Origin of the sequence: Robertmurraya dakarensis, from assembly GCF_900156875.1 — a bacterium.
Classification (GTDB): Bacteria; Bacillota; Bacilli; order Bacillales; family Cytobacillaceae; genus Robertmurraya; species Robertmurraya dakarensis.
Window position 1 is genome coordinate 126,265 of the sequence record NZ_LT707409.1, and the last position, 55,435, is coordinate 181,699.

Here is a 55,435-nt window from a genome sequence, read left to right on the forward strand (position 1 = left end):
TATGCTGGCTTCCCTGTTAAGCGCTGCGATTGCGGGAATTTTCTTTTAACAATTAAACCCACACAAATTAGAAAGCCCGAATTAGGGCTTTTTTGTTTATGTGAGATTAGTCACAGAAAAATTAGAAACCTCCTATTATAATTAATTTATTGAAGATTTAAATAATTCAATAAATTAACATGGAGGGATTTAGGTTTGAATGAAATTGAAGAAGTGTTTGGGATAAGTACGGAAGTGATAAAGTTACGGAAGAAGGTACGAACGTTTATTGATGAGAAGGTTATTCCTGTTGAAACAAAGATCGAAGAGTGGGATGATGAAGGAATTCAACTGTTAAAAGATTTACAGCAGCAGGCGAAGGAACAGGGGCTTTGGGCTTTAGGTTTACCAAAGGAAATTGGCGGCGGCGGACTTAAGTTTATGGATTATGTTTATATTAATGAAGTGGTTGGCCGTTCCGAAGCAGCAATGTTTGCTCTCGGCACCCATACTGCTCAAGATGGGACCATGTTCCATTTATTTGGAAGTCAAGGGCAAAAAGATAGATGGTTAATACCGATGGTAAGTGGTGAGATCAATCCTTCTGTCGGGTTAACAGAACCCAATGTTGCCGGTTCCGACCCAACTTTAATACAATCGAGAGCAACCTTAGATGGTGATGAATGGGTCATCAATGCGTATAAATGGTTTACGACAGGTGCCAGCCGAGCAGCTTTTACCACGATGTTTTGTGTAACAGAACCGCAGGAAGAAAGCAGGCATAAGAGAGCATCGATGATTATTGTCCCAACGGACACACCTGGGTATGAAATAGTCAGAACGGTACCAACGATGGGACATGTTTCTGGTGACCATTGTGAAATTCGCTTAACAAATGTGAGAGTTCCAAAAGAAAATTTGCTAGGTGAACGGGGTCAAGGTTTTACTATTGCGCAAAAAAGACTTGGACCAGGAAGAATTTATCATTGTATGAGATGGTTAGGCCAAGCTCAAAGAGCTTTTGATTTAATGTGCCAGTATTCTTTAAATCGTTATGCCCATGGCTCTGTTTTGGCTGATAAGCAGATGATCCAAAAATTCATTGCCGATTCTGCAACAGACATTCAATCAGCAAGGTTAATGACATTTGAGGCAGCAAAGAAAATTGATCGCGGAGAGGATGCGCGTGTGGATATTGCCATGATCAAGGTCTATGGAGCAAAAGTTCTACATAGCGTGATTGACCGTGCCATGCAGGTACATGGAGGTTTAGGGGTTACGTCCGACACACCGCTGGAAAAAATGTATAGAGACGCTAGATATGCTCGAATTTATGATGGTCCAGATGAAGTTCACACAGCTTCAATTGCCCGGCAAATTCTAAAAAAATACCGTAAAAATGAGAGCTGGGATCCGGCGAATTTTTAATGAGTTCTCAGATCAATGCCCGAATTCGCGTGACGAAAGATAAGTTGATTTAGAGGACGATGAGAGCGGTTTTTGACTGGAGCGGGGAAAAATAGTAAGCAGGGCGTGAATTCCGGGATGAATTTACGCCTGTTTTTTTGTTGTTTTAGGGGGATGAAAGACATATTAATAGTAGACTATAGTCGAACTTTCCTAAAACTAAGATAAAACGATAAAGTGACCAGAACTATAAAATAACATTAATAGTACTAGATTATTCCGTGTGCTGTACAGAAACCCTCTATTAACAAGGAGATCTAACCAGTAGACCAGGACTTGTTGTTCTAAAATCGATATACTCTTAATAATATTATTAAAGAGTTTACTGACGACTTTGGGCGGGTCTACTAAAGTTCTTAAGAATTGGGGGGAGATTTTTAATGATTAGGTAAAAGATAGGTCATTAATGGTTTAGCTAGGAAAAGGTAACTGAGTTTGCTGTTTAACAATGGAAACATAATTTTGGAATCGGGAAAATGTTAGCGTTTTCGTACAGTGTAGGTGGGTGCAATTGTGTATTCAGCAATCATAGAACATTTTCGTTATAAAAATTCAGATTATTCTGTAATTAAAAAGGAGTGTAAAAATGAGCAGATTTAAGTCGTTATTTTTTATTAGCTTGAGCTTTGTACTGCTACTGGTTACAGCTGGTTGTGTGGAAAAATCATCACCTTCAACAAGCAATTCTACAACGCCAGCAGATGGGGGTGCTGAAGAGGAAGAAACAATCGTCTTGCGAGCGTCATCTGGCTTGCCAGATCATCAAGTATGGATGAAATCAATTATCTTTCCTTGGATTGAAAGAGTGGAGAAGGAAACTAACGGACGAGTGAAATTTGATGTATTTACTGGTGGAGAGCTTGTAACACTTGGACAAGAATATGATGCATTAAAAGCAGGTACTATTGATGTTGCATTGCCGATTATGCCGCTTTATGATCCTAGTCGATTCCCGTTATCAGAAGTGACTATGCTGCCACTAGTGGAATCAGATCCTAAAGTGATGAACGAGGCATTTTCGAAACTTATTTATGGGGACTATCCAATAAAGGATGGTAAAACATTCAGTGAATTAGAGTATAACTCAAATGGTTTAAAAACATGGGCAATGACTGGTGGTAATGCTTATGTTATTTCGACAACTGAGTTAGACTTTGATAGTGCTGAAGATTTTAAAGGAGCTAGAATTCGAACTGGCGCGAGATTAAGTGAATTGTTTATTAATAATATTGGAGCATCACCGATTAGCATGCCGCAAACCGATGCCTATGATGCTTTGAGCCGAGGTACAATTGATGGAAACCTTTTATCTGTCAGTGATTGGTTAGGCTGGGGTTATACAGATTTATTTAAGTATACTCTAACAGGGGCAAATATTGGACACTTTTCTGCGGTATTTGGAATGTTGGAGGAAAAGTGGAATACCATTCCAGCGGATATACAGGAAATCATGGAAACTGCAGCGAGAGAAATACAAATCTCAGAAGAAGCACGTGCAGTTATGACTGAAGAATACAATAATGTCATGGAAGCAGTAGAGGGTAAAGTTAAATTTGAAACAGTTGATGAGCTAGAGCCTGATGGTAAAGAGCTTGTTGTAGGGGCTATGGAAAAAACATGGTATGACTGGATTGAACTAATGGAAGAAGCGGGACAACCAGGAAAGGAAACAGCTATTTTATGGAGAGATCTTGTTGTAGAGGCTGGCGGAAAGGTACCGGATGCCATAATGGAGCTAGAATAATAACTCAATTATTACAATCCGGAGGTGATCTTTTTTGTCAGAGTCAGTAGCTTTAATCATTATTTTTGCGCTATTCTTTCTCCTGTTAGTACTTGGGCAGCAAATTAGTACCGTCCTCTTTACAACCGGGATAGTCGGGATATTTTTATACGGGGGAAGCGGTGCCCTGACCGGAATTCTGCAGCTGGAACCATACACAAGGGTTGCGAGTTATGCTTTAACCACAATTCCATTGTTTATCCTAATGGCAGAATTTATCATCTATTCAGATATTGTAAAATACCTGTATCATCTGCTTTTCCGGATGTCACGGGGGAAGCCGGGAATTCTTGGGGGATTTACGATCGTGCTGGGGGGATTCCTTGGGGCTGTGTCAGGTTCCTCTTCAGCGATTTCTGCTGCTTTAGGGCAAATTTCAGTTCCTGAACTAACGAAACGGGGCTATCGGGAAGATCTTGCAGGGGCCATTGCGGCCACTGCGGGTTGCTTAGCTACCATTATTCCTCCAACGATAGGATTAATTATCTACGGGGCAATTACCCAAACACCTGTTGGCCAGCTATTTATGGCATCCGTTATTCCAGGGATTATTACGGTAGTTGTGTTAGTGATCACGACATTAATCTTTTTTCGGATGACGAGAGTGAAAGTGAATGGAGAAACAGGCACGGTTCCATCTGAGGTGAAGGAAGACATTCCTGCTTCAAAAATCGTCATATCACTGATTGCGAGCTTTTTCATCATGAGCGTTGTATTCTTCGGAATTTACTCGGGAATATTTACTCCTACTGAAGCAGGAGGAGCAGGCGCATTTATTAGTTTAATAGCTGCAGCGTGTTTAGGGAAAGTGAATTTTTCTTTTATAAAAAAATCACTTGTCAGCACGGTGAAAATCACAACTATGGTTCTAATGGTCATGATCGGGGCGCAGGTGTTTGCCAAATTTATTTCCTTATCAATGCTGCCTAGAAAATTAATTGCCTTATTAGAACCTTTAACAAGTACACCTGTATTAGTGATTGGACTCCTGTTATTGACTTTCTTCATCCTGTTCATGTTCATGGAAGGTGCTGCAGTGCTCTTAATGGCGGTTCCGATTACGTTGCCGATTGCGCAAATGGTGGGAATTGATGCACTTGAGTTTGGGATTTTGATTAGTCTTGTTGGATCAGCTGGACTTCTTACACCACCAGTCGGGATGGCAGTGTATGCTGTTGCCGGTGTGACGAAAATATCAATTGAACGGTTGTTCCGATTTGGAATGATCTATGCGATTGTTATTACTGTCGTAGTAATACCAGTGATTCTTATTTTCCCTGAACTCATTACGTGGCTTCCTGATACAATGAAATGACCATAAAGGATGTGAATTGACATGGAGGGGAATTCAGCAATTTTAACGAAAAGTTTTAACCGTCTTAAAGTAGGCGGTTTGGCGGTCAGCGGTATAGCAGTATTGATTATAATGGGGATTATTGTAGTGGATGTTACACTTAGAAACTTATTCAATTCTTCCATTTCTGGAAATTATGAAATCATTCAGAAGTACTTTATGCCGTTAGCGATTTTTCCTGCCATGGCTTTGACGTATTCGTCGGGGTTGATGCCAAGGCTCGGCATGTTTGTTGAAAAATTGTCTGCTAAATCACAGAACGTGATACATGTGATCTTAACTTTTATTGATTTATTTGTCATGGTTCTCGTAACAATCTACACATGGAATTATGCGATGCAAGCTCTGGCTGAAAAAATCACGTTTCCAGCCGGTGGTGGAATGTATCCGCTGTATCCTATTTTATTTCTCGTTCCGATTGGCTATGCTATGCTTGGGGTAGAAATAATTTACAAAATTATAGAAGCTTTGAAAAAGCATAAATCCATTACTTAATAGGATCTACTTCAATCTTCTAAAATCAGGGCATCTAAAAAGCCGCTCAGAGCTGCAATAAATGAATAAAAATGCCTATTCTTGACCATTCTGATATCTGGAATGGTCTTTTTATGTTTTTTTATTTATGAGGTGGTAGCAGTGGGGAAGCAGTTTGCAGTCTTAGGCTTAGGGCGGTTTGGCGGAACTTTGGTCAAAGAATTTGCAGAAATAGGGATTGAAGTATTAGCCGTAGATACTGATGTGGCAAAAGTCCAACATTACGCAAAGTATGCAACACATGCTGTATTAGCGAATCCAATGGATGAGGGCTCAATGCGGGGATTAGGACTTAGCAATATGGACCATGTCTTTATTTCATTTGGAGACGATATTCAAGCAAGTGTACTGACGGCATTATTATTAAAAGAATTAGGGGTTCCTCAGGTATGGGCAAAAGCCCACGATGATCATCATGCCAAAGTTCTTGAAAAAATTGGTGTCGATCGAGTGATTCATCCTGAGAAGGATATGGCAAAGCGTATTGCTCATCATATCACCTCTAAAAAAATGGTTGATTTCATTGAACTTTCGAAGGAACTTAGTATTGCAGAAGTAGTGGCTTCAGAAAAGATAGCGAATAAAACATTAAAAGAATTAAATACAAGAGGAAGATATGGCTGCATCATTGTAGCAATTCATAGGGGAGAAGAAACTCTTGTAGCTATGCCTGATGATAGAATTTTAGAAGGCGACATCTTGATCCTAATTGGCCGGAATGAAGATATCGATCGGTTCGACAGGAGAGGAGTATGAGACCATACTTTAAAGGCATTTAATAAATGAGTTATTTAAAAAACAGGCTCAAAACCTGTTTTTTTAATGCGATAACTAAAATTTTATAGAATCATAGATTTGTTTTTCTGAGTTTTGATTTATTCTTTCTTTCATTAATTTTCTAAAACAGCAAATAATGAGTACATAGCGTAAATGAAAGAAGGGATATCGGTTGAAAAGGTTATGGTCTTTATTCGTCATAATTTTATTGTTATTATCATTTGCACAAAAGTCGTCTGCGATCATTTTTAGTGATGTGTTTAGCTACAAAGAGGAAATCGATTATCTAACATCAAGGGACATCATCAGAGGTTTTGATAACGGAACATTTGGTCCTCAAAGTCCGATTAAACGAATACAAGCCGTTCAGATGATTCTGCGGGAAAAAGGAATTACGGATTATTCAGCACCAGATCCGGGCTTCATTGATATAAAGCCTGGTGACTATGGATATGATGAAGTGGCTAAAGCCGTCTCAATGGGTTTTATAAGTGGAAAAACCGATGTAAACGGGAATAAATACTTTGACCGGTATGGCACCCTAACTCGTGGACAGATGGCCAAAATTCTTGCGATTGCATACAATTTAAAAGGTGAATACTTTCGCAATTTTTCCGATGTAACGAAAGGCAGCTGGGAATATGAGTTTGTCAGCGCTCTTGCGGCGAACAATATAACAACAGGCTATGAAGATAATAGCTTTAGACCATATGAAAAGTTAAAAAGACAGCATTTCGCGGTATTTATGGCTAGAAATTTGGATGATCGCTTTAAACCGCTTCCTGAACTTCAAGCCCATTTTATAGACGTAGGACAAGGTGATAGCAGCTTAATACTTAGTCCTAATGGAAAAACAATCCTCATTGACGGCGGCAGGCATTCTGCTGGTGAAAAGGTGGTAGCGTACTTGAAGAAGGCTGGGGTAACTTCGATTGATTATCTCGTGGCCACCCATCCAGATGCCGATCATATTGGTGGATTGCTTGATGTTCTGCGGCAAATTCCAGTTAAAATGGTCATTGATAGTGGAAAAGAACACACATCAGAAACTTACATTGATTACTTAAATTTAATTCAACAAAAAAATATTCATTTTCGTATAGCTAAAACAGGAGACATTATTTCGATCGACCCGGCGTTTATCATTCAAGTCTTAAATAGTGGAGATCAAGAGGTAACTGATAATAATGATGCATCCATTGTTTTGAAATTATCTTATAATCAAATTGACTTTATGTTTACAGGGGATGCCGGTGTTGAGGTAGAAGAACGCATGTTGTCACGTTTTAATGTAGGTGCGGATATTTTAAAGGTTTCTCACCATGGTTCAAGCACGGGTTCATCATGGGCGTTCATCAATGCAGTGAAACCAAAGGCGTCCATCCTTTCCTATGGAGACAACTCCTATGGACATCCTACAAGTGAAGTGGTTAGCAGGCTTAAGGCAGCGGGCTCCGCTCTATATTCAACAATGGGGCAAGGAGATATTGTTGTAAGCACGAATGGTCAAAGTTATCGAGTCTCCGCTAAACCTTGGCAAAGTGGAACTTCTCCAGCCCCAAGCCCAGTGGTGAAGTCTGATATTAGAATCATTAGTGTTGATGAGGCGAACGAAAAGGTTACGATTAAAAATGCGGGGTCCTTAAATGTAGATATGTCTGGATGGAAGCTTGTAAGCGTAGAAGGAAATCAAACGTATGATTTTCCAACAGGTTTTATTTTAAAAGCAGGGGCGACAGTGACGATTGCGTCAGGATCAAATGCGGTGAATAAGCCTCCAAATATTTTAAGATGGACAAACGCAAATATTTGGAATAATAGTGGCGACCCTGCACAATTATTTAATGCTGGTGGTGGAAAAGTTAGTGAATACAGGTAAATATACAGTGGATCGATTTGAAGGGGAGCAGGCGGTTCTTCTTTTTCGAGAAGATGAGAGTATTCAAGTCCTAAAAAACAAAACTGAACTTCCTGCAGATGTGTCAGAAGGAGATATTCTCTATTTGCAGTTCAATGAGGATGGGGAACTGGTGTCCTCAAAAGTACTTAAGGAAGAAACAACGAAAGCCCGGGAAGAAGTGAGGGATTTATTGAGTAAGTTAAAGAACAAAGAATGAAAAAGCTGGCCTTAAAGGATCGTAATGGTGCTATAAGGTCAGCTTTTATTATAGTGTTTAGTTTGGTATAAAGCGATATAGGAATCGAGCACCTGACTGAGCCTCAATGTTTTTTCGCTCGTTAGTCCTTCGGAAGCGGCAATTCCCATCATTTTTTTACGTATGGATTCGATTCTATTCTGAAGTTCTCTTTTTTCACAACAAGTCGGCTGCAAAGTCATGTCGTTACTCCTTTTAATAAATTGAAACGTCCCCGTTAACCTGCGATAAAAAATAGGTCCGGCAAAAATGCCGGACATTTGCAATCTATATAAAAAGGGTGGGTATAGTGGAAAAGCATGTTGCTTTCCATATCTCCATATTAACTGTTAATCATGACCAAATTATGAACAAACTATTAATCTTTAGTTAAAATGTTAATTTTAAAATAGTTTATATGTAAAAAATAGATAAAAAAAAGATACGATTAGGACTAGATTCCTAACCGAGATTGGGAACTGATGGGGATATATGACAATCAAGTATTTAATCATAATAATAGTAGACATAAGGATTGGATAGGAGTGGAATGAATGAAATACAAAAGAGAGACCGCATTTCGCTATAGATTTAAAGAGCCCTTGCCAGCTTTTTTCAAGATTGTGATGATCGATAATAAACTATTTGAAACGTCGGAAGGCTATGCAAAAATAATTGATATTAGTCCGCGTGGGCTAAAGTTAAATTCGGAATTGGATATACCAAATACTGAAGAGAGAAGGATCAAATTGTCGATTCGCTTTTCGATAAATGATGAAGATTTTCTGTTTGTTGGAGATATAGTATGGAAAAAACAGGAAGGGAAAATAACCAACTATGGAATTGAGTTACTTGTTGATGATAGTGCAGAAATAGAGATTATAAAACAGTTGAAGATTTACTCTAAAAAGTTTTCTTAAAAAACGATGCCCGACATAAAATGCCGGACATGTAATCTATTCTTTATGAATAAAAGGGGGGTGGAAAATTCCTAACTTTCCATGTCTCTATTCTATCGTCCAATCATGAACAAAGTATGAATAAACTATTAAACATTCATTAAAGTATTAATGCTTTAAAGAGTAATGTTTACTTCTTTAATGCTGTTTCTTACATAACCCGCAGCTACGAGGAGAATAGCCATTACAATTGGTAAAGCGGTAAGATAGAACGGGGTCAAGGTGCTAATATAAGATGCTAAGCCTGAATCTTCGATAATCATTTTACCAGCAGCATAGGACAACAAACCGGCACCAACATAAATAATGATTGGATATTTTTCCATCCATACTAGTAAAAATCGACTTCCTACTATAATAATGGGAATTGAGATTAGAATCCCGAATATGATGGGGGTAATTCCTTTTGCCACACTAGTCAGGGCAATTACATTATCAATTGACATCGCTAAATCCGAGATGGCGATGATTTTTATAGCTCCCCAAACGCGATCGGATGATTTAATATTGGTCTGTTCTTCATTCTTTTGAACAATAAGATGATAGGCAATTCTTAAGAGGATAATTCCGCCTACTGCTTGGACGAATGGATATTCTAAGAATTGGATGATGACGGTAGCTGCTATAATCCGTAGAACAATGGCTCCCAGCATGCCGTAGAAAATGACCTTCCTTTGGAGATGTTTTGGAACATTCCTGGCAGCAAGAGCGATGATAACAGCATTATCTCCAGATAGCAAAATATCAATTCCTACCAAAGATAAAATTTGAAGCAATGTCATTATGTAACCTCCATTTTTTAAAAAATAACAAAGGGTCCTTTTTAATTGTCTTGTACAAACATATACAAGTGAAACTCGAAATAGAATCTTGACTTTATTTCATTTATGAGCTAGTATCCCCACACGTCTTCCGCTTTTCGAGAAAGTCTCCAGAAAAGGTAAATGTTAAGCAATGATAGAAAGAACTCTTATTGTCAACAAAGTTGACGATCTATTGGAATTGTTATAAAATAGATTGTAAACCTGGTTTACAATTGGGAGGTAGGAGCTATTGCGATGTTTAATATCGGAGATGTGATTATTTATTCAGTTCATGGATTAAGTAGAATTGATGATATATGTGAAAAGACCATATCAAATGTGACTAAAACGTACTATGTTCTGCACCCTCTTGAAGAGGCTAATTTAACGATAAGTACCCCCATTGATAATGATAAAGTAGTAATGTTGAAGATGGTGGACCGTGAAGAAGCGGAAAAAATTTTACAATCTTTTAAAGAGCCAGGGGCAGACTGGATAGATGATGTTCGAATCAGGTATCGTGAGTATCAGGAAATAATAAAAACAGGGGATCGCCGGGAAATTGCTAAGATAGCAAGCACACTGATGAGAAAAAGGATAGAATTGAACCATCAAGACAAGAAATTGTATGAGCAGGACCGCAAAATACTAGAACCGATCCAAAACATTTTATATAAAGAACTAGCGATGTCCCTGGACTCTACCTATGAAGAAGTAGCTGAACAAGTGAATAGTTTGATACGAGAGTAATATTTTGGCTTCAGAAAGGCTTTGGATAGTCCAAAAACAGGCGGGTTTCAGACTAGTCAAGTAAGAAAAGTTCAAGACTGTCTGAATACGCACCTTGTATAGCCAAATAGTGAAATTAATCCGCTTTCATTTATGTTTAACAGCTTCAATCCCCCAATCGGATTTCAATAGATTTTTGAGAAAAGCAACTTGTTCTGCGCCGATATGATCGGCGATTTTTTCTTCTAGGGAAGATTTGAGGGCTTCGTTTTTTTCAAAACATTCCTCACCGAAAGATGTTAATTTTAAGCATTTCTCTTTATTGTTATGTTTCACGTTCTTGACTTCAACCAACCCTTTAGACTCAAGCTTTTTAATAAACTTATGAGTAGCCTGCCGGGATATATCTACATTTTTTGAAACTTCTGCAATTGTTGGCTGCTTTTGATAAATTCTCGCCATAATAAACCATTCAGAATTTGAAATATGAATATCGCTGTTATCGTTCCACATTTTTTCCGTTATTCCTCGAAGCAAAAGATGCCGTTCACTTAATAGGTCGAATAAATCTAAGTGTTCTAATTCAGGCTTCAATCCTTTCACCCCCATCAATTTAATCTTAACTACTATACAAAAAACATTTCCCTATGTCAACTAGGTTGACATTTGTTGATTTTTTAACGTAAAATGACTTAGTCAACTAGGTTGATGATAGGGAGTTACACATAAGAACGAAGAAAATATAAGTTAACAGCTTATATAACCGATATCAAAAAATTCGTAAAAAAACACTTGAAAATTTTAAATCCCTATTGATATAGTGAGTAACAGACCGTTGGTTTGTGGGGGTGTCCTACGGAATTGGATACTACTTTTACATGATAGTAACTGGAACTATAAGTTTAGTTTATTACTACGTAGAAGTGTACTTCTGAGAATAGATTATTGCCGCTCTCAGGGGAGCATATTGCTTTTTAAAACAAAAACTAGTGAACCAAAAATTAGTTTAAGTACAAAGGAGATCTATATGGAAACATCACAAATTCAAGTAAAAAGTCCTAAAACAATGGCATTCATCTTAATGTTAGGTGCCTTTTTAGGATTATTCGGTGAAACAGCTTTAAACATGGCTTTATCTAATATTATGGATCAATACTCAATCACGGCTGCAACAGGGCAGTGGCTAACGACAGGATATTTATTGGTACTGGCGATTTTAGTACCGATTTCAGCACTTTTAATAAAATGGTTTAGCACAAGGCAATTAGTTATCGGAGGACTGGTTATTTCGCTGTTAGGTGCTGTGTTAGCGGCGTTTTCTCCAAGTTTTGTCGTGTTACTGCTTGGTCGTTTGGTACAGGCGATTGGAACAGGGATTTTAATTCCGGTGATGACAAATGTTCTATTAATAATTTTCCCTATTAATAAACGTGGAGTAGTCATGGGGATTATGGGTCTGGTTATTACGTTAGGACCAGCTTTAGGACCAACTCTTTCAGGGGTTATCATTAGTTCATTAGGTTGGCCATATATTTTCTGGATCAGCGCGGTTGTTTATGTTGTCTTAACCCTTTTTGCAGCAGCTAAGATTGTCAATGTTTCTCAAATTACTAAGCCTAAAATTGATGTATTATCGATTATTTTATCGACAATCGGATTTGGCGGATTAATTTATGCTCTAGCTACGATGGCTGAAGCACCACTTTCATCTCCTCAAGTATGGGCACCTTTACTTATTGGAATTATCGCCCTTATTTTATTCGGTGTTCGTCAGATGAAAATGGATAAGCCGATGGTTAACTTACGTGTGTTTAAGTATCCGATGTTCACATTAGGAACTTTGATGATGTTCCTAAGTATTTTAGTTATTTTATCAACAGCGATTTTATTGCCTCTGTATTTAAAAGGAGCATTATTATTTAGTGCAGCGGTGGCTGGTTTACTATTGCTGCCTGGTAATGCCGTTAACGTGATTATGTCACCGATTGTTGGAACGCTATTTGATAAATTTGGGCCGCGTGTTTTTGTTATCGCAGGATCAATCATTGTCGTGATTGGAAACATTATGTTTGCGACAGTCATTTCAAGCACAACACCTGCTTGGCAAATTATCACAGCGTTCATGATCTTGTTCTTTGGATTAACAATGATCACGATTCCTTCTCAAACAAATGGACTTAACCAATTGCCGCGTGAGCTGTATGCTGATGGTTCAGCTGCTATGAACACTTTGAATCAAGTAGCAGGGGCTGCTGGTACAGCAATCGCGATTACACTATTCACTAGTGGTCAAACCAGCTTTGCAGCTGATTTCCCTAGTGCTGCCCAACCGGAAATATTAGCGGCCGGAGTGAAATATACTTTCTACTTTGTAGCAGGCATTTCAGTAGTAGCATTCATTTGTTCTTTATTTGTTAAGAGCGCAAGTGATAGTAAAGCTAAAGCGCCTGTTGAAGTAAAGACTGAAGCAGTGCGTGAATCGTAAGAAGAGACCTACTACCAATAGAAGCACACATCGCAAAATGATGTGTGCTTCTTGTTATTTTTTATAAAAGAGTAATAGTACTTGAGAAATGATCGCCAAGATCGGTAACTCTAATAGAGGACCGATCACTAATGTTAAGGCAATTAATGGTTGGTTGGGAAACGCGGTCATAGCAATCGCTATGGCAATGGGTGAATTTCTTGCTAAAGTTGTTAAACTTAAGCTCACTCTATCACGGGTCGGGAAATTCAGGAGTTGCCCAATCTTTTGACCAACGAAAAAATTCACGATGAAAAATAAAAGAACGGGTATGGTGATTTGCCATAATAAATGAAGATTTGCCATTAATAATTGTCCTTGTGAAGCGAACATAGCCACGATGGCAAGGCTTAAGAAAATAATCGGTAAAATACTCAGCGTTGTTACGATACTTTCTTTTAGTTGCTGCTTGTTTCTTAAGAGAATTTTTGTCATAACAGCCAAGAAGAGCGGAATTCCTAGCACAATGACAATGCTTTCAAGTAGAAATCCTAGTTCAGTAACTGCTGTTTCTCCTCCAAAAATCAGCAGATAAACAGGCAGCAAAATGATTTGCAAAAGGAAATTAAGAGGTAAGATAGCCGTTGAAAGTGCTAGATTTCCTTTTGCGATTCCTGTGAAAATCAAATACCAGTCCGTACAGGGAGTGACCATTAACATGATAAAACCAATGGTTAACTCAGGATGACCTCCTAAAAATAATATGGCTAATAGCCACGCTAACAGAGGGGTCCAAACAAAATTAATCAGTACAGACGTTGCGGTGAATTTTATATTTTTGAAAGCCTTCCATAATTCTTCGAGCGGAATTTGTAAGAAAGTGATGTACAGCATGGCTACCAATAAAGGAAGAATAAATTCTTCTGCAGTTGTTTGGATAAGCTGTACTTGTCCTGCACCAAGACCAATCAATACTGATAAAAAAATAATAACAGTATAAAATTTTTCAATTAAATTCATTTGTATCACACCTATATATTCAAGTACCCTGCATCATCATATCATAAGGCATTATAAGGTATCATTTATTAAAAAAGATCTTGTAACCATTCTGTACCATATTCGTCATATGAGATAAGAGTTGCAGGGGGTGGGTGGTTATGAAATGGAGATTATTGTTCCTAATCGCAGGAATTCTATTAGTCTCTGGCTGTGCTCAGGACTTAAAGAAGGAGCATGAAAAGTATTTGTCCCATAAAGGATGGGAACTGAAAGATTTGGTCGAGGTTGAAAGCTACATATTGGATATACCTGCTGAGATGATAAGGAATTATGAAGCTAGCGGGGTTACCTTTTTGAATTCATACACAGGTGAAGTGGTATCAGCTTATACTTATAATCTGCAGGAAAAAGATGATAATGGTGAACGTTTGAAAGCTGTTCTATTTGAAGTGGAAGAAGAAATTATTGGGGGATATGGCATCCTTCCTAGCTGGACACCGGGAATATTCAGTTTGGATGAGAAAGATAGATTAATTGAGGAACAACTGGTTCAGGAGTGAAAAACAGGGAAACTTTAAGGGGTGGTAAGACGCTCCGTTCTCAGCCCATAAAAATGAAATTCCAGTCCGTTCTCTGCACATAGGCATATGATGCTTTTAAAGACCTATGAAGGGAATGATTACCATGTATAATAATCATAATTCATACAATTACCCGTATTACGGCCATGTTCCAAACCCGATGTTTCAGCCGGTATATATGCCTCGAAATCAGCAAAATCAGCCTTTACTTGAGACCGTTCTTTCTGTCATAAAAAGAGAAGCGTCTGCGATTGATCTTTATAGCCGGTTAGCTCAAGCTGCACCAAACGAAAATCATAGAAATGACATTCTACATGCTATAGAAATGAAGAAATTTCACTTGAATGAATTTACGAATCTTTACTTCAACCTTACTGGAAGTCAACCTATGTATGAAACAGATCAAGTTGCTTTTGAAGATTACCGCGATGGATTAGAAAAGGCTCAGCAAGCAGGATTAGAAGGATATGCGGATTATCAAAAAATCAGTTCCATGATTCCATTTCCATTAGCACAAAACGTATTTCTTCATGCTTCTGCCAGCGAAATGGAAAATGCGGCACGATTTGAATCTTTAAATAATCAAACGCTAAAAGATTATGGATCCAACCCATTTGTGATAAACATTGATGAATCAACAACGCAAAACAATACTTACCGCACCGCTTTATGGACTGGAGAGCATTTTCAGGTGACCTTGATGAGCATTGATGTGGGTGATGACATCGGGTTAGAAGTTCATCCGACGACAGATCAATTCCTGCGTATTGAGCAGGGGCAGGGGCTTGTTCAAATGGGGGACAGCCAAAATAACTTAGACTTTGAAGCAGAGGCCTCTGATGATTTTGCCATAATGGTCCCTGCTGGAAAGTGGCATAACTTAACCAATACCGGGGATGTACCATTAAAGGTTTACGCAATTTATGCCCCGCCTGAACACCCATTTGGCACTGTACATGAAACGAAAGCGATTGCTATGGCTTCTGAAGAACACGAATAAGGGAAAGTATGAGGATGGGAACGGATGAATTGACTTAGTTCCATCCTTATTATTTATTTCATTAATTACTAGACCCCCGGTGTTGTAAATTTTTTTATACCGGTTATGAAAAAACCCTTAACAAGTTAGTTAAGGGGCATAGATAACGATTATCCTAAAACTTTAATATTTTCCTCATTGCTTTTACGTAAGTTCTCTAGGAGCTCACCAACTTTTTCGTTTTTCTTTTGAGCTATTGCTTCTTGTTCCATTTGCGGTTTGATGGTTTCAAAGTCATGATCTGGAAGCTCTTGTCCTTGACTTTCGGCTTGTTTTTTATATTGTTCATAAATAGATTTTATCTCTTCCTCAGAAACGGTAATGTCGCCAATAGTATGATCAATATATTTATTGATTAGGAGCTGTTCCTGGGTTTGCTGTTTCAGTGTTTCTTCTGTTAAATTGTTTTCTTTTAGTGCCTCTTGGAATTTCTTGTCATCTTCGAACTGTGATTTGAGTTGATCAATCTCAGTATCGATTTCGCTTGGCTGCACCGCTACGCCCTCGGTTTTAGCAGTCTGAAGAAGTAATTCTTGATTAATTAGTTGATCCAATACAGATTTTTCAAGATTTTCCTTTGTTTTACTGTCTAGCTCATCTACATTGATTCCCTGCTGCGCATATGAATTTTTTGTTGCTTTTAGACGATTGTCATAGTCTTTTTTTAAAATTTCTTCCCCATTAACCGTAGCGACAACTCCACCGGCTTCCTCTGTTTTTTCTGTTTCTGAACCTTCGCTGCTGCAAGCACCTAGTAGGAAAAGTGCTGAGAAAAGCAATATAAACCCTGTAGAAATTCTCTTAAACATCGTTTTCGCCCCTTTCGAATGCATGGTTCGTATTTTAACACAGATAATGGGACGAGAAGATGATGTAAATAAATTGTTATTACATTGTAATGTTAGAATATAGAACTTTACAGGGCTGAAAGCCATTTTCCTAAGATTCTTGCCGGCTTTTGGCTCTCATCAGGGGCATGAAGACCGTATTTATGGGATTCTATCTGTCTAATGGTTTTCATAAGGGGCGTGAAGACCGTATTAATGCGATCCTATTAGTCAAATGGCTTTCATTAGGGGCATGAAGACCGTATTCATGGGATTCTATGAGAACGTATTTAATTTTGTGTAAATGGTTATAACTTCCAATAAGGAGATGATCATTTATGCAAGATTTTAGAGATATGACAATTAGAGAATTAGCTGGTCAGTGTGAAACGGTTGATGATATTCAAGTGATGATTAGGGAGCTTTTTAAAGAGACTCTCCAACAGGTATTTGAAGCTGAAATTGAGGATCATCTCGGTTATTCTAAACATGATGTGGTAGGAAATAACTCCGGAAATAGTCGGAATGGATATAGTAAAAAGACCATTAAATCCAAGTATGGAGAAACTGATTTAAGGATACCAAGAGACCGAAATGGACAGTATGAACCTCAAATCATTAAGAAGTATGAAACATCTATTAATGGGTTAGAAGATCAAATTATTGCGCTTTATTCCAAAGGAATGTCTACTCGTGATATCGAGGATCATATGAAGGATATTTATGGTGTTCATGTTTCACCATCTATGGTAAGTAAAGTGACAGATAAAATATTGCCGTTAGTTTATGAATGGCAATCTCGTCTACTAGATCCTGTTTATCCAATTGTGTTTTTAGATGCTATTCACTTTAAAGTAAAGCATGAGAATAGGATTATTAATAAAGCAGCTTATACCGTTCTAGGTGTTAATACCGATGGTATTAAAGACATTCTGGGCATCTGGATTGGTGAAAATGAGAGTGCTAGTTTTTGGCTCAATGTCTGCCAAGAATTGAAAAGTCGGGGAGTTCAAGACATTCTAATTGCTTGTAAGGACGGGCTTTCTGGGTTCACGGAGGCAATTAATGCCACGTTCCCTCAAACAAATGTTCAATCTTGTATTATTCATCAATTGCGTAATACGCTAAAGTTTGTTCCTAGTAAATTGCGTAAAGAGGTAACCGATGACCTAAAAAAGGTTTATAAAGCTTATACTCTCAAACAAGCTGAAACAGCTTTTGAGGAATTTAAAGATAAATGGGGTCAGAAATACCCTTCTGTTATTAAATCTTGGGAGACAAATTGGCTCGAACTTACGACTTATTTTACTTATCCAGTTGAGATTAGAAAGATAATTTATACAACAAATACGATTGAGGCATTTCATAGACAACTCAGAAAAGTGACTAAAACAAAAACAGCTTATCCAACAGATAATGCGCTTAGAAAGATTATTTACCTAGCTACCATGGGGGCAACAGAAAAATGGACTGTTCCTCTTCCAAGTTGGTTAGAATGTAGACAACAATTTGAAATCATGTTTGAGGGTCGCCTGGAAGGATGATTTACCAATTAGTTAGGTTACGTGTTAGGGCTTTGCCCTAAGGGTTTATCGCATTATGTTCTCCCAAAAGGAAAAAAGAGAGGAATAATCCCCTCTCCTTTTGTACAGAACCCTATTAGGTGCTCAGGTTGCTCCCCAGCATTGCCTTATCCCCCTAATAGGTAATAATATTAGTTAGCATTTACTTATTTAATGTAATAAAACTATTTACACAAAATAATCTACATTCCCGATTCTATCTGTCTAATGGTTTTCATAAGGGGCATGAAGACCGTATTTATGGGATTCCATCTGTCTAATGGTTTTCATAAGGGGCATGAAGACCGTATTCATGGGATTCTATCTGTCTAATGGTTTTCATAAGGGGCGTCAAGACCGTATCCATGGGATTGTATTAGTCAAATGATTTTCATAACGTTTATGAAGACCATATTTACCGGATTCTATTCGCCTTATGGCTTTCATTGATGTTATGAAGACCATATTCATCAGAATCTATCCCCCTTTTGGTTTTCAACACAGTCGTAAAGGCTAAAGCCATAGCTTTCATCACGAAAGTAATAGCTAGAGTTAGAGACTCATAGACTAGAATGAAAAGGTAGGAAGCCTTTAACTTGTTTATTTTAAAAATTCAGAATAAACTAACTATATGAATTAATTTTTAAGGGGGAATTATATTGTCAGGGAGATTTACTGGTAGAGTAGCATTTGTTACGGGTGGAGCAAGAGGAATCGGGAAAGGTGTTGCATTGAGGTTTGCAGAAGAGGGAGCGAAAGTAGCGATCATTGATGTCGATGAGGTGACGCTAAGTGCGACAGTGGAGGATTTCCGAGAAAAAGGTTATTCGGTATATTCACAGGTCGCAGATGTAGCGGAAGCTGATCAAGTACAGGGCGCTGTAGAGCAAACGGTGCAAACATTTGGGTCTATTGATGTTCTTGTTAACAATGCAGGGGTGACGAAGGATAACTTACTATTTAAAATGACGGATGAAGATTGGGAAGATGTCATGGGTGTTCATCTTCGAGGGGCCTTTAATGCTGCCCGTGCGGTACAGAAATACATGGTTGATCAAAAATACGGAAGAATCATCAATATTTCATCGACCTCGGCGCTTGGAAATCGCGGGCAAACGAATTATTCCGCCGCGAAAGCGGGTTTACAAGGATTCACGAAAACATTGGCCATCGAACTTGGGAAATATAACATCACCACAAATTGTATTGCTCCAGGTTTTATCGAGACAGACATGACAAGAGACACAGCCAAGCGGATTGGCATTACTTTTGAGGAGATGGTCCAGGGCAGCATCAAAAATATCCCTGTCGGCAGAATCGGAGCTCCGGCGGACATTGCCAATGCGGCAGCATTTTTTGCAGATGAAAAATCTTCATTTGTTAATGGACAAGTACTTTATGTTGCCGGTGGACCTACAGTTTAATGCATTACAGTGGAGGTAAGCGGCAGGTTGACTATAGAAAATAGTGTGACAATAATATTAAAATTATTAAGAATATTATTAAAATACTAAAAATATCTTGATAAATATTATATAATGAGAGTCAAGAGAGTTTTGATGACTTGCTCCATAGGCAAAACACCAATCACTGCAGCGTTTTGGATAAATAGAGTATACATAAATATTCCTTTGCTTTCACAACTCTGACTCTAATTTTTGTAATATTCTAAAATAAGTAATTGGAGGTTTTATTACGATGATCTTTGAAATGAATGATAGAACGAAAGAGTTGCGAGAAAGACTCATTACTTTCATGGATGAGGTATTTTATCCAAATGAAGCTTTATATCAGCAGCAGCTGAATGAAGGTGGAAATCGTTGGAAGGTTGTACCGATTATGGAAGAAATGAAGGCAAAAGCAAAAGAAGCAGGATTATGGAACTTATTTTTACAGAGCAAGGAACATGGTGCCGGTTTAACAAACTTAGAGTATGCTCCGTTAAAGGAAATTATGGGACGTGCTTTAAATGCGGCAGAAGTGTTCAACTGTTCGGCTCCTGATACAGGAAATATGGAGTTGTTGGAGCAATTTGGTTCCCCTGAGCAGAAAGAGAAGTGGCTGACTCCTTTATTAAATGGTGAGATTCGTTCGGCATTTGTCATGACTGAGCCGGCTGTTGCGTCATCAGATGCAACCAATATTTCGGCTGAAATCAAGAGGGATGGGGATGAGTATGTACTGAATGGCCGAAAATGGTGGATTTCTGGGGTTATGCATCCGAAATGTGAACTTTTAATCTTCATGGGCAAAAGCAACCCGAACGGCGAAAGACATAAACAGCATTCGATGATTATCGTACCGATTAACACACCTGGCATCAAAATTGAAAGATGGCTTCCGTTATACGGGTATGATGATGCGCCACATGGTCACGCGATCGTAGAATTCAAAGATGTCCGCGTTCCTGCCGAGAACATGATTCTTGGAGAAGGCAGAGGATTTGAAATTGCGCAAGGCAGACTCGGACCTGGGCGAATTCATCACTGTATGCGCCTTATTGGTTTAGCAGAACGTTCTTTAGAACTGATGATTAAGCGCGCTCAGGAACGTGTTGCTTTTGGTAAAAAGGTTTCTGACCAAGGAGTGATCCGCAATTGGATCGCAGAGTCCAGAATTGAAATCGATCAAGCGCGGCTTTTAACGCTTAATGCAGCACATATGATGGATACCGTCAGAAACAAAGTTGCCAGAAAAGAAATCGCGATGATTAAAGTTGTTGTTCCAAATATGGCATTAAAAGTGATGGACCGCGCTATTCAGGTTCATGGAGGCGGGGGCGTTAGTGACGTATTCCCGTTAGCGAAGCTTTGGGCTCATTCCCGTCATCTTCGCTTGGCAGATGGACCGGATGAAGTACATGTTGAAACAGTTGCAAAGCTAGAAATTAGACACCAAAACGAAGCGAAATAGGAATGGAATGGTGGATGGCATCGTGATTCGGCCATCCATCTTTGGATGAAGACGGTTTTTTGTGGTCTAGGCTGACTAATGTGGTTTTCATAAGCAGAATGAAGACCGTTATTAGGGGCTTTGTCCTGCGTAATGGTTTTCATAAGCGGAATGAAGACCGTTATTAGGGGCTTTTTCCTGCGTAATGGTTTTCATAAGCGGAATGAAGACCGTTATTAGGGGCTTTGTCCTGCGTAATGGTTTTCATAAGCGGAATGAAGACCGTTATTAGGGGCTTTGTCCTGCGTAATGGTTTTCATAAGCAGAATGAAGACCGTTTCTAGCGGCCCCGACCTGCGTAATGGTTTTCATAAGCTTTTTATTAGAGGAGGTATATGATGAAGTATCCAAATATACATACAGGATTAAAGGTTCATGCGAAAGAGAGAGGCGATGAGACAGCGATTGTCTATGAAGATAAAAGGGTCAGTTATCGCGAATTATATAATAGGGTGAATTCACTTGGGCAGGCGATGATGAAGCAAGGGTTAAAGAAAGGTGATCATGTTCTGATTTACATGCGAAATCGTTTGGAGATGGCGGAAATTTATTATGCGATTTCTTTCATTGGAGCAGTCGCAGTTCCGATTAACTATATGGTTAGGGGTCGCGACCTTGCGGAACTCATCAATACGTCTGATGCCGTCTTTGCCTTTGTGGAGATTCAGAAGCTGGCCGATTTCGAAGAGGCTTTGCCTAATTTGGCGAAAATTACTCCTCGTCACACCGTATTGGTGGGGAATGATGCCGATGGAGAAGCGAAAATGAAGTATATCGACTATTCCACTTTTTTCCTCAATGAAGAAGTTCAGGAAATTGATGTGGAAGTTGGTCCCGAGGATTTATCTGTCTTTATTTATTCTTCCGGTACGACGTCGCTTCCAAAAGGGATCATGCTGACACATGGGGCGATGCTGACTCGAAGTGCTTTATCGCTTGTTGAGTGGGGGATTAACGAGGAGGATACTGTTCTTCTAACCACTCCAATGTATCACAGCATTGGTCATGGGAGCTTGTTATCATTGAGTTCACACGGAACTCGTCTCATCATAACAAGGGAGTTCGACCCTGAGAAAACCCTGCAGTACATGCAAGATGAAAAAGTAACTTATGGGATTTTCGTTCCAACTCAGTACAATATGATGCTGCAAGTACCAAATATTGACCAATATGATTTTTCGTCGGTAAGGCTGCTGATTTCGGGTGGAGCACCGATTCAGGCGGAAACGAAGAGAAAAATTATGGATACGTTTGGCTGTGAGTTTAGTGAGTTTTTTGGAAGCTCAGAGACCGGGGTTATTGTTATCTTGAGATCCAAAGATGTGATTCGAAAAACGAAATCGGTTGGCGTGCAAACGGAAATTGCTGAAGTCCGTCTTGTAGATGACAATGGAAATTTTGTTGGAGTGGGAGAAGAAGGGGAATTCGCTTGCAGATGGGAAGGATTATTCTCAGGCTATTATAATCTCCCTGAAGAAACGCGGAAAGCCTTCATGGAAGACCGCTGGTTTAAGCTAGGCGATATGGGGAAAATGGATGAAGAAGGCTATTTCTACCTTCTTGATCGTAAAAAAGACATGATTATTAGCGGCGGAGTCAATATTTATCCAAAGGATATTGAAGAAGTTCTGACAAGTCATGAGGCAGTATTAGAGGCGGCTGTCATCGGTGCCCCTGATGAAAAATGGGGAGAGAAAGTTAAGGCCTTTGTCGTCTGCAAAGCAGGAAAAACGGTGGAGAAGGAAAAACTAATGGAATACTGCAACAAGCAGCTGGCGAAATTCCAAAGTATTAAAGAAGTTGAATTTATTGATTCTCTTCCGCGTAATCCTTCAGGGAAAATTTTAAAAAGGGAGCTTCGGAATGTAGGCTCTGCGAACATATAGTATTTCAGTTGAAGGACAGGCAGCCTCATTAATTCGGGGCTGCCTGTCAGTCATGCATTTTAGATATAGATATCACCGTGCAATCATAGAATGATAGATAGGGATTATTTTCCAATGGGTATGCAATGATACATTCAATTCAATTTTTCAAAACACTGGAAGGTGAGATGCTATGAAAACTCAAATGTACCCTTATGCCGCCGCATTGCTGAATGCAGCGATTGTCGGTTTGTCATTTTTGTTCACTAAACTTGCTCTACAGGTATCAACGCCGATGGATACACTGGCCTACCGATTTTTGTTTGCGTGGGCAGGGTTAACATGCTTTTTATTTTTTTCTCCCAAATCCTTTGCCATAAAAGTGAAAGGGAAGAGAAACATCCTCTCTCTTTTAGCTATTGCCCTTTTTTACCCAACCTTATTTTTTAGTTTTCAAGCGTTTGGGTTAGATTTGGCCACATCAGCAGAAGGGGGAATTATTTTTGCCTTTGGACCAGCGTTAATTGCCCTGATGGCAGCTTATTTTCTCAAAGAAAAAACGAATAAAAAACAATATGCGTTTATCTTTTTATCTATATTTGGGGTATTGTATATTTTCTTTATGAAGGGGTTTTCTATCAATGTGGATCAACCAGGACATTCTTTAGGCATTCTCTTGTTGCTGCTTTCTTGTCTTTCCATTGCTAGCTATACAATTATGGCGAGATATTTGTCTGTCTCATACAGTCCGATTCAGCTCACCTATATAATGGTTACCTTTGGGTTTATTTTCTTTAATGGATATGCGATCGTCGAGAATATCATAAATGGCCAGCTGCTTGCTTTCTTGGCGCTTTTTCAAAATCATGTCTTTGTGTTATCTGTCGGCTTTTTAGGAATATTAGCCACGATGTGTACATCGTTTTTATCAAACTATTCACTCTCCAAGTTATCAGCCTCGCAAATGGGTATTTTTTCAAATATTGCTACGGTTATTTCCATTGCAGCGGGGGCTGTTATTTTGCATGAACCTATATATTATTATCACATCATCGGTTCGGTGCTGATTATCATCGGGGTACTGGGGACAAATCTATCGAAGGAACGTGGTGTGAAAAGAGATACTAGTATGGTCCACCATTCGCGGACACCGTGATTAGAACGATCGCTGTTAAGACCGTTTTTTATGAAAAATTTTAAAAATGGTCGTTAAGAAACTCTATTAAGACCCATCGTTTAAGATTTTTGATGTATTTGGGAGATAAGAAGTTCCCTTATGAACCGGTACTGACAGTTTTAAGCTATTTTTGGCTATTAGACTGCTATTTTTCGAAAAACAGCCCTGGTCCTCGCCTCTCAAATTTAAGGCAGGGTCAGGGCAGTTTCGTTATTTATTAATTTTTGCTTCTTCTTGTTCTTGAAGTTTCCGCCAGAGGATTTTTCCGCTTCCGGATACAGGAAGCTGATCAAGGAACTGGATAATCCTTGGATATTTATAAGCAGCCATATGCTGTTTCGACCATTCTATAATATCTTCCTCTGTAGTAGTCCCCTTGCTCTTCTCATTAAGAACGATAAATGCTTTAACCGTCTCACCGCGCCGTTCATCAGGTACGCCTATCACACATGCGTTTTCGACTGCAGGGTGTTTATACAGCGTCATCTCCACCTCTGCTGGCCACACCTTGAACCCGGAAGCATTAATCATTCGCTTAACTCGGTCCACCAGGAAGAAATAACCTTCTTCGTCATAACGGGCAATATCCCCGGTTCGGAAGTATTCCTTTCCTTCAAATGTTACGAAGGCACTTCTTGTTTCATCAGGACGATTCCAGTACCCTTTGAACACTTGCGGCCCTCGGACAATTACTTCACCTTGTTCATTTGGTCCGAGTTCTTTTAGCGAAACTGGGTCAATTACTCTTGCGTCCACATCAAACTGCGGAACGCCGAGACATTGCAGCTTTGGTCGATCCAGCGGGTTTTGGTGAGTTTGCGAGATTGTTTCTGTCAAACCATAGCCTTCTACATAACGGACTCCTGTCAGTTCATAAAGTTTTTCACCAACCGCCTCAGGGAGTGGTGCACCACCGCCGCCGATCATGTTGAGAGAATCGATACGATAGTTTTTTAGATTAGGATTCGCCAAGAAATCCACGACCATGGTGGAAATGTTCGTCCATCGTGTACACTGGTATCGTTCAACGAGCTTTAAGGCAACGTCTCGATCCCACCGCGTCATAATTACCATCGTGGATCCTAAGTAAATCGGTGCATTCATATTATGCTGCAGGCCAGTTACATGGTAAAGCGGAAGTGTGGATAATCCAACGTCAGCTGGAGAAGATTGCGACCAGACAACGCCGCTTAAAAGCGTGGCTTGCAGTGTTTTATGTGTATGCATACAGCCTTTTGGTTTCCCTGTTGTTCCAGATGTATATGGCAAACAGCAAAGATCATCTGATTTTGCGCGAGCAGGAAGCGGTTCAATCCCAGCAGCTAAGGCTTGATTCCAGTCGATGATTGCCGGTGATGGGAAAGATTGCTTAGGAGCAGCAACCACTTCAGGGACATTGTAATCCAAATTTTGCTGAGCATATTCTGAGTAAGCGGCAACAACAATCGATTGAAGGGGAGTGGAACTTATGCAAGGTTCAATTTCAGGTACTAACTCTTGACCGGTAATGGCGACCTTTGCATCACAATCTGATAAGTAAAAGGCTACTTCATCTTTTACATTCATTGGATTGATCGGCACGACAACCGCATCACAGCGCAAAATCGCATAAAAGGCAATAATGTACTGTGGTGAATTTTGCATATACAGAACAACTCGATCACCTTTTGCCACACCTAATTCTTTTTGGAGGTAGCCAGCTAGTTGATTTACCTCCTTATAGAGCTGTGAATAGGTCATTTCTGAGCCGTAAAAAACAATTGCTCTTTTATTGGGGTAACGCTTATTAGTCATTTCCAAGTTGTCATAAATCGTTGATTCTGGAATCGGTAAAGATTTCGGTAAACGCTTTGGCCAAAATTCGTAATGTCTAGTAAACATAAAAATGGTCACCACCTGTGAAAGATTTTGCGAACGAAACTGCAATCGCTTACAATAATACATAATCTAAATATAGTTGAATATTCAGAAAAAATAAAATATTTTGCGGTATTTTTTTAAAAAAAATGGACATAGAGACATTGAAACCTTTTCCTTCTAATTTATAAAAAGATCGCGTATAATTTATATAATTCCTATGTGAAAGGTTGGTATTGACGATGGGAACTAAAATCCAGTCTATTCCGAGACCGCTTGTGAGATTAAATCAATGGTTGATTGTCTTAGGTGTATTGTGCACGTGGATACTGCAGAATGAATTATTTTTATTAGTGCCGTTGTTAGCGGGCATTTGCGGTTTGGTGTTTAAGGTTAATCCTATTATTAAAATTGGAAAAGTATTTTTGAGAAAACATCCATCTGAATACATTCCAGAAGACTTTGAACAGCAGCAGTTTAATCAGCTTATTGCAGTTGTCTGTCTATCGATAGCGTTTGTTAGCTATTCGTTGGGCTGGGCTACTGTCGGTATGACTTTTACGATTATGGTCGCATTAGCAGCAATTATTGCAATACTTGGTTTTTGTATCGGCTGTTATATCCGTTTTCAGTGGCAGCAGTATTCTTATAGAAAAAGTTTGAAAAATTAACAGAGCAGCAGAAATAACAGCACTCTAATTGTTTGATCATGTATCTAACAATTGGAGTGCTGTTATTTCTGCTGCCTCTTTTATTTAAAAGTCCAATAATTATTCAGTGTGAAGTTGATCAATGGAATAATTAACGTAGTGACCAACTCCCCAATTGTATAGTGAAGTGATAACACTTTGACAATGATAAACATAATGATAAAGTTTAAAATAAAACCAATAAAAGCAGCAATAAAAAAGCGCATTAATCTACTATGAGAGAAGTCGCTGACAAAGGTATATTTTTTGTTTAGCATAAATGAAATAATCGTCATGATGATAAACGAAATGGCCGATGCGAGTAATGGATCCTCCTCAAAGAATTCGACCATAATAAATACACAAAGAAAGTAAACAACTGTGCTTATACAGCCAACCAAACTATATTTCATAAATTTAATTCTTCGCCGATGGGGTCACCTAATACAACTAATTTATTTGCAAACCGCTTATAGACGAATAACATATTTCGGTCTTTCGTCCAAAAGAGTTCCTTATCTTGAAGGAAAATAAGATGCGAGGCATGATTGCCGCCATTTTCTTTTAAAAAGGAAAGTAATAAATCAAATTCAGATGAAGTTAACGCTTTTTTCACCTTGTGTTTTTTTCTAAAGGAATGAATCATCATACTAAACATGTAGGTTTCCTCCTGATAAAAATCACCTATTAAATAATACCACATAGAAGGTTAATAGAAACTATAAACTTTTTATCAAGAGCAGGTAAGATTTAGAATGTGGAAATTGAGGCAGAGGGAAGCAGATACTAGTGAAATAATTCATATTTAAGGCCAGTCTACCATAGCAGCAGAGACTGGCCAGAGTTTTTATTTTTTCAGCTGTTTGCGCGGAATCCCAATCTTACGGCCAGCATTTTCTGGCCAAGGATCATTCTTCGTTTTGTCATACGCTTCTTTAAGAGCATTTTGAATTTTCTCCGGAAAGCGACCGGCTTTTCTCGTTATCTGGCTGACAGCAAGGAACATGCTTTCACAAGTTGCCAGCAAATCTCCGTCGGCATTTCGCATTTCTTCATAAAAATGAATTCTTTTTTCGTCATATTGCAATATTCTTCCGAATATTTTGAAATCTTTCCCTTCAGTAATCTCTTTAAAGTATGAGATATGTGTTTCTAAAGTGAAAATGGTCAATTGATTTTCTTCTCGACCAGCATCATCAAATCCAATTGAACCGGTAAACTTGCCTGATGCCTTATTAAAGACCAAATAGTAGGCTGTAACGTTCATATGCTGGTTGTGATCTAAGTACTTTTCTTTTACATAATCCTCGTATAATAGTTCCATGACTTTACCTCCTGTATCGATATTTATATTATTCTACATGTTTCGTTGATTTCCTGTTAAAGTTGGCGAATTTCAGATCCTGAATAAAATTTCCATCCTAACAAATAATTTAATTGAACTCTGAAAAAAGAATGGGAGGCCGAAAGAAATGGATAAGAATAAGTACCCATTTGCCAACTTGAACGATCAAGATCTTCAGCAGGTAAATCAACTTGAAAAAAAGCTAAGTGAAGAAAAAGGCGAAGAAGTCATTCTCATTGCGTATGAAGATGATAATAATCAATAAAAATTTAAAGTGACCATCTTACTCGTAAACGGGCTCTCTTTAAAGGGGCAAAACAGTAGATCGCAATGCAATTAGGGTGCGAAATCGTCGTGATTTCTCACCCTTTTGTTATGGCTATATTGAGGGTTTTGGGTGAATTTCATAAGTTATTTAACCAGTTACATCTTTTGCACATCAAAAGAGAACCCGTTACTCACTCGTGAGGTGGTTATTCTATTCTTTTGAAACCCTTGAAGTAGACATGACTGCCAATCTTAGGGATAATTTTCTTGTGCTTAACTTTAATTGAGTTGATTTTGAGTAATCTATCGAGAGAAGGGTCAAAAATGAAGGTCATTGGAATTGATTTGTCCGGTCCCAGCAATCATAGGGACACGTTTCTGGCTGTTTTTGAAAAAAAGGAAAATGAACTAAGCTTTGTTAAATGTGACGGAAACTTGAGTGATGAAGACATACTAAATGAGATTGCTGCACTGGCGCAGGTCGATGAAGTTGTGATTGGAATTGATGCCCCTTTATCTTATCAAGATGGAGGAGGAGACAGAAAATCTGATAGGGAATTGCGAAAGTTTATCGTGAAGCTGGGGATGAGGTCTGGTTCGATCATGCCGCCAACATTAACGAAGATGGTTTATTTGACACTTAGAGGGATTAGGTTAAGCAGAGAAATTTCAGGAATCGTCACAGCCCATCCCATTTCGATCGTGGAAGTGCACCCAGGGGCTGTCATGGGTTCAAGAGTTCATCCGAAAGAACTGTCATTTGTCTTAACCTATAAGCAGGAAATAGAATCGCGAAATTTCTTATTAAAATGGCTTACACATCAAGGTTTGAAGGGAATCCCAAGCTTAGTCGCCGATGAAACTCATTCACTAGATGCATGCGCGGCGGCTTTGGGTGCTTGGCATTGGAAAGATTCCGCATATTCCCCGAAATGGTTATTTCCTGCCGATCCACCTCTTCACCCTTTTGTATATTGTTGTTGAAATTTCGCAAATGATGAAAGAAAAACAAGTGGCTGATTACGACTGTGATCGATTTGCTGCGTTTTGTATTAGATTGTGCAGATTTATGTCATATTCTGCGCTTTCCTAGGAAATGTTTCTAATTTTGGAAGTTCGCTTAGAAATTTAGTATAGTAATGAATGCAAAAGATATTTTTTTCAAAGGAGATTTGGTGAAATGAAATTTGTTACATTAAACAATGGTGTTAAAATGCCGCAACTTGGATTTGGAGTTTGGCAAGTTGAAAACGACGAAGCAACAACGGCAGTAGCGAAAGCTCTTGAAGTGGGCTATACGTCCATTGACACTGCGATGATTTATCAAAATGAAGAGGGTGTTGGAAAAGCGCTTAAGGAATCTTCTGTCCCTCGTGAGGAATTATTTATTACTACAAAAGTATGGAATAGTGATCATGGATATGAAAACACTCTGCGTGCCTTTGATGAAAGCTTAGAAAGATTAGGACTTGAATATGTTGATCTCTATTTGATTCATTGGCCTGCACCTCAATACGATGAGTATGTTGATACATATAAAGCATTAGAAAAGCTGTACCATGATGGGAAAGTGAAGGCTATTGGCGTTTGTAACTTTGAAATTCCACATTTGGAACGACTTTTAAAAGAATGTGAAGTTGTACCTGTACTAAATCAAGTCGAATGTCACCCGTATCTATCACAAAATGAATTAAAAGAGTTTTGTGCTAAACATGATATTTATGTTGAGGCATGGAGTCCGCTTGAGCAAGGGGGAGAAGTGCTGCAAGACGAAGCGGTGATGAAAATTGCTAAAAATCATGGAAAAACACCTGCTCAAGTCGTGCTGCGCTGGCATCTGCAAAATAATACGATCGTGATCCCAAAATCCGTTACTCCATCAAGGATAGAAGAAAACTTCCAAGTTTTTGACTTTGAACTTACTTCCGAGGAAATGAATGAAATCCATAAATTAAATAAGGATAGACGCAGAGGACCGCATCCGAATGATATGAATGTTCGATAGGGGATACTGCAACAGATGGGGCCAGAGAAGTTCTCTGGTCTTTTTGTGTTTGTGAACAATTCCGTCAGAAAATCCACTTTCACTCTACTTTTCATGCAATGATTGTAAAAAAATGTAATCTTCATTAAGAGAAAACAAAGCACTTTCTCTCTCTAACTTAATAATTACATAAAATTACCAAATCGTACATAATAGATATTTTTATCCTAAAAGGATACTTTAACTACTGTATGCATTTTAGATGCGATGCTTTGTCGATTAGCAATTAAGGTTAAGGAGATTGATACGATGAAAAGTAGATTTATGGGAAAATTGAGTATTTTTACTGTTCTTTTTGTACTTTTTCTCGCATTTATACCTACTAAAGGTTTTGCTAATGAGTCTATGCTGCCTGAGGCGCCTGTTTTTTTTGATGGGAAGCCGTATGATACCAAGTATGCAATGAGGAATGGCCATTTCCTTGTGCCCGCGATTTTCCTCAAGCATGCCGGTGTTTTGGTAGATTGGGATCCGAAATGGCGTTCAGTTGTGTTCCAGGCGAAAGGAAATAAGTTTGCTGTACATACAGGAAAGAAGTTTACTGATGATTATGACGGTGCAACACGGACATGGAAAAGAGGTGTACTGTCAACAGAGCCATTTGAGTTTGAGGGCGAAGTATTTGTTCCACTAATCGATGTTGCAAAAAAACTGGATATGGATGTACGGTTTGATTCCAAAATCAATCGAACATTTATTACAACAAAGATTCCAGAGCAGTCTAATCTTGTTCGTTCTGTAAATAGTCCCAAGAAGCTTGTCGCCCTTACTTTTGATGATGGGCCAGAAGATTATTACACTCCTATGATTTTAGATATTTTGAAAGAAAAAGGCGTACCCGCAACATTCTTTGTTATGGGTCAGAAAGTCAATCAGTTTCCAGAAATGATGAGGCGTATTGTGAATGAAGGTCATTCGTTTGGCAATCATACATTGTCCCATCCTGACTTAAGAAAAGGGTGGTCATCAGATGTTAGAGAGGAAATCCAGTCGACACAGCAAGTATTGGGAAAAGTTATAGGGAAAAAATCAGATATATTTCGTCCTCCATATGGTGCGATCACAAAAGCCGACCAAATTGTACTAAGTCAGATAGGTTTGAGAGGGATTGGATGGTCTGTTGATACACTGGATTGGAGTGGAATGTCCGCAGAAGGAATCTTAGAAATTGTACAAAGACAAATCACACCAGGAGGAGTTGTGCTGCAACATAATTTCCAAGATGGACGATTGCTTGATGGTACTGTTAAAGCACTTCCGCAAATAATAGAAGAGTTGCAAGCCCAAGGATACACATTCGTAACAATCCAAACGCTGCTGGATATAGGAGAGGCGGTCTATTAATTCAAAGCTTTCAGGAATCAGCAATGGTAGCTGGTTCCTTTTTTGCATGTTCATACGAGTACTCTAAGATAATTGTACACTTGGACCCGCCGTATGTAACGGGGTATTGGGTGAATACAATGGTTTTAATAGGTTTGCATGAATATGTATTTTTGTATTTAAAAATGCTTTGTAGATGGGCGCACTGTTGAAAACGTTTACAAGATTAAGAGCATAAATATTCAACAAATAGTGACAAAGTGGTTGTCAAATTTAATAGATTTCTCTATAATTTAATTATTATAAAAACATGTAACGAAATATAACTTGGGGATGAGAGGTAATATAACGTGACTAATGCTATAGCATTAACTTCAACTTTAGAACAAATAAAAGAAACGATACATAATAAAAGTGTTGAACTGCTGCACTTGCAATTTGTTGATATTGAGGGGATTTTAAAGCAGGTAACAGTAACCGCTGAACAATTAGATGATGTGGCAGATGGAAAACAGATGTTTGATGGCTCATCTATTAAAGGATTTTCTCCGATTAATAAATCAGATCTTTATTTACAGCCGGATCTTTCTACTTTTGCTGTTCTTCCTTGGACAGAAGAAGAAGGGTATGCAGAAGCCCGATTTCTATGTTCCGTTGTCAATCCGGACGGCACTCTTTTTGAAGGGGACACAAGAAATGTTTTAAGAAAGACAGTTGAGCGTGCGGCGGACCAAGGCTATACGATTTCCGTAGGTCCTGAACTAGAGTTTTTCCTTTTTAAAAATGATGAAGATGGATATGCGACTCGAGTATTAGGTGATCGTTCAGGTTACTTTGAACCATCACCGCATGACCTTGGAGAACGTGTTCGTCTTGAAATCTATCGCGCTTTAAAAAAGATGGGCTTTACCATTGAAGCTTCTCACACTGAGGTAGCAGAAGGGCAGCACGAAATTAACTTTAAATACGCTGACGTGCTCACTGCAGCAGACCTGGCCACTACCTACAAATGGGTCGTGAAGACAGTAGCACAGAAATTTGGAATGCATGCGACGTTTATGCCAAAGCCAGTGTTTGGAATAGCTGGTTCTGGGATGCACGTGAATATGTCCTTCTTTAAAGGAAGTGAAAATGCATTTTATGATCCTTCAGATGAGCTGCAGTTATCAAAGGAAGCTTATCACTTTATTGCAGGTGTATTAGAAAATGTTAGCAGCTTTGCGGCGGTAACGAATCCGCTGGTTAACTCTTACAAGCGTTTGGTTCCTGGTTATGAAGCACCTTGTTATTTGGCTTGGTCTGCCTCTAACCGTTCAGCCCTTATCCGTATTCCAGCAAAAAAAGGGATTGCGACACGTGTAGAATTACGCTGTCCAGATCCAGCTGCTAATCCTTATTTAACCTTTGCTGTGATTGCATCGGCAGGTTTGGACGGAATTGAAAAAGGATTAGAAGCTCCTGCTCCTGTAAACGAAGATATTTTCCATATGAGTGAAGAGCAGCGGGCATTTAATGGGATTGACAGCCTGCCAGAAAGCTTAAGAGATGCAATTGATGCATTAGAATCTGGAGATATTGCTTATAAAACACTTGGCGAACATGTGTTTAGAGAATATGTTTCATTGAAAAAAGCAGAATGGAATAGCTATCGTACGGCTGTTCATGCTTGGGAAATGGAGAATTATCAAACGAAATTTTAATATACAAAGAAAGAAGGCGAATTCCTGGGAGTATTCGCCTTCTTTCTTATTGATTAGATTGATTTGCAAGCCTGAGGTATCAAAAAAACTAAAAAATCATATGTGCAGCAAGGGCAACGATTGGCAAGGAAATCAGTGTTCGCTGCAGGAAGATGATGATTAATTCCCAAAAGGAAACGGGAATCTTTGAACCAAGCAGCAATCCGCCTACTTCTGACATGTAGATGAGCTGGGTTACAGAAACGCTGGCAACAATGAATCTTGTCATTTCACTCTCAATTCCGGCTCCAATGACAGACGGCAGGAACATATCAGCGAATCCGACAACCAATGTTTCTGAAGCGGCTTTCGCTTCAGGTACTTGCAATAACTCTAACAGCGGGATAAACGGGATCCCTAGGTACTGGAAAATGGGAGTGTATTCAGCCAGGATTAAGGCTAATGTTCCAAGCGCCATAACAATTGGTGCAACGCCCATCCACATATCAAGGATGTTTTTTGTGCCAGAAAGAAAGAAATCACGTAATCCTCTTGCTTTCCCGGCTTTCGCGAGCGCTTGTGAAAATCCCCATGTTAGAGGTGTGTATCCTTTCGGAATTTGATCTTCTATATACTCTTCTGATTTCGCGGTAAAATACGTATCAGGTTTTCTTGATAACGGCGGGATTCTTGGTGCGATAAAAGCAGTAATCAATCCTGCAGCCGTAATCGTGATGTAAAAAGGGACAAACAGATGACCAAGTCCAACTTGGGAAATGACAACCAAGCAAAAGGTAATGGAGACAACGGAAAAGGAAGTCCCGATGATGGCGGCCTCTCTTTTTGTATAAAAGCCCTCTTCATACTGTTTGCTCGTTAGTAGTACACCAATTGTTCCATCGCCCAGCCATGAAGCAATGCAATCGATGGAAGACCTGCCAGGCAGTTTGAAAAGCGGCCGCATGATTTTAGTTAATAAAGTCCCGATAAATTCAAGTAACCCAAAATTCAAAAGCAGCGGCAGGAATAATCCAGCGAATAAAAATACGGAAAAAAGGACTGGTAATAAGTCGTATAGAAGCAATCCGCCTGTATTTTCAGACCAAATCATTTCCGGGCCTAATTGAAATAAGACGGAAACCGCAAAGATTGCGCCCAGTATTCGGGTGACAAACCAAATTGGCGGGACATCTAATAAGGTTTTTAAAAACGGATTACGATTCAAGACATTCGGACGTACTGTTTTTATCAAAATCGTTCCAATCATGGTTACCAGAATAATTACGGTCATGACCTGCGGCAAGTATGCGCCGAGCAAATCCTGAACCCATCCGGCTAATACCGCAATAGGAATCGTGATATTGTCATTATAGGCAATGGGGGTCATAAATAAGAAGATGCCGAGAAGTGACGGCAAGATAAAGGTTAATAACCTTTTAAGAAACTTTTCTTTTTGTAAAAATTGTTCCAACTAAACTCATCCTCGAAGTACATATTTATAAAGACTTATCTATTTTAATGCACAAAGATCTTCTTGCCAATGGGTTTTCCCAATCTGATAATTCCGTATATTATTTCCCTTTTCCGCTTCTATTAATGCGTGTGCGGGGAGTTTTCGAAAATGGGGTTGCAATCAGTTTATTCTTACTTGATTGTGTTAGACTTTTCATAATGTGATTATTTGTAGAATGGTAAGATAACGTCCTGCGTTGCTTACTAAGAAATAAGGGGAGTGAAAATTGAGAATTATCAAGGTGAAGGATTACGACGAAATGAGCAAGAAGGCAGCAGAGATAATAATTGAAAGAGTGAGGCGGGCTCCGGACATGGTTTTAGGTCTTGCTACAGGGGGAACACCAATTGGAACGTATCAAGAGCTAGTGAGTGATCATGTACATGCAGAGACCTCTTATCGGAACGTGACAACTTTTAATCTGGACGAATATATTGGACTTTCCGGTGAAAGTTCTCATAGCTACCGCGCTTTCATGAATAAACACCTTTTCGAATTAATCGATATTCTTGAAGAGAATATTCATATTCCTAACGGAGTTTCAGAGGATATTCAAAAAGAATGTATAGAATATGAAGAGCTTATCCAAAAGCATGGGGGGATTGATTTACAAATCCTTGGCATTGGACAAAACGGACATATTGGTTTCAATGAGCCGGGTACTTCTTTTGAATCGACGACACATATTGTTGAGTTAGATCCATCTACTCGAGAAGCGAATGCCCGATTTTTTAAAAATAGTGAGGATGTGCCAGAAAAAGCGATTACGATTGGGATCGCGACAATTATGAGAAGCAAAGAAATCCTGCTGCTCATTTCTGGTGAACAGAAAAGGGCGGCCTTCAAGCAGCTTGTAAACGGGGAAGTGGATGAAAAGTTCCCAGCTTCTGTTTTAAAGAAGCATCAGAATGTATCGATCATAGCAGATGATGCGGCGAGAGGAGATTAACCTTCGGCTCAGAATGTGAACTTTGCCCCACTAAATTCATGGTAAAATGGAGGAATGAGCATTCATAAATAAATTGAGCAGGATGCAGTTTAGGGTAAAAAGTGGTGAACTGATTTGAAGGATAAACTAAAAGAAGCAGATTTATATAAGCCTGTACAGAGATACTTTGTTCGAGAAGGCTATGAGGTGTATGGCGAAGTGAAGGACTGCGACGTGGCGGCGGTCAAGGATGATGAGCTGGTGATTGTGGAATTGAAACTTACGTTAAGTGTCGATTTGCTGATACAGGCGGCGAAGCGTCAGAAGTTAACGGATAAAGTGTATATTGCGATCCCTAAGCCAAAGCATCGGATGAATTCTCGGCAATGGACAGATAAATGTCATTTAGTGAAAAGACTAGAGCTCGGATTAATTCTCGTATCGTTTCCGGGGAATCGGACAAAAGCGGATATTCTTTTCCATCCGGCACCATTCAAGAGCAGTCAAAGCAAAGCAAGGAACAAGTTTAAGAGAGAATCCTTGATGAAAGAAATTAACGGGCGCAGTGCTGACTACAATATTGGCGGCAGCAGTAAGACGAAAATTATGACAGCTTATAAGGAAAATTGCATTAAGATCGCTTGTTACTTAGACTATTTTGGTAATTTATCCCCAAAAGCTTTGAAAGAACTCGGAACGGGTATAAAAACTTCTTCGATTTTAACGAAGAATTATTATGGCTGGTTCGAGAGAGTGAAGCGCGGAGTCTATCAAATTACTGAAAAAGGTAAAGAAGAAATCAAGGACCATCAGGAAATGATAGAGTATTATTTGAAACAAGTTCAATAGTAGTTCTCTATTTTAAGAGATTCCTTTATGTGAAAAAATGAAAAACTGACCTAAACGGTATGGCGATGGCCAGCCGTTTTTTTGATTTACAAAACTTTTTGGCGGGGGAGGTCGTCTATTTTATGAGAAGGAGGAACGGAAGTGAATGAATTAACAGCAGAATCATTACATTTAGAAGATAAGGAAGTCCTTATCGATGAAATCATGAACAAGTACGGACAAGAGATCCTGCAGCTTGTCTACTCATATGTGAAGAACAAAGAAATTGCCGAGGATTTGACTCAGGATATATTTGTTAAATGCTATCGATCTCTATCTACCTATAAAGGTAAATCAAAGTTGAGAACTTGGTTATGGCGGATTGCGATCAATCATTGCAAGGACTATTTAAAGAGCTGGTATAACAAAAATGTGATGGTCACGGAAAATGAATATGTTTATTCGGGGGTACCAAATGAAAGTGCTGAGCAAACGGTTATTCAACATGATGAAGATCAACGATTGGCAGAAGTTGTGATGAGTTTGCCAATCAAATATCGTGAAGTGATTTATCTTTTTTATTTTGAAGAATCGCCTATTAAAGATATTGCCGCCGTCCTGCAAGTAAAGGAAAACACAGTAAAAACAAGACTAAAGAGAGCAAAAGAACTCCTAAAGGAAAGATTGGAGGATTAACAAATGGAGGATATGTTAAAAGGTCTTCGAAAATCAATGGAAAAAACGACCTTTAAAGGCTTGGAATTTTCAGAGGAGCAGCGTAGACGAGTTCATAAAAATATAAATAAAAAAATTGAAAGCGAAGAACACCTTCAATTAGCTATCCTGCAACTGCTGCTGCAAGAGAAAACAGGTTATGAATTGACACAGCTGCTGCGCGCCAGAGGAATTCAACAGTTTGAGGAAAATGAAGGGTTTTTATATACCTTGCTGCACCGCCTGGAACAGAATGGAGTCATAGCCTCAAGCTGGGACAGTGCAGGATACAAATATTACCAAATCCAGGATAAGGGGAGAAAAATGCTGCGAAAGGCAGAGAAAAATAATGCAAATAAGCGATTTGGGTGGAAAGAAATGATACAGGAGTGAGACAAAATTGATTAAAAAAGGGGAGCGTTTTTTAGAAGAAGTCACCAATCATATTAAATCAAAGGAAGCCAAGAAATTCGTAGCAGCGGAATTGCAATTTCACTTAATGAAAACGAAGAACTCATGGATTGAAAAAGGACTAAATGAGGAGGAGGCTGAAGAACAGGCGGTTGCACAAATGGGAAGTCCTGTTGTGCTAGGTCAGGAGCTGAATAAACTTCACCGTCCGAGGATTGATTGGTTCATTGTTATTTTATTAGTGGCGGCAATGGGGCTGGGGTTTTTGCCGCTTGTGGCTCTTGGAAATGCAGGGTTTATGGATACGGGCTACTTCCTTGTAAATAAAATAGTGGTCGTTCTGCTAGGTATTGCAGGCGCTTTTGGGATGGCGCTGGTGGATTACCGGAAGTTTGAAAAATTAGGATGGCTGTTTTACCTGGTTGGAACATTGATTCTCTTACTAGTCAGTTATACACCAAATATATTCATGAACGGTGTTCCTTATATTAAAATTGGCCCGGTCACGATTGAAAGCTTGATGGCTTTGCCGTTCTTTTTTCTAGCATGGGCTTCTTTTTTCAATAATAGCAGCTTGAAAGTATGGAAGCTAGGAATGTTATTTCTTCTTTCTTTGTATCTATTCTTACTAATTCCAAACCTCCCGGCTGCGTTTATTTATATCGTGATGGTATTCGTTATGCTTTGGTGGAGTAGGTTAGGAAGGAAGAGGGCATTAGTGATTACCATGGTACCCTCTTGTTTATTCGTCATCGGCGGATTGCTTCTTTGGTCAACTTTGAAGGAATACCAGCTGCAAAGAATTTTAGGATATTTGCATCCTGAAAAATATGCAGATGGTGCTGGGTATATGTATTTACGTTTAAAAGAGCTTTTATCGGAAGCGGGCTGGTTTGGCGTATCTGGACAAGCAGAATTTCTCCCGGCGGCGCATACCGATTTAGTGTTTGCTAGCTTAACGTACTATTATGGGTATTCCTTTGCTCTAATCTTGGTTTTGATCCTTGTCTTTTTTGCAGCAAGGATGCTGGTTATTTCACAGCAAGTAAAAGGGCACTATGGAAAATTACTTCTCGTGGGAGGAATTACGCTTTTTGCCGTACAGTTCATTTATAATGTAGGCATGATCATCGGTTTCTTCCCAATTACTTCAATATCCTTGCCTTTTATCAGTTACGGATTAATGCCGACAATGTTTAATGCGTTTTTAATGGGAATCGTGCTAAGTGTGTATCGGCGGAAAAATTTATATTCTGACGGTGCGATTTGCCGTTGAATTATAAAAGCCTAATTCTCACTAAAAAAATAGCGGAGATTAGGCTTTTTTCATCACTTTAATGCACTTTTTAATAGTTTTACAGTTTCTGGGTTCGAAAATGCCAGACCAAAAGAGTCTATTCCATTCTTAATAGATTGCTCTAAACCGCTATTTTCAAGCCATCTATTCATTAATTGTTTCTGCAGTGCGACAGCATGTGGAGCATTTTTGGTAATACGTTGTGTGTAGGCCATAGTCTCATTTAGAAGTTCCTCATGCGGAACGACGTAGTTGGCGATGCCCATTTCTAATGCAGTCTTGCTGTCGATTACATCTCCTGTCAACAGCATCTCCTTAGTTTTAGCAAAACCAATTATGTGGGGCAGCATAGCGGCTTCAATCACAGAAGGAATGCCGATTTGCACTTCCTGCATGCCAAAGGTGGCATGTTCGGATGAGATTAAAGAATCGCAGGAAATCGCGAGTTCCAGACCTCCGCCGTAGCAATAACCGTTCACAGCAGCAATGACTGGCTTTTTCAGTTGTCTTATCGTCTCAATCAACTGATGTAATTGCGTAATGAATGCTACTGCGGATTCTGGCTCCAAGTTTGCCATTTCGTTAATATCGGCTCCAACGATAAATGACCGACCGGAACCTGTTAAAATAATTCCTCTAATTTGCTCATCTTCTTCTAATCTTTTTAAAGCCTCGATCAGGTTCTTCATTAAATCTACATTTAAAGCATTCAATTTACTAGATCGATTCATGGTAACGACCGCGATGGAATTTTCGTTATCTCTTTCAATTAGAAGATTTCTTTCGCTCTTCAAATGAACCCCTCCTGACAAGCATGTACTTTATTATGAATTTTAACATATTATTTAAAATATTATAAAAATATTAAAAGGCATTTTTAAAAGAAAAAGTGTGAAATCAGTAGGAGATAGCCCTATCATGAAACGTGGTTAGAGGATGTCAATATTGACATTTGTTAAAATTTTGAATATTATGAATAATTATAGTACTAGATTGTTTTTAATCAGGATGACAGAAGGATAATCATTTTTACAAACCAATAGATACCATATGGGCACCCCTGGAAATACAGAAAGATAGTAATCCGGAAATGTTAGCGGACCGTGTACGGAGATTAAATAAGGGGACGTTTTTATGGAAAAAGCGGATGTGCTTATTATTGGTGCTGGCGCAGCTGGATCTGTAGCAGCATACCACCTGACAAAAGCTGGTGTGTAATAGGCTCATGGTTACTAGTAGGAGAGGGATTTTTTATGAAAACACTTGAATCAGTTGTAACAATGGAAAAACAGGAAATTCGCGCCGTACCCATTATGGTTTCACTCATGATTGGTGTGTTTATCGGGCTCTTCAATCAAACGGCTTTAAATATGGCGTTGACGAATATTATGAGCGATTATCAAATTTCTGCTTCTGCTGCTCAATGGTTGACGACGGGATACTTACTGGTATTAGGCATTTTAGTGCCAATCTCTGGCATTTTGAATCAATGGATTCCAACTAGAAATTTATTTACTTTATCTCTCGGGTTCTCGATTGTTGGAACACTCCTGGCTAGTTTTTCACTGAATTTTACTTTCCTGATGATCGCTCGTGTCATCCAAGCGATTGGTGCAGGAATTTTAATGCCATTAATGATGAATATTATTTTAGTTTTATTTCCAGCAAGTAAACGGGGATCTGTGATGGGATTAATGATGCTTGTCATCATGCTGGCACCCGCAACGGGTCCGACGCTGTCAGGATTACTGATCGATAGTCTTGGCTGGCATGGAATCTTTTGGGTGTCTTTGCCATTACTCGCGTTTTCGGTGGTTTTTGGGTTGATTTTTATGCAGAATGTCTCCACCATTACAAAACCTAAAGTGGATATTTTCTCGATTTTCTTATCGACAATCGGTTTCGGCGGGATTGTATTTGGTTTTAGTTCTGCCGGCACTGGCTCAGGATCATGGGGGCAGCCCATTGTGATTATCTCAATGATTTTAGGTGTTATCGCACTAGTGGTGTTCTCGTTCCGTCAATTTAAATTAGAAAAACCAATGCTCGATCTGCATGTGTTCCGTTTCCCGATGTTTTCTTTGGGGACCATACTTGTTTTTATCTGTATGTTAGTAAACTTATCTGTTTCGATTTTAATGCCGATGTATTTAAAAGGAAGCTTGCTGCTATCTGCGTTCACTGCCGGACTGCTGCTGCTTCCAGGTGGAATATTAAATGGTCTGACCGCACTCTTTTTTGGACGGGTATTTGATAAATATGGACCTAAATATCTAGTAACCTCTGGATTTTTCATCGCCATCTGTTCCTTTTTCGCCTTTTCTAGAATAACGACGAGTACGGCTGAAACGACAATCCTGATGATCCACAGCTGTACCCTGATTGGTGTCGCTTTAATTATGAATCCTGCTCAAACAAATGGGTTAAATCAATTACCGAGACAGCTTTATCCGGATGGTTCGGCGGTAATGGGAACGATCATACAAGTGGGCGGGGCGATCGGAGTGGCACTTGCCATTACGAATATGTCTACTGGCCAGGAAAAATTTCTTCTAGCGTCAGCTCAACCAACCAATCCAGCTGTTTTATCCGAAGCACTAACAGCGGGTGTGCAGCACGCATTCATGTTTGCCTTAGGGGGAGCAATCATTGGATTCATTATTTCTCTTTTTATAAAAAGGGTGGAGGTGTAGTACCGGGTGTCCTTTTAAAGTGCAAAAGGTGAAATAGCTGGTTAAATAACTTGTGAAATCTAAAGGAATCCGGAGAGCCATAGGAGGAGAATTTCCCCCTAATGTATGGAGAATAGGCTGGAGAAGCAGATTTAAGGGGAGAAATTCCGCTTACCTTCTCTAAATAAGACAAAATTCAAAGATTTGGATAAAATAGAGGGAAAGTATTCCTTTATTTTTAGGGAAATATGGGTATTCCCTATTTAAAGGGAATTTCTCCGCTTATTTTTCATATACAGGGAGTTTCTTTTGTTTTTACGATAAGTCTATATAGAAACGCGGTTAGCACATCAGCTAACCGCGTTTATACTTATATATTTTCCTGTTTCAAGCTCTCGATAATGTTTTCATTTTTTATTTTTGAAATTGAATACAGCATCGCAGATCCGACGATCATAAAAATCACGATAATCACGAATAGGATGCTCATCCACGGAGGATTGAATCCATATTCGAAAGTATAACCAATTGATTGATGAATAGCCAACATAACGAGCATACTGATGGGCAGTCCGTAAACTAGAGCCTTTACCCCATAAAAGATACTTTCATAGTGAATCATTTTATTAAAACCTTTCGGAGTCATGCCAACGGATCTCAGCATCGCGAATTCGCGTTTTCTTAGTGTAATGCTTGTAGAGATGGTATTAAAGATATTAGCGATTGAGATCAAGGAAATCAGCGTGATGAACCCATAGGTAAAGACGGACATGAGTAAAATCATCTGTTCCTCTTGTTGTCTCTGCTGAAAAACATTGTAAATATGAATGTTTGTCTCTTTTCGGTCTTCGATCGCTGTTTGCGTGGCCATTGGGTCTGTACTATTTAGATAAACAAAGGTGGTAACTTCTTCTTGATCAATCCCCAGTTGGTCTATTGTTGCCTCTGGAACAATTAAGGTAAGACCTCCAAGCGAAGCAGTCTGGATGCCCACTGGAACTTTGCCGGTCAATGCGCCGATTTTAACGCTGCTCTCAAATTCCCGTTCAGGTTCTTCAGTCTCCATATCCTCGTGAAATCTAGTAAATAAGTCAATCCTTTCCCCAATTTCTGACTCAATCGATTTCGATTCAATAAATTTTCCAGATGCATAATCTTGATAAGAGATTTGGTCAATGACAATTGCGGATGGCGTGTCTTGATTTGTAAAATGATCAGCATCCACGCCAATTTGTTCGGCATAAGCGTTAAAACTCTTTTGATCCAAGGCATGCAGACTCACAAAGTAAGGGTATTTTCCATCCTCAAGAGCAAAATTGTTCTCTTCTATTTGAGTTTTCAATTGAGAGGGCAGTTGATCCGAGCCAATAAGTGCCTCAAATTGTACTTCCTCAATGATGGTGGAATCCGAGACATGATCAACCTTCGTAAACTCTGCTAGTTCTTCCCGGTCTAAAGAGCTGCTGGAAATTTGAATATCAAACTGAAGATCATTTTGCGACAACTCTAGTGATTTTTTCAGATTTTCGGTAAAATAGCTGACCGATAAAAAGAGGATAATGCTAATCACGAGTGAAAACACGGTTGCCAAGTATCTTTTTTTATTTCTTTTGACGTTTTTCAGTCCAATTTCGGCTTCCATTCCAAATATTTTCCGGACTAGCTTCGATGTTTTCACGGTTTTCCCTGACAATTTAATATCATGTGTTTGGCGAATTGCGTCAATGGCTGACACTTTTGATGCTTTTTGCGCAGGGATATAGGTTGAAATAAAAATTGTCAGGATCGAGATTCCGCATGCAGCAAGAATGGAGGATGGTGTGACAACCAGTTCTAGATTTTCAGAAACCCCTAATGCTCCTTGTAAGTATTTATTGATAAAAGCAAAGGTGATTCCAATCCCGGCAAGGCCGGCAAGGATTCCAATCGGGATACTGATTGATCCAATCACAGCTCCTTCAAAAAAGACGGAATTCCGTTTTTGCTTTTTCGTTGCGCCAACACTCGAAAGCATGCCTAAATGTCTGGCACGTTCGGATACACTAATCGCAAACGCATTATAAATCAATGCAACGGAGCCGATAATAATGATCCCCATGATGATGCCAGTTAAAGAATAGAGGGTGGTGCGCAATTGATCATTTTTCGTTACACCATAATATCGAAGCAAATCAGAATTAAAATTAATTTTTTCAATCCCATGGGTGGATGCGAGATTTTCTGCATGCTCATAAAGGGAACCTTTCACTTTCGGTAACACGACAAAAGCGTCAACTGTATCATCTTCGCTTAATGACTTTTCATCCACGTAACCAATGACGGTGTAACCAGGAGACCAGGTCAGTTCCCATGAAGGGCGTTTTATCTTCCCAACGATTGTTACGGTTTTAGTCTCTTTGATTTGCAGTTCTTCGTTGATATTATTCTCAACCCGCAGGAGAGAGTTACTCTGCGTTAGCTTCGTTCCGTCCTTTTTGTTCAAACGGTCACCAAGGTCAACCGTTAGTTGATCCCCGATTTTAAAATTTACCTTCGCATTGCTTACAATCGTCTCAGAAATCACAATTTCATCTTCTTTTTGAGGAAGTCTTCCTTGAATGACTTCAATCGGGAAGTGTTCCATGCCGACGCTGTTATAGTTTTTAAAAAATAAATACGGTTTATATTCATTGGCGGATTCTTCTAAGTTAGCATAAGCTTCGCTAGAGAGAATCAGCGTTTTTGTTTCGCTGTCCTGTGCAATTGTCTCAATTTGATCAGCTGTGACATCTTTATACTGAACATGCCATTCTCCATTGGTGTTAATATCCTGCCGAATCATTAAGTCTAGAAAAGAGACACCAAGTGTGGAAACGGCGGTTATCATCGCTACCGAAATGATGACGCCGATGATCGTCACAAGCGATCGGCGTTTATTCTCTTTTAAATGCCTTAATGTGACCTTATTGATAATATTCATGGACGAATCACCTCATCCTTGGCGACCTTGCCATCCTCAATGGAAATGACCCGATCTGCTTGAAGGGCGATGCGTTCATCGTGGGTGATGACAATCAATGTTTGATTGTAGGTTTTGTTAAACATTTTGAGCAGTTCCATGATTTCCTTGCTGTTCTTACTATCAAGGTTTCCGGTCGGTTCGTCGGCAAGCATAATCGCGGGATTGCTGATTAGTGCCCGTCCGATCGATACACGTTGCTGCTGGCCGCCTGAAAGCTGGTTTGGCAAATAGGAAAGCCGGTTGCTCAAACCTAAAACGTCCACAACCTTTTTAAATTGGTTAGGATCTACTTTTTGCTCATCTAAAAGCATTGGCAGCGTAATATTTTCTTCAACCGTTAAGATGGGGATTAGATTATAAAATTGATAAATCAAGCCAATTTGTCTTCGTCGAAAAATCGCCAGTTGTGTTTCATTTAAGTCATAGATATCAGTTTGATCAATGAGGACCTTTCCATTTGTAGGCCTATCGACTCCGCCCAGTAAATGGAGCAGTGTTGACTTTCCAGAGCCAGATGGCCCGATGATGCAGACAAAATCACCTTTTTTTACTGAAAAAGAAACATCATCCAGTGCTTTAACAGCTGTTTCGCCTTTGCCATAGACTTTTGACAGATTCTTAACTTCTAATATATTCATGAAAAAACCTCCGTAATTTCTCATCTTGAGGTCAGTATAACTAGTTAGTATGACTTTAAAGTGACTCTAAAGTGACAAATTATTCACTTTAGAGGGGAGGCGGGGGAACAAGAGCAAAAGTACATAAAAATAAGCAGGGATTGATCACTCAAATCACCTGCTTATAAAATTTAATATGAAATGTTGTCCCAACACCCGGTAGACTTTGCACTTCAATATCGCCTTGCTGACTAGTGATAATACTGTGCGCCATCGCAAGTCCAATCCCGACACTGTCATCGCTCGCATTTTTTCCTTTGTAAAACCGTTTGAAAATATAAGGAAGATCCTCCTTTGCAATTCCTTTCCCATTATCAGAAATAGTGATTTCTGTGAATAGAGCATTCTCAGAAAACTGAATCTTAATTTCGCCGCCTTCTTCAGAGTGTTCAACACAATTTTTAATGATATTAATAAGTGCTTCTGAGGTCCATTTGATGTCACCTAAAAACTCAGCACTCTCATCGCCTTTGATGCTCAAATTTTGCATTTTAATATCCATCGGAACCAATAGTGGTTGTACTGCAGTTTGCACGAGGTGCTCCACCACGACTTTTTCTTTTTTAAAAGAGATTGTTCCTGCATCGATTTTCGAAAGCTTTAATAAGGAAGAAACAAGCCATTCCATGCGGTCCAGTTGTACTCGAAGATTTCGGGTAAATTCGGTTCGTTTTTCATCATTTAAATTTTTTTCACTTAATAAATCCGCCATGACCATCATGGATGTGAGGGGGGTTTTTAATTGGTGTGAGATGTCTGATATCACATTGGTCAGTTTTGCTTTATCTTCGTGCAAGACGGCTCCTTGCTCAGAAAGCATTTTTGTTACTTTATAAATCTGACTTTTAAGAATGCTCAACTCGCCTTCATAGTTATCACGGACGTCCAAATGGAAGTCGCCATTGCTAATTTGCTGTAAATATCCTGAGAGTTTCTCCATTTCACGGTAACGCCATTTAGTGAAAATAAGCATGGTGCTGATAAGCAAGATCGAAATTCCTAGCACAAAACCGGCAGCAAGCATGGAAAGAAAAAGGGCTGTCAATGTAATTCCGATCCCGCTAATCAGTAAAAGAATGGTTAAGAGGATTTGGATTTCTCGATTGCGAAGCAACTCACTCACCAACCTTGTAACCCATGCCTCGAATCGTCTTGATCAGCGTTGGGTTTTGCGGGTTATCTTCTAACTTTTCACGCAATCTCTTAATATAGACGGTTAAAGTGTTGTCGTTGACAAAATCACCGCCGACATCCCAAATTCGATCGAGCAGCTGAGCTCTTGTAAGAACCTGTCCGATGTGATTGGCGAAAATGAGGAAAAGCCGATATTCTAGGGCAGTCAAAAAGATTTCCTGGCCATTTTTATATACTTTTCCATCTAATATATTAATTTGTATATTGTCGATTTCGATGATGTTTTTTGGCTGGGTTTGGCGAGTGTATCGGCGGTGTACGGATTTTATTCTTGAAACAAGTTCACGGATCCGGAAGGGTTTTGTAATATAATCATCTGCCCCCATATCAAGACCCATGACGACATTCACTTCATCATCATAAGCGGTTAAAAAGATAACGGGGATATCGCGGCGTCTTTTCACAAGCTCACATAAGTCGTAACCGCTTCCGTCAGGTAAGTTAAGGTCAAATAAACATAAATCGATTTCGTCGATTTTTTGATGTATAACTTCTGTTGCGGAAGCTGCATTTTGACAAAGCAGTGGTACATAATCCTCTTGTTTTAAGGAATACTCAAGTCCAGACGCGATGGTTCGGTCATCTTCTACCAATAAAATTTTCATACTGTTCATCCTAACATTTAGGCTTTTTCTTATATCTTATTGGAAGAGTGAACTGTCGTCAAAAATTAGGATAGTAAGCAGATTTTTTATAAAAATCAACCTAGTACTCAGTCTCTCATTTAAATGTGACAGTATTTTGACGCTTTTCAAAGAATGATTGATCGGGATTGAAAGTTGTTGGTTGTTTTTGAGTGTTTGTGATTGACATCGGCAGTTTTAAAAAGTAAAATAACATTGCAAATATCATTTGAAAGCGTTTTAAGGAGGGGATCGGGTGCTAGAGCCAGAACGCCATCAGTTGATTTTATCGGCATTGAAGACTAAAAATACGGTCAAGCTTCAAGAGCTTGTTGAGTTGACAAATACGTCAGAGTCCACGATTCGTCGAGACTTAACGCAGCTAGAGCAAAGAAATCTTCTTAAAAGAGTTCACGGCGGAGCGGCAAGACTGCAAGGGAAGCTCCAAGAACCTACGATGTCAGAGAAATCATCCAAAAACCTTCATGCTAAACAGCTAGTTGCCAAATATGCGGCGAGTTTGGTTGAAGAGGGTGACAGCATTTATTTGGATGCTGGTTCAACCGTTTTCGAAATGATCCCATACCTCCCAAAACAAATTGTCGTTGTGACGAATGGACTTATGCATACAAACGAATTGCTTGAAAAAAATATTAATACCTGTTTGATAGGCGGATTGATAAAGCCGACAACAAAGGCAATGGTAGGCCGCGGGGCAGTGGAGAGCCTGGAAAAGTACCGTTTTGATAAATGCTTTTTGGGCGTAAACGGGATTCATCCTCAGTTTGGCTTTACCACACCTGATCAAGAGGAAGCGCTCATTAAACAAATTGCTTTGTCTTTATCAAGGGAAACCTTTGTACTGGCGGATCAATCGAAGTTCTCAGAAATTGCTTTTGCAAAGGTTGCGGAATTGAATGAAGCAACCATTATCACAGATGAGATAAGTAGTGAAACAAAAAAACTTTTCACAAGTAAAACAAATATTAAGGTTGTGACAGCATGATTTACACATTAACGTTGAACCCATCTCTTGATTATATCGTTGAAGTGGACAACGTAGCATTAGGACAACTTAACCGAACAAAATCTGAAGCAAAGTTTCCGGGAGGCAAAGGAATCAATGTCTCTCAAGTACTAAAAAAATTTGATGTCAACAGTACGGCACTGGGCTTTCTAGGCGGTTTTACCGGTGCATTCATTGAAGATTATTTAAAATCCATTCATGTCGAAACGGATTTTGTCCATATAAAAGGCGATACACGCATTAATATCAAACTTCGATCTGAGGAAGAGACAGAAATAAACGCAAAAGGACCTAACATCACTTCTGATGATTTGGATCAGTTGAAAGATAAAGTTAAGAAGCTGACGAAAGAAGATGTACTAATCCTTGCGGGGAGCATTCCATCCTCCATGCCTGAAAACATGTATGAAGAGTTAGTCCAAATATGTGCAGGCAACGGTACTAAATTCGTGGTCGATGCAGAAGGGGACCTATTAAAAAGGATTCTTCCATTGAACCCATTCTTGATCAAACCGAATCATCATGAGCTCGGGGAATTATTCCAGACTAGGATTGAGACGGTTGAGGACACGATTCCATATGGAAAAGAGCTTGTGAAAAACGGTGTTCAAAATGTGATCGTCTCACTTGCTGATAAAGGTGCGGTATTTTTTAATAAAGACTTCACTCTAGTGTCAAATGTTCCAAAAGGGGAAATGAAGAGTTCAGTTGGAGCAGGAGATTCAATGGTTGCCGGGTTCATGGCAACTTTAGAAAAAACAGGAAATGTAGAAGAAGCATTCAAATATAGTGTGGCAGCAGGGAGTGCTACGGCGTTTTCACTAGGGTTATGTACCCTCGAAAAAGTAGAGCAATTGCTGCACGGAGTAAGGATAGAAAAGCGATAGGCGAGGAGAATGACGATGAAAATTACAAAACTACTCACAAAAGACACAATTCGTTTATCCATAAAAGGACAAAAAAAGCTTGATGCGATTGAAGATCTGGTAGACGTATTAGATTCAGCTGGTATTTTATCAGATCGTCATGAGTTTAAAGAAGCGATTTTAAAAAGAGAAGAGTCAAGCACGACCGGAATTGGCGAAGGGATTGCGATTCCTCATGCAAAAACAACTGCAGTAAAAAAACCTGCGATTGCTTTTGGCCGTTCTGTGGCTGGAGTTGATTATGAATCATTAGATGGCCAGCCTGCGCATCTCTTCTTCATGATTGCTGCACCAGAAGGAGCCAATAACACGCATTTAGAGGCTTTATCAAGATTGTCGTCGATTCTAATGAATGAAGAAGCGAGAAAACAGTTATTAGAGGCGAAAACTGAACAAGATATTTTAAACATTATCGACAGTTATGATGAAGAAGATGAAGCAGAAGATGAGTCGATGGAAGGCAAGAAGAATTTCATCATTGCGGTAACGGCTTGTCCGACCGGCATTGCACACACATATATGGCAGCAGATTCATTAAAGGCAAAAGCAGCGGAAATGGGTGTGGACATTAAAGTTGAAACAAATGGGTCAAGCGGTGCGAAAAACGTTCTAACACAGCAGGAAATTGAAGAAGCTGTCGCGGTTATTGTGGCGGCCGATACGAAAGTGGAAATGAACCGTTTTAATGGAAAACATGTGATTGAGACAGCTGTTGCAGACGGAATCCGAAAGCCCCAAGCGTTAATTGAAAAAGCATTGAAGCAAGATGCACCAATCTACAAAGGGAATGAAAGTTCGGAAAAAGAATCGACTGAAAAAAGAAGCGTTGGAGCTGCTATTTACAAGCACTTAATGAACGGGGTATCCAACATGCTGCCGTTCGTGGTCGGCGGAGGAATTTTAATTGCCATTAGCTTTATGTTTGGAATTAATGCTTCTGATCCGAACGATCCGTCCTATAATGCTTTCGCTGCAGCGCTTAATACGATTGGCGGCGGGAATGCATTTGGTTTAATGATACCTGTTCTAGCAGGATTTATTGCAATGAGTATTGCTGATCGGCCAGGTTTTGCTCCGGGGATGGTCGGTGGTTTATTAGCGGCAACTGGGGGAGCAGGCTTCCTTGGCGGACTTGTTGCCGGTTTCCTAGCGGGTTACTTAGTCGTTGGTTTGAAAAAAGCATTTATGGGGCTTCCGGCTTCATTAGAAGGCATCAAAACGATCTTAATTTATCCTTTACTCGGAATTGCTTTTACTGGTCTGATTATGCTGTATGTAGTTAACGGCCCGGTCGGTGCTTTAAATACAGGAATTTCAGAATGGCTATCTGGATTAGGTACAGGAAATGCAGTATTATTGGGAATTGTTTTAGGATTAATGATGTCATTTGACATGGGTGGTCCGATCAATAAAGCAGCATATGTATTCGGAACAGGGCTGTTGGCAAACGGTGTGTACGAGCCGATGGCAGCGATCATGGCAGCAGGGATGGTGCCGCCGCTTGGAATCGCGATCGCAACAACGATTTTTAGAAGAAAATTCAATAAGCAGGATCGTGAAGCAGGTAAAGTCAATTATATTATGGGATTATCTTTTATTACGGAAGGTGCCATTCCATTTGCAGCGGCAGATCCAATCAGGGTAATTCCGTCTGTGATGGCTGGTTCTGCAGTGGCAGGAGGACTCTCGATGTTATTCGGTATCAGTCTTCGTGCACCGCATGGCGGGGTGTTTGTTATGCCGCTTGTTGATGGCAACTGGCTGCTATACTTGCTGGCAGTGGTAATTGGTGCCGTTGTATCAGCATTGTTATTAGGGATTTTGAAAAAACCAGTACAGTAACTTTAAGAAATGAAGCAAGGAAACCCTTTTTCCTTCCTTGCTTTGTTTTACATACAGTAACAGGAGGAATTACAAATGGTAGAAAAAATGTACACAATTACGAGTGAGGCTGGATTACATGCGCGTCCATGTACAGCATTGGTAAGTGCGGTTACACCGCTTAAATCGGAAGTCGCGCTTGAATATAATGGGAAACAAGTAAACTTAAAATCGATTATGGGTGTGATGTCCCTTGGAGTTTCTAAAGGGGCGACTGTAAAAGTGATCGCAACAGGCGATGACGAAGAACAAGTAATATCAAAGATTGATGAGGTTATGATAAAAGAAGAACTTGCAGTGTAAGCGATAGATTTGGAGAAGATGGCGTTCTGCCATTTTTTCCTTTTTAGGACTAGTACTAGGGGGTAAGAGTTATGACTACAACTATTACAGGAATCGCAGCATCTCCCGGGATTTCGATTGCCAAGGCATTTATTTTACAAAATCCGGAACTTAAAGTAGTAAAAACAAAGGTTAAGGATACGAATGAAGAAATACAACGCTTAGAAAAGGCGTTAGAAAAGTCAAAAGCTGAACTAGAAGTGATTAAAGAACATGCAAGCAAGGAACTGGGCGAGGATAAGGCAGAGATATTTGCTGCCCATCTCCTTGTATTGAGTGATCCTGAATTAATCAATCCAATTAAGGATAAAGTTGAAACAGAGCAGGTGAACGCTGAATTCGCATTAGATGAAGTTGCGAACATGTTCATTACACTGTTTGAAAATATGGATAACGAATATATGAAAGAACGCGCCGCAGATATTAGAGATGTCACGAAGCGTGTGCTGGCACATCTATTGGGTGTTACGATTGCGAATCCAAGCATGATTTCAGAAGAAGTTGTGATTATCGCAGAAGACTTAACACCTTCTGATACAGCTCAGTTAAACCGTCAATATGTGAAAGGGTTCAGTACGGATATTGGAGGGCGCACGTCTCACTCTGCAATTATGAGCCGTTCCTTAGAAATTCCTGCGGTAGTCGGTACAAAAACGGTCACATCTGGGGTTGAAAACGGGACGTTGGTGATTGTCGACGGATTAGATGGAAAGGTGATTGTTGATCCGACAGAAGAAGTTGTGAATCAATATCAAGATAAGAAAGCGGCTTATGACGCTCAAAAAGCGGAGTGGGCTAAGCTGGTGGATGAGAAAACGGTGACTACAGACGGTCAGCACGTTGAGCTTGCTGCAAACATTGGAACTCCTGATGATGTCCAAGGAGTGTTGGAAAACGGAGGAGAAGGCGTAGGTTTATATCGGACCGAATTCCTATATATGGGACGCGAAACTCTTCCGACAGAAGAGGAACAATTCGAGGCTTATAAAGCGGTGCTTGAACGTATGGGTGATAAGCCGGTCGTTGTGCGTACACTCGATATCGGCGGTGACAAAGAGCTTCCATATTTAGATCTTCCGAAAGAAATGAATCCGTTCTTAGGATTCCGCGCGATCCGCTTATGTTTGGAAATGCAGGATATGTTCCGTACACAGCTTCGGGCATTATTGCGTGCAAGTGTATTCGGTAACTTAAAAATCATGTTCCCGATGATTGCTACACTTGATGAGTTCCGTGAGGCAAAGTCAATACTGCTTGAGGAAAAAGAAAAACTTCAAGGAGAAGGGATTGCGGTTTCTGAAACGATTGAGGTAGGAATCATGGTGGAAATTCCATCTACAGCTGTAATGGCGGATCTTTTTGCAAAAGAGGTCGATTTCTTTTCAATTGGAACGAATGATTTAATTCAGTATACATTAGCAGCAGATCGCATGAACGAACGAGTTTCTTATCTTTATCAGCCATACAACCCAGCAATTCTTCGCTTGGTTAAAAATGTCATTGATGCAGCGCATAAAGAAGGCAAATGGGCCGGTATGTGCGGAGAAATGGCAGGGGATGAAGTTGCAATTCCACTGTTACTAGGGCTTGGTTTAGATGAATTTAGTATGAGTGCGACATCGATTTTGAAGGCTCGCAGTCAAATTTTACGATTATCTCGAGAAGAATTGCGATCTGATGCGCAGAAAGCTTTAATGATGAATACAGCTGAGGAAGTTAAACGTTTTATTGAAGAAAAATACATCAATTAAGAACGAGGAGGAACAGATATGCCTTTAGTTTCTATGAAAGAAATGCTGATTAAAGCGAAAGAAGAAGGCTATGCGGTAGGGCAGTTTAACTTGAATAATCTTGAATTTACTCAAGCTATTTTACAAGCGGCGGAGGATGAAAAATCTCCAGTTATACTAGGGGTCTCTGAAGGTGCTGGAAAATATATGGGTGGTTTTAAAACAGTTGTAAAAATGGTAGAAGGGCTGTTAGAAGATTACAAAATTACCGTTCCAGTCGCGATTCATTTGGACCATGGTTCTGGTTTTGACAAGTGTAAACAAGCAATTGACGCTGGTTTCACTTCTGTGATGATTGATGCTTCTCATCATCCGTTTGCAGAAAATGTGAGAATCACTTCTGAAGTAGTGGAGTATGCTCATGCTAAAGGCGTTTCGGTGGAAGCAGAACTGGGCATTGTCGGCGGAGAAGAGGATGGCGTCGTTGGGAATGGCGTTATTTATGCAGATCCACGTGAATGTGAGGAATTAGTGACTCAGACAGGAATCGATTTTCTTGCTCCTGCTCTTGGCTCCGTTCACGGACCATATGTGGGAGAGCCTAACCTTGGTTTTAAAGAAATGAAGGAAATTGCTGAACTTGCAGGGGTACCGCTTGTGCTGCATGGTGGAACAGGAATCCCGACGAAGGATATTCAAAAAGCGATTTCACTCGGAACTGCTAAAATCAATGTGAATACCGAAAACCAAATTTCTTCTGCGAAAAAAGTTCGCGAAGTATTAGCGGCGAATCCAAATATGTATGATCCACGTAAATACCTGGGACCTGCTCGCGAGGCCATTAAAGAAACAGTGATCGGAAAAATCCGTGAGTTTGGTTCTTCAGGGAAGGCGTAACACGGCGCTTTAGCTTATATAGTGATAGAAACACGATATTTCACGAAGTGGAGTATCGTGTTTTTTTTGGATGCAGATGTGGGGAATTCTTTTTCAGACAAGGTAAGTGGTAAATGCGTAAGCGGAGTCTGAATTCTTGGTGGATTCGGACAAGGAGCAAGGGAAAAACGCAAGCGGAGTCTGAATACGAGAAGGATTCGGACAGCTCATGGAGTAAGTGATCATACCGAGTCCGATATACGGGTCTAGACAACCGTTGTCCAGCTTGCGTTCCGCACCTTTTATTGGTGTCAAATAGTATAATCATTATAGTTAAGGTAGATACAAGTTCAATATTCCGCCATAACTTTTTTACGCATTTGTGACATGTTTCACAAAGTGCTGATTGTCCGTCAAGTTCATGGTATTCTCTGAGTATAGAAATTATCTTATATATTCCTGAAAGGAAGAGATCATAATGATCAACAAAACACTAAGAGAAAATAATATTGTAGCAGGAGTTTTAACATTAATTAGATTATATCTAGGTTACGCTTGGTTTACTGCAGGGCTTGGAAAATTAACAGGTGGATTTGACGCTAGTGGATTTTTAGCCAATGCAGTGAAAAATCCAGTTATGGGCCCAGACGGAAGTGCCGTTTACGGCTGGTATGTAACATTTATTGAAGGCTTTGCTCTTCCAAATGCCGAATTATTCAATGTCTTGATTCCTCTTGGAGAAACTTTGGTTGGCTTAGGACTGATGCTGGGTGGCTTAACAACGGCAGCTGCATTCTTTGCAGTAGTCATGAACTTTGCTTTTATGCTTGCTGGAACAGTATCTCACAATCCAACAGACGTTTTAATGGGCGTTATCATTATTGCAGCTGGCTACAATGCAGGTAAATTCGGATTAGATCGTTATCTATTACCATTCTTACGCAAGCTAGTAAACAAAGGAAAAGAAGAAAAAGCACAATCTGTATCTGCTTAAAGAATAGTAGAAGAGGATGGCTTGGGGGATCGTTTTAACGATTTCTAGAGTCATCCTCTTTCTTTTTTGTTGACCTTTATAGCTTTGAGAGAAGTATTAGGCATTTTTAAAAATAAAAGGTAATTTCGAAAATTTATTGAATTTATCAATAGATATAAATCATTTTGTTTGTATGATAAAGGAGGGGAACCATAATGGAATTTGGACTTACCGGAAAAAATGCGATTATTACAGGCGGAAGTGCTGGGATTGGTTTATCGTGTGCGAAAGCATTGGTTTCAGAAGGAGCTAATGTGATGATTATTGGGAGAGATCGTGTAAAACTTGAAAATGCAGTGAACTCTTTACGTGAAATTGATGAAAAGCGTAAGGTTATTGCAATTAGTGAGGATTTAACGAGTCCTTCAGTAGCGGAAAGGATAGGGGCAGAGGCCATTTCTCAATTTGGAAAAATTGATATTTTGATCAATAATGCAGGATCTGCTAAAGCGGGATCATTTTGGGACCTTAGTGATCAAGATTTCTTAGATGCATGGACTTTAAAACTATTAGGCTACATTCGGATGGTGAAGGCTGTGGCACCATATATGATGAAGGAAAAGCAAGGA

General features: G+C 39.5%; 53 protein-coding genes (1 of these 53 cut by a window edge). 38 read left to right on the forward strand and 15 right to left on the reverse strand.

Features of this window, described 5'->3' with window-relative positions; genetic code table 11:
• The 8 genes from CZ487_RS09860 to CZ487_RS09895 all read left to right on the forward strand — a co-directional run.
• Positions 1-49, forward strand: partial view of a NupC/NupG family nucleoside CNT transporter gene (locus CZ487_RS09860; protein WP_077212027.1) — the 3' end only. It extends 1,166 nt beyond the left edge of the window; 49 of the gene's 1,215 nt are visible here — the last part of the coding sequence; the start codon falls outside the window, past its left edge; it ends in the stop codon at positions 47-49.
• Positions 50-195: 146 nt separating this feature from the next.
• Complete coding sequence (locus tag CZ487_RS09865; protein ID WP_237562849.1) at positions 196-1,407, forward strand: acyl-CoA dehydrogenase family protein; 1,212 nt, start codon at positions 196-198, stop codon at positions 1,405-1,407.
• 625 nt (positions 1,408-2,032) lie between these two features.
• On the forward strand, positions 2,033-3,190 hold the full coding sequence (gene dctP / locus CZ487_RS09870; RefSeq protein ID WP_077212028.1) for a TRAP transporter substrate-binding protein DctP: 1,158 nt from the start codon (positions 2,033-2,035) through the stop codon (positions 3,188-3,190).
• Between the two features lie 34 nt (positions 3,191-3,224).
• Complete coding sequence (locus tag CZ487_RS09875) at positions 3,225-4,544, forward strand: TRAP transporter large permease (protein WP_077212029.1); 1,320 nt, start codon at positions 3,225-3,227, stop codon at positions 4,542-4,544.
• A 21-nt stretch (positions 4,545-4,565) separates the two neighbouring features.
• Positions 4,566-5,078, forward strand: a complete 513-nt coding sequence (locus CZ487_RS09880) for a TRAP transporter small permease (RefSeq protein WP_077212030.1) — start codon at positions 4,566-4,568, stop codon at positions 5,076-5,078.
• A gap of 141 nt (positions 5,079-5,219) precedes the next feature.
• Positions 5,220-5,873: a potassium channel family protein gene (locus CZ487_RS09885; protein ID WP_077212031.1), complete on the forward strand. Its 654-nt coding sequence runs from the start codon at positions 5,220-5,222 to the stop codon at positions 5,871-5,873.
• 193 nt (positions 5,874-6,066) lie between these two features.
• On the forward strand, positions 6,067-7,773 hold the full coding sequence (locus CZ487_RS09890) for an S-layer homology domain-containing protein (protein ID WP_077212032.1): 1,707 nt from the start codon (positions 6,067-6,069) through the stop codon (positions 7,771-7,773).
• Positions 7,760-8,011: a DUF3006 domain-containing protein gene (locus tag CZ487_RS09895; protein WP_077212033.1), complete on the forward strand. Its 252-nt coding sequence runs from the start codon at positions 7,760-7,762 to the stop codon at positions 8,009-8,011. Before CZ487_RS09890 ends, CZ487_RS09895 begins: the two co-directional genes overlap by 14 nt.
• 38 nt (positions 8,012-8,049) lie before the next feature.
• On the opposite strand, the gene CZ487_RS27970 is transcribed toward CZ487_RS09895, so the two are convergent.
• Positions 8,050-8,310, reverse strand: a complete 261-nt coding sequence (locus CZ487_RS27970; protein WP_084783194.1) for a Spo0E family sporulation regulatory protein-aspartic acid phosphatase — start codon at positions 8,308-8,310, stop codon at positions 8,050-8,052.
• Positions 8,311-8,583: 273 nt separating this feature from the next.
• On the opposite strand from CZ487_RS27970, the gene CZ487_RS09905 reads away from it, so the two are divergent.
• Positions 8,584-8,949, forward strand: coding sequence for a PilZ domain-containing protein (locus tag CZ487_RS09905; RefSeq protein ID WP_077212035.1), 366 nt, complete (start codon positions 8,584-8,586; stop codon positions 8,947-8,949).
• Positions 8,950-9,104: 155 nt separating this feature from the next.
• On the opposite strand, the gene CZ487_RS09910 is transcribed toward CZ487_RS09905, so the two are convergent.
• Positions 9,105-9,770 carry a YjbE family putative metal transport protein gene (locus CZ487_RS09910; protein ID WP_077212036.1) on the reverse strand — a complete coding sequence of 222 codons (666 nt, stop codon included), beginning with the start codon at positions 9,768-9,770 and terminating at the stop codon, positions 9,105-9,107.
• A gap of 276 nt (positions 9,771-10,046) precedes the next feature.
• On the opposite strand from CZ487_RS09910, the gene CZ487_RS09915 reads away from it, so the two are divergent.
• A complete protein-coding gene (locus tag CZ487_RS09915; RefSeq protein ID WP_077212037.1) occupies positions 10,047-10,541 on the forward strand; it encodes a CarD family transcriptional regulator in 495 nt (164 codons plus the stop codon).
• Positions 10,542-10,667: 126 nt separating this feature from the next.
• Here the strand turns inward: CZ487_RS09915 and CZ487_RS09920 are convergent, their stop codons facing one another.
• Positions 10,668-11,114, reverse strand: a complete 447-nt coding sequence (locus tag CZ487_RS09920) for a MarR family winged helix-turn-helix transcriptional regulator (RefSeq protein ID WP_139339551.1) — start codon at positions 11,112-11,114, stop codon at positions 10,668-10,670.
• A gap of 427 nt (positions 11,115-11,541) precedes the next feature.
• Here CZ487_RS09920 and CZ487_RS09925 point away from each other — a divergent pair, with 427 nt between their 5' ends.
• Positions 11,542-13,005: a DHA2 family efflux MFS transporter permease subunit gene (locus tag CZ487_RS09925; RefSeq protein ID WP_419865745.1), complete on the forward strand. Its 1,464-nt coding sequence runs from the start codon at positions 11,542-11,544 to the stop codon at positions 13,003-13,005.
• Positions 13,006-13,059: 54 nt separating this feature from the next.
• Here CZ487_RS09925 and CZ487_RS09930 read toward each other — a convergent pair whose 3' ends face one another.
• Entirely contained in the window at positions 13,060-14,004 is a 945-nt protein-coding gene (locus tag CZ487_RS09930; RefSeq protein ID WP_077212039.1) for an arsenic resistance protein, read from the reverse strand.
• 140 nt (positions 14,005-14,144) lie between these two features.
• On the opposite strand from CZ487_RS09930, the gene CZ487_RS09935 reads away from it, so the two are divergent.
• Positions 14,145-14,546, forward strand: coding sequence for a DUF4830 domain-containing protein (locus CZ487_RS09935; protein WP_077212040.1), 402 nt, complete (start codon positions 14,145-14,147; stop codon positions 14,544-14,546).
• A 124-nt stretch (positions 14,547-14,670) separates the two neighbouring features.
• Positions 14,671-15,567 carry a cupin domain-containing protein gene (locus tag CZ487_RS09940; protein WP_077212041.1) on the forward strand — a complete coding sequence of 299 codons (897 nt, stop codon included), beginning with the start codon at positions 14,671-14,673 and terminating at the stop codon, positions 15,565-15,567.
• A gap of 149 nt (positions 15,568-15,716) precedes the next feature.
• On the opposite strand, the gene CZ487_RS09945 is transcribed toward CZ487_RS09940, so the two are convergent.
• Positions 15,717-16,415 carry a SurA N-terminal domain-containing protein gene (locus tag CZ487_RS09945; RefSeq protein ID WP_077212042.1) on the reverse strand — a complete coding sequence of 233 codons (699 nt, stop codon included), beginning with the start codon at positions 16,413-16,415 and terminating at the stop codon, positions 15,717-15,719.
• Positions 16,416-16,771: 356 nt separating this feature from the next.
• Here CZ487_RS09945 and CZ487_RS09950 point away from each other — a divergent pair, with 356 nt between their 5' ends.
• The 5 genes from CZ487_RS09950 (at position 16,772) to CZ487_RS09970 (ending at position 23,968) form a co-directional block, all read left to right on the forward strand.
• On the forward strand, positions 16,772-17,977 hold the full coding sequence (locus CZ487_RS09950; protein ID WP_077212043.1) for an IS256 family transposase: 1,206 nt from the start codon (positions 16,772-16,774) through the stop codon (positions 17,975-17,977).
• 677 nt (positions 17,978-18,654) lie between these two features.
• Complete coding sequence (fabG, locus tag CZ487_RS09955; protein WP_077212044.1) at positions 18,655-19,419, forward strand: 3-oxoacyl-ACP reductase FabG; 765 nt, start codon at positions 18,655-18,657, stop codon at positions 19,417-19,419.
• Positions 19,420-19,693: 274 nt separating this feature from the next.
• Positions 19,694-20,908: an acyl-CoA dehydrogenase family protein gene (locus CZ487_RS09960; protein ID WP_077212045.1), complete on the forward strand. Its 1,215-nt coding sequence runs from the start codon at positions 19,694-19,696 to the stop codon at positions 20,906-20,908.
• A 374-nt stretch (positions 20,909-21,282) separates the two neighbouring features.
• A complete protein-coding gene (locus CZ487_RS09965; RefSeq protein ID WP_084783196.1) occupies positions 21,283-22,833 on the forward strand; it encodes a class I adenylate-forming enzyme family protein in 1,551 nt (516 codons plus the stop codon).
• Positions 22,834-23,005: 172 nt separating this feature from the next.
• A complete protein-coding gene (locus CZ487_RS09970; protein ID WP_077212047.1) occupies positions 23,006-23,968 on the forward strand; it encodes a DMT family transporter in 963 nt (320 codons plus the stop codon).
• Positions 23,969-24,199: 231 nt separating this feature from the next.
• Here CZ487_RS09970 and CZ487_RS09975 read toward each other — a convergent pair whose 3' ends face one another.
• A complete protein-coding gene (locus CZ487_RS09975; RefSeq protein WP_077212048.1) occupies positions 24,200-25,870 on the reverse strand; it encodes a long-chain fatty acid--CoA ligase in 1,671 nt (556 codons plus the stop codon).
• A 218-nt stretch (positions 25,871-26,088) separates the two neighbouring features.
• On the opposite strand from CZ487_RS09975, the gene CZ487_RS09980 reads away from it, so the two are divergent.
• Entirely contained in the window at positions 26,089-26,517 is a 429-nt protein-coding gene (locus CZ487_RS09980) for a DUF4395 domain-containing protein (protein ID WP_077212049.1), read from the forward strand.
• Between the two features lie 80 nt (positions 26,518-26,597).
• Here the strand turns inward: CZ487_RS09980 and CZ487_RS09985 are convergent, their stop codons facing one another.
• The 3 genes from CZ487_RS09985 to CZ487_RS09995 all read right to left on the reverse strand — a co-directional run bounded on the left by CZ487_RS09985 (position 26,598) and on the right by CZ487_RS09995 (position 27,859).
• Complete coding sequence (locus CZ487_RS09985) at positions 26,598-26,948, reverse strand: GtrA family protein (RefSeq protein ID WP_077212050.1); 351 nt, start codon at positions 26,946-26,948, stop codon at positions 26,598-26,600.
• On the reverse strand, positions 26,945-27,193 hold the full coding sequence (locus CZ487_RS09990; RefSeq protein ID WP_077212051.1) for a phosphatidylglycerol lysyltransferase domain-containing protein: 249 nt from the start codon (positions 27,191-27,193) through the stop codon (positions 26,945-26,947). The genes CZ487_RS09985 and CZ487_RS09990 overlap by 4 nt, the downstream gene beginning before the upstream one ends.
• A 189-nt stretch (positions 27,194-27,382) precedes the next feature.
• Positions 27,383-27,859: a thioesterase family protein gene (locus CZ487_RS09995; protein ID WP_077212052.1), complete on the reverse strand. Its 477-nt coding sequence runs from the start codon at positions 27,857-27,859 to the stop codon at positions 27,383-27,385.
• A 148-nt stretch (positions 27,860-28,007) separates the two neighbouring features.
• Between CZ487_RS09995 and CZ487_RS27115 the strand changes: the two genes are divergently transcribed.
• From CZ487_RS27115 to CZ487_RS10015, 5 genes are all read left to right on the forward strand, one after another.
• The gene (locus CZ487_RS27115; RefSeq protein WP_202617821.1) at positions 28,008-28,145 is read left to right on the forward strand and encodes a hypothetical protein; all 138 of its coding nucleotides are present in this window, start codon (positions 28,008-28,010) and stop codon (positions 28,143-28,145) included.
• A 326-nt stretch (positions 28,146-28,471) separates the two neighbouring features.
• Positions 28,472-29,131, forward strand: coding sequence for a DUF429 domain-containing protein (locus CZ487_RS10000; RefSeq protein ID WP_077212053.1), 660 nt, complete (start codon positions 28,472-28,474; stop codon positions 29,129-29,131).
• Positions 29,132-29,327: 196 nt separating this feature from the next.
• Positions 29,328-30,152: an aldo/keto reductase gene (locus CZ487_RS10005; protein ID WP_077212054.1), complete on the forward strand. Its 825-nt coding sequence runs from the start codon at positions 29,328-29,330 to the stop codon at positions 30,150-30,152.
• Between the two features lie 288 nt (positions 30,153-30,440).
• Positions 30,441-31,535 (forward strand): polysaccharide deacetylase family protein, encoded by a 1,095-nt coding sequence (locus CZ487_RS10010; protein WP_077212055.1) that lies wholly within the window; start codon positions 30,441-30,443, stop codon positions 31,533-31,535.
• A 329-nt stretch (positions 31,536-31,864) separates the two neighbouring features.
• On the forward strand, positions 31,865-33,214 hold the full coding sequence (locus CZ487_RS10015; protein ID WP_077212056.1) for a glutamine synthetase family protein: 1,350 nt from the start codon (positions 31,865-31,867) through the stop codon (positions 33,212-33,214).
• 88 nt (positions 33,215-33,302) lie between these two features.
• Here CZ487_RS10015 and CZ487_RS10020 read toward each other — a convergent pair whose 3' ends face one another.
• The gene (locus CZ487_RS10020; RefSeq protein ID WP_077212057.1) at positions 33,303-34,664 is read right to left on the reverse strand and encodes a YjiH family protein; all 1,362 of its coding nucleotides are present in this window, start codon (positions 34,662-34,664) and stop codon (positions 33,303-33,305) included.
• 268 nt (positions 34,665-34,932) lie between these two features.
• Between CZ487_RS10020 and nagB the strand changes: the two genes are divergently transcribed.
• The 5 genes from nagB to CZ487_RS10045 all read left to right on the forward strand — a co-directional run bounded on the left by nagB (position 34,933) and on the right by CZ487_RS10045 (position 38,863).
• Entirely contained in the window at positions 34,933-35,655 is a 723-nt protein-coding gene (nagB, locus tag CZ487_RS10025; protein ID WP_077212058.1) for a glucosamine-6-phosphate deaminase, read from the forward strand.
• A gap of 114 nt (positions 35,656-35,769) precedes the next feature.
• Positions 35,770-36,483, forward strand: coding sequence for a DUF2161 domain-containing phosphodiesterase (locus CZ487_RS10030; protein WP_077212059.1), 714 nt, complete (start codon positions 35,770-35,772; stop codon positions 36,481-36,483).
• A 141-nt stretch (positions 36,484-36,624) separates the two neighbouring features.
• Entirely contained in the window at positions 36,625-37,158 is a 534-nt protein-coding gene (locus tag CZ487_RS10035; protein ID WP_077212060.1) for a sigma-70 family RNA polymerase sigma factor, read from the forward strand.
• Between the two features lie 3 nt (positions 37,159-37,161).
• Positions 37,162-37,569 (forward strand): PadR family transcriptional regulator, encoded by a 408-nt coding sequence (locus CZ487_RS10040; RefSeq protein WP_077212061.1) that lies wholly within the window; start codon positions 37,162-37,164, stop codon positions 37,567-37,569.
• A 7-nt stretch (positions 37,570-37,576) separates the two neighbouring features.
• Positions 37,577-38,863, forward strand: coding sequence for an FtsW/RodA/SpoVE family cell cycle protein (locus CZ487_RS10045; RefSeq protein ID WP_077212062.1), 1,287 nt, complete (start codon positions 37,577-37,579; stop codon positions 38,861-38,863).
• 53 nt (positions 38,864-38,916) lie between these two features.
• Here the strand turns inward: CZ487_RS10045 and CZ487_RS10050 are convergent, their stop codons facing one another.
• Positions 38,917-39,678, reverse strand: a complete 762-nt coding sequence (locus CZ487_RS10050; protein WP_077212063.1) for an enoyl-CoA hydratase/isomerase family protein — start codon at positions 39,676-39,678, stop codon at positions 38,917-38,919.
• 486 nt (positions 39,679-40,164) lie between these two features.
• Between CZ487_RS10050 and CZ487_RS10055 the strand changes: the two genes are divergently transcribed.
• Positions 40,165-41,577: a DHA2 family efflux MFS transporter permease subunit gene (locus tag CZ487_RS10055; RefSeq protein WP_077215262.1), complete on the forward strand. Its 1,413-nt coding sequence runs from the start codon at positions 40,165-40,167 to the stop codon at positions 41,575-41,577.
• Between the two features lie 349 nt (positions 41,578-41,926).
• Here the strand turns inward: CZ487_RS10055 and CZ487_RS10060 are convergent, their stop codons facing one another.
• The 4 genes from CZ487_RS10060 to CZ487_RS10075 form a co-directional block, all read right to left on the reverse strand.
• A complete protein-coding gene (locus CZ487_RS10060; protein ID WP_077212064.1) occupies positions 41,927-44,515 on the reverse strand; it encodes an ABC transporter permease in 2,589 nt (862 codons plus the stop codon).
• The gene (locus CZ487_RS10065) at positions 44,512-45,195 is read right to left on the reverse strand and encodes an ABC transporter ATP-binding protein (protein ID WP_077212065.1); all 684 of its coding nucleotides are present in this window, start codon (positions 45,193-45,195) and stop codon (positions 44,512-44,514) included. Before CZ487_RS10065 ends, CZ487_RS10060 begins: the two co-directional genes overlap by 4 nt.
• Positions 45,196-45,343: 148 nt before the next feature.
• On the reverse strand, positions 45,344-46,348 hold the full coding sequence (locus CZ487_RS10070) for a sensor histidine kinase (RefSeq protein ID WP_077212066.1): 1,005 nt from the start codon (positions 46,346-46,348) through the stop codon (positions 45,344-45,346).
• Position 46,349: 1 nt separating this feature from the next.
• A complete protein-coding gene (locus CZ487_RS10075) occupies positions 46,350-47,033 on the reverse strand; it encodes a response regulator transcription factor (RefSeq protein WP_077212067.1) in 684 nt (227 codons plus the stop codon).
• A gap of 274 nt (positions 47,034-47,307) precedes the next feature.
• Between CZ487_RS10075 and CZ487_RS10080 the strand changes: the two genes are divergently transcribed.
• The 8 genes from CZ487_RS10080 to CZ487_RS10115 all read left to right on the forward strand — a co-directional run.
• The gene (locus CZ487_RS10080) at positions 47,308-48,057 is read left to right on the forward strand and encodes a DeoR/GlpR family DNA-binding transcription regulator (protein ID WP_077212068.1); all 750 of its coding nucleotides are present in this window, start codon (positions 47,308-47,310) and stop codon (positions 48,055-48,057) included.
• Positions 48,054-48,965 (forward strand): 1-phosphofructokinase, encoded by a 912-nt coding sequence (pfkB, locus tag CZ487_RS10085; RefSeq protein ID WP_077212069.1) that lies wholly within the window; start codon positions 48,054-48,056, stop codon positions 48,963-48,965. Before CZ487_RS10080 ends, pfkB begins: the two co-directional genes overlap by 4 nt.
• Before the next feature lie 15 nt (positions 48,966-48,980).
• Positions 48,981-50,846 (forward strand): PTS fructose transporter subunit IIABC, encoded by a 1,866-nt coding sequence (locus CZ487_RS10090; RefSeq protein ID WP_077212070.1) that lies wholly within the window; start codon positions 48,981-48,983, stop codon positions 50,844-50,846.
• 75 nt (positions 50,847-50,921) lie between these two features.
• A complete protein-coding gene (locus tag CZ487_RS10095; protein ID WP_077212071.1) occupies positions 50,922-51,188 on the forward strand; it encodes a phosphocarrier protein HPr in 267 nt (88 codons plus the stop codon).
• Between the two features lie 71 nt (positions 51,189-51,259).
• Complete coding sequence (gene ptsP, locus CZ487_RS10100; protein ID WP_077212072.1) at positions 51,260-52,978, forward strand: phosphoenolpyruvate--protein phosphotransferase; 1,719 nt, start codon at positions 51,260-51,262, stop codon at positions 52,976-52,978.
• An 18-nt stretch (positions 52,979-52,996) separates the two neighbouring features.
• Positions 52,997-53,854, forward strand: a complete 858-nt coding sequence (locus CZ487_RS10105) for a class II fructose-bisphosphate aldolase (protein ID WP_077212073.1) — start codon at positions 52,997-52,999, stop codon at positions 53,852-53,854.
• Positions 53,855-54,311: 457 nt separating this feature from the next.
• Positions 54,312-54,827, forward strand: coding sequence for a DoxX family membrane protein (locus CZ487_RS10110; RefSeq protein WP_077212074.1), 516 nt, complete (start codon positions 54,312-54,314; stop codon positions 54,825-54,827).
• Positions 54,828-55,021: 194 nt separating this feature from the next.
• On the forward strand, positions 55,022-55,435 hold a 414-nt coding region (locus CZ487_RS10115; RefSeq protein WP_139339624.1), incomplete at its 3' end, for an SDR family NAD(P)-dependent oxidoreductase.

Bases quoted from the DNA above. Each gene is read 5' to 3' on its own strand.
- dctP (WP_077212028.1), top strand. From the start codon at position 2,033: ATGAGCAGATTTAAGTCGTTATTTTTTATTAGCTTGAGCTTTGTACTG.
- CZ487_RS09880 (WP_077212030.1), top strand. From the start codon at position 4,566: ATGGAGGGGAATTCAGCAATTTTAACGAAAAGTTTTAACCGTCTTAAA.
- CZ487_RS27970 (WP_084783194.1), bottom strand. From the start codon at position 8,310: ATGTCCGGCATTTTTGCCGGACCTATTTTTTATCGCAGGTTAACGGGG.
- CZ487_RS09905 (WP_077212035.1), top strand. From the start codon at position 8,584: ATGAAATACAAAAGAGAGACCGCATTTCGCTATAGATTTAAAGAGCCC.
- CZ487_RS09910 (WP_077212036.1), bottom strand. From the start codon at position 9,770: ATGACATTGCTTCAAATTTTATCTTTGGTAGGAATTGATATTTTGCTA.
- CZ487_RS09915 (WP_077212037.1), top strand. From the start codon at position 10,047: ATGTTTAATATCGGAGATGTGATTATTTATTCAGTTCATGGATTAAGT.
- CZ487_RS09930 (WP_077212039.1), bottom strand. From the start codon at position 14,004: ATGAATTTAATTGAAAAATTTTATACTGTTATTATTTTTTTATCAGTA.
- CZ487_RS09935 (WP_077212040.1), top strand. From the start codon at position 14,145: ATGAAATGGAGATTATTGTTCCTAATCGCAGGAATTCTATTAGTCTCT.
- CZ487_RS09940 (WP_077212041.1), top strand. From the start codon at position 14,671: ATGTATAATAATCATAATTCATACAATTACCCGTATTACGGCCATGTT.
- CZ487_RS09945 (WP_077212042.1), bottom strand. From the start codon at position 16,415: ATGTTTAAGAGAATTTCTACAGGGTTTATATTGCTTTTCTCAGCACTT.
- CZ487_RS09950 (WP_077212043.1), top strand. From the start codon at position 16,772: ATGCAAGATTTTAGAGATATGACAATTAGAGAATTAGCTGGTCAGTGT.
- CZ487_RS09960 (WP_077212045.1), top strand. From the start codon at position 19,694: ATGATCTTTGAAATGAATGATAGAACGAAAGAGTTGCGAGAAAGACTC.
- CZ487_RS09965 (WP_084783196.1), top strand. From the start codon at position 21,283: ATGATGAAGTATCCAAATATACATACAGGATTAAAGGTTCATGCGAAA.
- CZ487_RS09970 (WP_077212047.1), top strand. From the start codon at position 23,006: ATGAAAACTCAAATGTACCCTTATGCCGCCGCATTGCTGAATGCAGCG.
- CZ487_RS09975 (WP_077212048.1), bottom strand. From the start codon at position 25,870: ATGTTTACTAGACATTACGAATTTTGGCCAAAGCGTTTACCGAAATCT.
- CZ487_RS09980 (WP_077212049.1), top strand. From the start codon at position 26,089: ATGGGAACTAAAATCCAGTCTATTCCGAGACCGCTTGTGAGATTAAAT.
- CZ487_RS09985 (WP_077212050.1), bottom strand. From the start codon at position 26,948: ATGAAATATAGTTTGGTTGGCTGTATAAGCACAGTTGTTTACTTTCTT.
- CZ487_RS09990 (WP_077212051.1), bottom strand. From the start codon at position 27,193: ATGTTTAGTATGATGATTCATTCCTTTAGAAAAAAACACAAGGTGAAA.
- CZ487_RS09995 (WP_077212052.1), bottom strand. From the start codon at position 27,859: ATGGAACTATTATACGAGGATTATGTAAAAGAAAAGTACTTAGATCAC.
- CZ487_RS27115 (WP_202617821.1), top strand. From the start codon at position 28,008: ATGGATAAGAATAAGTACCCATTTGCCAACTTGAACGATCAAGATCTT.
- CZ487_RS10000 (WP_077212053.1), top strand. From the start codon at position 28,472: ATGAAGGTCATTGGAATTGATTTGTCCGGTCCCAGCAATCATAGGGAC.
- CZ487_RS10005 (WP_077212054.1), top strand. From the start codon at position 29,328: ATGAAATTTGTTACATTAAACAATGGTGTTAAAATGCCGCAACTTGGA.
- CZ487_RS10010 (WP_077212055.1), top strand. From the start codon at position 30,441: ATGAAAAGTAGATTTATGGGAAAATTGAGTATTTTTACTGTTCTTTTT.
- CZ487_RS10040 (WP_077212061.1), top strand. From the start codon at position 37,162: ATGGAGGATATGTTAAAAGGTCTTCGAAAATCAATGGAAAAAACGACC.
- CZ487_RS10055 (WP_077215262.1), top strand. From the start codon at position 40,165: ATGGAAAAACAGGAAATTCGCGCCGTACCCATTATGGTTTCACTCATG.
- CZ487_RS10060 (WP_077212064.1), bottom strand. From the start codon at position 44,515: ATGAATATTATCAATAAGGTCACATTAAGGCATTTAAAAGAGAATAAA.
- CZ487_RS10065 (WP_077212065.1), bottom strand. From the start codon at position 45,195: ATGAATATATTAGAAGTTAAGAATCTGTCAAAAGTCTATGGCAAAGGC.
- CZ487_RS10075 (WP_077212067.1), bottom strand. From the start codon at position 47,033: ATGAAAATTTTATTGGTAGAAGATGACCGAACCATCGCGTCTGGACTT.
- pfkB (WP_077212069.1), top strand. From the start codon at position 48,054: ATGATTTACACATTAACGTTGAACCCATCTCTTGATTATATCGTTGAA.
- CZ487_RS10090 (WP_077212070.1), top strand. From the start codon at position 48,981: ATGAAAATTACAAAACTACTCACAAAAGACACAATTCGTTTATCCATA.
- CZ487_RS10095 (WP_077212071.1), top strand. From the start codon at position 50,922: ATGGTAGAAAAAATGTACACAATTACGAGTGAGGCTGGATTACATGCG.
- ptsP (WP_077212072.1), top strand. From the start codon at position 51,260: ATGACTACAACTATTACAGGAATCGCAGCATCTCCCGGGATTTCGATT.
- CZ487_RS10105 (WP_077212073.1), top strand. From the start codon at position 52,997: ATGCCTTTAGTTTCTATGAAAGAAATGCTGATTAAAGCGAAAGAAGAA.
- CZ487_RS10110 (WP_077212074.1), top strand. From the start codon at position 54,312: ATGATCAACAAAACACTAAGAGAAAATAATATTGTAGCAGGAGTTTTA.